At 44.6% G+C, this 57671-nt stretch carries 55 protein-coding genes, 4 pseudogenes and 1 other annotated feature (1 of these 60 running past the window's edge); of the genes and pseudogenes, 38 read left to right on the forward strand and 21 right to left on the reverse strand.

Going from position 1 to position 57671, the window contains the following annotated elements; all coding sequences use genetic code 11:
• Positions 1-161: 161 nt before the first annotated feature.
• Positions 162-1081, forward strand: a pseudogene (locus DU481_RS09135) (IS3 family transposase); the annotation flags it as partial.
• Positions 440-556, forward strand: a sequence feature (AL1L pseudoknot). (Overlaps the previous pseudogene by 117 nt.)
• Before the next feature lie 52 nt (positions 1082-1133).
• Here DU481_RS09135 and DU481_RS09140 read toward each other — a convergent pair.
• From DU481_RS09140 to DU481_RS09155, 4 genes are all read right to left on the reverse strand, one after another.
• Positions 1134-4262 (reverse strand): efflux RND transporter permease subunit, encoded by a 3129-nt coding sequence (locus DU481_RS09140; RefSeq protein WP_107804568.1) that lies wholly within the window; start codon positions 4260-4262, stop codon positions 1134-1136.
• Between the two features lie 24 nt (positions 4263-4286).
• Positions 4287-5456 (reverse strand): efflux RND transporter periplasmic adaptor subunit, encoded by a 1170-nt coding sequence (locus tag DU481_RS09145; protein ID WP_097103896.1) that lies wholly within the window; start codon positions 5454-5456, stop codon positions 4287-4289.
• Between the two features lie 708 nt (positions 5457-6164).
• The gene (locus DU481_RS09150) at positions 6165-7679 is read right to left on the reverse strand and encodes an IS91 family transposase (protein WP_350133954.1); all 1515 of its coding nucleotides are present in this window, start codon (positions 7677-7679) and stop codon (positions 6165-6167) included.
• Between the two features lie 48 nt (positions 7680-7727).
• The gene (locus DU481_RS09155) at positions 7728-7949 is read right to left on the reverse strand and encodes a hypothetical protein (protein ID WP_350133956.1); all 222 of its coding nucleotides are present in this window, start codon (positions 7947-7949) and stop codon (positions 7728-7730) included.
• A gap of 112 nt (positions 7950-8061) precedes the next feature.
• Here DU481_RS09155 and DU481_RS09160 point away from each other — a divergent pair, with 112 nt between their 5' ends.
• The gene (locus tag DU481_RS09160; RefSeq protein ID WP_107803745.1) at positions 8062-8640 is read left to right on the forward strand and encodes a DNA-binding protein; all 579 of its coding nucleotides are present in this window, start codon (positions 8062-8064) and stop codon (positions 8638-8640) included.
• A gap of 35 nt (positions 8641-8675) precedes the next feature.
• A pseudogene (locus tag DU481_RS09165) lies at positions 8676-8855 on the forward strand (transposase); the annotation flags it as partial.
• Positions 8856-9158: 303 nt separating this feature from the next.
• On the opposite strand, the gene darG reads toward DU481_RS09165, so the two are convergent.
• The 6 genes from darG to traJ form a co-directional block, all read right to left on the reverse strand.
• Complete coding sequence (gene darG, locus DU481_RS09170) at positions 9159-10229, reverse strand: type II toxin-antitoxin system antitoxin DNA ADP-ribosyl glycohydrolase DarG (protein ID WP_107803746.1); 1071 nt, start codon at positions 10227-10229, stop codon at positions 9159-9161.
• A complete protein-coding gene (gene darT / locus DU481_RS09175; RefSeq protein WP_350133959.1) occupies positions 10229-10873 on the reverse strand; it encodes a type II toxin-antitoxin system toxin DNA ADP-ribosyl transferase DarT in 645 nt (214 codons plus the stop codon). Before darT ends, darG begins: the two co-directional genes overlap by 1 nt.
• Before the next feature lie 108 nt (positions 10874-10981).
• Complete coding sequence (gene traF / locus DU481_RS09180; protein WP_350133961.1) at positions 10982-11524, reverse strand: conjugative transfer signal peptidase TraF; 543 nt, start codon at positions 11522-11524, stop codon at positions 10982-10984.
• The gene (locus tag DU481_RS09185) at positions 11521-13410 is read right to left on the reverse strand and encodes a type IV secretory system conjugative DNA transfer family protein (RefSeq protein WP_350133963.1); all 1890 of its coding nucleotides are present in this window, start codon (positions 13408-13410) and stop codon (positions 11521-11523) included. Before DU481_RS09185 ends, traF begins: the two co-directional genes overlap by 4 nt.
• Positions 13407-15065 carry a TraI/MobA(P) family conjugative relaxase gene (gene traI / locus DU481_RS09190; protein WP_350133965.1) on the reverse strand — a complete coding sequence of 553 codons (1659 nt, stop codon included), beginning with the start codon at positions 15063-15065 and terminating at the stop codon, positions 13407-13409. Before traI ends, DU481_RS09185 begins: the two co-directional genes overlap by 4 nt.
• A 28-nt stretch (positions 15066-15093) precedes the next feature.
• Positions 15094-15462, reverse strand: a complete 369-nt coding sequence (gene traJ, locus DU481_RS09195) for a conjugal transfer transcriptional regulator TraJ (RefSeq protein ID WP_350133967.1) — start codon at positions 15460-15462, stop codon at positions 15094-15096.
• 451 nt (positions 15463-15913) lie between these two features.
• On the opposite strand from traJ, the gene DU481_RS09200 reads away from it, so the two are divergent.
• From DU481_RS09200 to DU481_RS09235, 8 genes are all read left to right on the forward strand, one after another.
• A complete protein-coding gene (locus tag DU481_RS09200) occupies positions 15914-16300 on the forward strand; it encodes a TraK family protein (RefSeq protein ID WP_110342095.1) in 387 nt (128 codons plus the stop codon).
• 78 nt (positions 16301-16378) lie between these two features.
• Positions 16379-17110 carry a nucleotide-binding protein gene (locus tag DU481_RS09205; protein WP_350133969.1) on the forward strand — a complete coding sequence of 244 codons (732 nt, stop codon included), beginning with the start codon at positions 16379-16381 and terminating at the stop codon, positions 17108-17110.
• Entirely contained in the window at positions 17107-17556 is a 450-nt protein-coding gene (traM, locus tag DU481_RS09210; protein ID WP_350133971.1) for a conjugal transfer transcriptional regulator TraM, read from the forward strand. Before DU481_RS09205 ends, traM begins: the two co-directional genes overlap by 4 nt.
• A 52-nt stretch (positions 17557-17608) precedes the next feature.
• Positions 17609-18088, forward strand: coding sequence for a hypothetical protein (locus tag DU481_RS09215; RefSeq protein WP_110342089.1), 480 nt, complete (start codon positions 17609-17611; stop codon positions 18086-18088).
• A gap of 149 nt (positions 18089-18237) precedes the next feature.
• Positions 18238-18534, forward strand: coding sequence for a type II toxin-antitoxin system Phd/YefM family antitoxin (locus DU481_RS09220; RefSeq protein WP_219999593.1), 297 nt, complete (start codon positions 18238-18240; stop codon positions 18532-18534).
• Positions 18534-18842, forward strand: a complete 309-nt coding sequence (locus tag DU481_RS09225; protein WP_110342085.1) for a type II toxin-antitoxin system RelE/ParE family toxin — start codon at positions 18534-18536, stop codon at positions 18840-18842. The genes DU481_RS09220 and DU481_RS09225 overlap by 1 nt, the downstream gene beginning before the upstream one ends.
• Before the next feature lie 1157 nt (positions 18843-19999).
• Positions 20000-20674, forward strand: a complete 675-nt coding sequence (locus tag DU481_RS09230) for an AAA family ATPase (protein ID WP_110342083.1) — start codon at positions 20000-20002, stop codon at positions 20672-20674.
• Entirely contained in the window at positions 20667-20963 is a 297-nt protein-coding gene (locus tag DU481_RS09235) for a ribbon-helix-helix domain-containing protein (RefSeq protein WP_110342081.1), read from the forward strand. The genes DU481_RS09230 and DU481_RS09235 overlap by 8 nt, the downstream gene beginning before the upstream one ends.
• A gap of 140 nt (positions 20964-21103) precedes the next feature.
• Here the strand turns inward: DU481_RS09235 and DU481_RS09240 are convergent, their stop codons facing one another.
• From DU481_RS09240 to DU481_RS09250, 3 genes are all read right to left on the reverse strand, one after another.
• On the reverse strand, positions 21104-21454 hold the full coding sequence (locus DU481_RS09240) for a KfrB domain-containing protein (RefSeq protein WP_110342079.1): 351 nt from the start codon (positions 21452-21454) through the stop codon (positions 21104-21106).
• Between the two features lie 746 nt (positions 21455-22200).
• Positions 22201-23268 (reverse strand): hypothetical protein, encoded by a 1068-nt coding sequence (locus tag DU481_RS09245; protein WP_110342077.1) that lies wholly within the window; start codon positions 23266-23268, stop codon positions 22201-22203.
• Between the two features lie 145 nt (positions 23269-23413).
• Positions 23414-24322, reverse strand: coding sequence for a ParB/RepB/Spo0J family partition protein (locus DU481_RS09250; RefSeq protein ID WP_350133976.1), 909 nt, complete (start codon positions 24320-24322; stop codon positions 23414-23416).
• A 239-nt stretch (positions 24323-24561) separates the two neighbouring features.
• Here DU481_RS09250 and DU481_RS09255 point away from each other — a divergent pair, with 239 nt between their 5' ends.
• The 18 genes and pseudogenes from DU481_RS09255 to DU481_RS09340 form a co-directional block, all read left to right on the forward strand.
• Positions 24562-24942: a helix-turn-helix domain-containing protein gene (locus DU481_RS09255; RefSeq protein ID WP_110342073.1), complete on the forward strand. Its 381-nt coding sequence runs from the start codon at positions 24562-24564 to the stop codon at positions 24940-24942.
• Positions 24943-25007: 65 nt separating this feature from the next.
• Positions 25008-25970 (forward strand): P-type conjugative transfer ATPase TrbB, encoded by a 963-nt coding sequence (trbB, locus tag DU481_RS09260; protein ID WP_350133978.1) that lies wholly within the window; start codon positions 25008-25010, stop codon positions 25968-25970.
• A 31-nt stretch (positions 25971-26001) separates the two neighbouring features.
• A complete protein-coding gene (locus tag DU481_RS09265) occupies positions 26002-26424 on the forward strand; it encodes a TrbC/VirB2 family protein (RefSeq protein ID WP_350133980.1) in 423 nt (140 codons plus the stop codon).
• Positions 26425-26426: 2 nt separating this feature from the next.
• On the forward strand, positions 26427-26738 hold the full coding sequence (locus DU481_RS09270; protein WP_350133982.1) for a conjugal transfer protein TrbD: 312 nt from the start codon (positions 26427-26429) through the stop codon (positions 26736-26738).
• A 41-nt stretch (positions 26739-26779) separates the two neighbouring features.
• A complete protein-coding gene (locus tag DU481_RS09275) occupies positions 26780-29269 on the forward strand; it encodes a VirB4 family type IV secretion/conjugal transfer ATPase (protein ID WP_350133984.1) in 2490 nt (829 codons plus the stop codon).
• The gene (locus tag DU481_RS09280) at positions 29266-30021 is read left to right on the forward strand and encodes a VirB8/TrbF family protein (RefSeq protein ID WP_350133986.1); all 756 of its coding nucleotides are present in this window, start codon (positions 29266-29268) and stop codon (positions 30019-30021) included. Before DU481_RS09275 ends, DU481_RS09280 begins: the two co-directional genes overlap by 4 nt.
• Positions 30022-30033: 12 nt before the next feature.
• The gene (trbG, locus tag DU481_RS09285; RefSeq protein WP_350133988.1) at positions 30034-30945 is read left to right on the forward strand and encodes a P-type conjugative transfer protein TrbG; all 912 of its coding nucleotides are present in this window, start codon (positions 30034-30036) and stop codon (positions 30943-30945) included.
• Position 30946: 1 nt separating this feature from the next.
• Positions 30947-31384 (forward strand): conjugal transfer lipoprotein TrbH, encoded by a 438-nt coding sequence (locus tag DU481_RS09290; RefSeq protein WP_350133990.1) that lies wholly within the window; start codon positions 30947-30949, stop codon positions 31382-31384.
• Between the two features lie 3 nt (positions 31385-31387).
• Entirely contained in the window at positions 31388-32770 is a 1383-nt protein-coding gene (locus DU481_RS09295) for a TrbI/VirB10 family protein (RefSeq protein WP_350133992.1), read from the forward strand.
• Positions 32771-32839: 69 nt separating this feature from the next.
• Complete coding sequence (gene trbJ, locus DU481_RS09300; protein WP_350134025.1) at positions 32840-33586, forward strand: P-type conjugative transfer protein TrbJ; 747 nt, start codon at positions 32840-32842, stop codon at positions 33584-33586.
• A 21-nt stretch (positions 33587-33607) separates the two neighbouring features.
• On the forward strand, positions 33608-33808 hold the full coding sequence (locus tag DU481_RS09305; RefSeq protein WP_350133994.1) for a hypothetical protein: 201 nt from the start codon (positions 33608-33610) through the stop codon (positions 33806-33808).
• Positions 33809-33843: 35 nt separating this feature from the next.
• The gene (trbL, locus tag DU481_RS09310; protein WP_350133996.1) at positions 33844-34986 is read left to right on the forward strand and encodes a P-type conjugative transfer protein TrbL; all 1143 of its coding nucleotides are present in this window, start codon (positions 33844-33846) and stop codon (positions 34984-34986) included.
• A 26-nt stretch (positions 34987-35012) separates the two neighbouring features.
• Entirely contained in the window at positions 35013-35720 is a 708-nt protein-coding gene (locus DU481_RS09315; protein WP_350133998.1) for a YiaD family glycine zipper/OmpA-like lipoprotein, read from the forward strand.
• Between the two features lie 3 nt (positions 35721-35723).
• Entirely contained in the window at positions 35724-36170 is a 447-nt protein-coding gene (locus DU481_RS09320) for a transglycosylase SLT domain-containing protein (protein WP_350134000.1), read from the forward strand.
• An 85-nt stretch (positions 36171-36255) separates the two neighbouring features.
• The gene (locus DU481_RS09325; protein WP_350134002.1) at positions 36256-36636 is read left to right on the forward strand and encodes a KfrB domain-containing protein; all 381 of its coding nucleotides are present in this window, start codon (positions 36256-36258) and stop codon (positions 36634-36636) included.
• Positions 36637-36658: 22 nt separating this feature from the next.
• The gene (locus DU481_RS15580) at positions 36659-36868 is read left to right on the forward strand and encodes a conjugal transfer protein TraD (protein WP_502889936.1); all 210 of its coding nucleotides are present in this window, start codon (positions 36659-36661) and stop codon (positions 36866-36868) included.
• Between the two features lie 13 nt (positions 36869-36881).
• Positions 36882-39164, forward strand: coding sequence for a zincin-like metallopeptidase domain-containing protein (locus DU481_RS09335; protein WP_350134004.1), 2283 nt, complete (start codon positions 36882-36884; stop codon positions 39162-39164).
• A 9-nt stretch (positions 39165-39173) separates the two neighbouring features.
• Positions 39174-39636: pseudogene (locus DU481_RS09340) on the forward strand (IS30 family transposase); the annotation flags it as partial.
• A gap of 9 nt (positions 39637-39645) precedes the next feature.
• Here the strand turns inward: DU481_RS09340 and DU481_RS09345 are convergent.
• Positions 39646-39909 (reverse strand): annotated as a pseudogene (locus tag DU481_RS09345) (transposase); the annotation flags it as partial.
• 327 nt (positions 39910-40236) lie between these two features.
• On the opposite strand from DU481_RS09345, the gene DU481_RS09350 reads away from it, so the two are divergent.
• Positions 40237-41478 (forward strand): NHL repeat-containing protein, encoded by a 1242-nt coding sequence (locus tag DU481_RS09350; protein WP_110341116.1) that lies wholly within the window; start codon positions 40237-40239, stop codon positions 41476-41478.
• A 578-nt stretch (positions 41479-42056) separates the two neighbouring features.
• On the opposite strand, the gene DU481_RS09355 is transcribed toward DU481_RS09350, so the two are convergent.
• Positions 42057-42662, reverse strand: a complete 606-nt coding sequence (locus DU481_RS09355) for a recombinase family protein (protein ID WP_502889937.1) — start codon at positions 42660-42662, stop codon at positions 42057-42059.
• Positions 42663-42789: 127 nt separating this feature from the next.
• Between DU481_RS09355 and DU481_RS09360 the strand changes: the two genes are divergently transcribed.
• Positions 42790-45852: a Tn3 family transposase gene (locus DU481_RS09360; protein ID WP_110341112.1), complete on the forward strand. Its 3063-nt coding sequence runs from the start codon at positions 42790-42792 to the stop codon at positions 45850-45852.
• A 98-nt stretch (positions 45853-45950) separates the two neighbouring features.
• Entirely contained in the window at positions 45951-46220 is a 270-nt protein-coding gene (locus DU481_RS09365; protein ID WP_110341110.1) for a hypothetical protein, read from the forward strand.
• Between the two features lie 113 nt (positions 46221-46333).
• On the opposite strand, the gene DU481_RS09370 is transcribed toward DU481_RS09365, so the two are convergent.
• The 5 genes from DU481_RS09370 to DU481_RS09390 form a co-directional block, all read right to left on the reverse strand.
• A complete protein-coding gene (locus DU481_RS09370) occupies positions 46334-46966 on the reverse strand; it encodes a hypothetical protein (protein WP_107790322.1) in 633 nt (210 codons plus the stop codon).
• 49 nt (positions 46967-47015) lie between these two features.
• A complete protein-coding gene (yut, locus tag DU481_RS09375; protein WP_107790321.1) occupies positions 47016-47975 on the reverse strand; it encodes an urea transporter in 960 nt (319 codons plus the stop codon).
• Positions 47976-47990: 15 nt separating this feature from the next.
• Positions 47991-48629 (reverse strand): TetR/AcrR family transcriptional regulator, encoded by a 639-nt coding sequence (locus tag DU481_RS09380; RefSeq protein ID WP_110341108.1) that lies wholly within the window; start codon positions 48627-48629, stop codon positions 47991-47993.
• Positions 48630-48691: 62 nt separating this feature from the next.
• The gene (locus DU481_RS09385; protein WP_110341106.1) at positions 48692-49879 is read right to left on the reverse strand and encodes a flavin-containing monooxygenase; all 1188 of its coding nucleotides are present in this window, start codon (positions 49877-49879) and stop codon (positions 48692-48694) included.
• Positions 49880-49964: 85 nt separating this feature from the next.
• On the reverse strand, positions 49965-50528 hold the full coding sequence (locus DU481_RS09390; RefSeq protein ID WP_350134008.1) for an OsmC family protein: 564 nt from the start codon (positions 50526-50528) through the stop codon (positions 49965-49967).
• Positions 50529-51110: 582 nt separating this feature from the next.
• On the opposite strand from DU481_RS09390, the gene DU481_RS09395 reads away from it, so the two are divergent.
• The 3 genes from DU481_RS09395 (at position 51111) to DU481_RS09405 (ending at position 55208) form a co-directional block, all read left to right on the forward strand.
• Positions 51111-51842 (forward strand): IS5 family transposase, encoded by a 732-nt coding sequence (locus DU481_RS09395; protein WP_207896489.1) that lies wholly within the window; start codon positions 51111-51113, stop codon positions 51840-51842.
• Positions 51843-51866: 24 nt separating this feature from the next.
• Positions 51867-53936 (forward strand): SbcC/MukB-like Walker B domain-containing protein, encoded by a 2070-nt coding sequence (locus DU481_RS09400; protein WP_258192047.1) that lies wholly within the window; start codon positions 51867-51869, stop codon positions 53934-53936.
• A gap of 381 nt (positions 53937-54317) precedes the next feature.
• Complete coding sequence (locus DU481_RS09405) at positions 54318-55208, forward strand: IS1595 family transposase (RefSeq protein WP_107790319.1); 891 nt, start codon at positions 54318-54320, stop codon at positions 55206-55208.
• A gap of 264 nt (positions 55209-55472) precedes the next feature.
• On the opposite strand, the gene DU481_RS09410 is transcribed toward DU481_RS09405, so the two are convergent.
• Positions 55473-56438, reverse strand: a complete 966-nt coding sequence (locus DU481_RS09410) for a tyrosine-type recombinase/integrase (RefSeq protein WP_107790318.1) — start codon at positions 56436-56438, stop codon at positions 55473-55475.
• 153 nt (positions 56439-56591) lie between these two features.
• Between DU481_RS09410 and DU481_RS09415 the strand changes: the two genes are divergently transcribed.
• The 3 genes in view from DU481_RS09415 to DU481_RS09425 are tightly spaced (at most 1 nt apart) and all read left to right on the forward strand, a layout consistent with a single transcriptional unit that may run on beyond the window.
• On the forward strand, positions 56592-56888 hold the full coding sequence (locus DU481_RS09415; RefSeq protein ID WP_295624726.1) for a type II toxin-antitoxin system ParD family antitoxin: 297 nt from the start codon (positions 56592-56594) through the stop codon (positions 56886-56888).
• Complete coding sequence (locus DU481_RS09420; RefSeq protein ID WP_350134012.1) at positions 56875-57222, forward strand: type II toxin-antitoxin system RelE/ParE family toxin; 348 nt, start codon at positions 56875-56877, stop codon at positions 57220-57222. The genes DU481_RS09415 and DU481_RS09420 overlap by 14 nt, the downstream gene beginning before the upstream one ends.
• Position 57223: 1 nt before the next feature.
• Positions 57224-57671, forward strand: partial view of a tyrosine-type recombinase/integrase gene (locus DU481_RS09425; RefSeq protein ID WP_295628244.1) — the 5' end (the start) only. It continues 503 nt past the right edge of the window; only the first 448 of its 951 coding nucleotides appear in the window; its start codon is at positions 57224-57226; its stop codon lies off the right edge, out of view.

Below are 57671 nucleotides of genomic sequence, written 5' to 3' on the forward strand. Positions count from 1 at the left end.
AGCGCAGCCAGCCGTTGCATGAATTCCAGTGGCGACATGATGATGTGGGTCGTGCCATCCCGATAAGGTGTCTTCAGCTTTAACACTATTTGCCCATCTTTATTGCGTGTCAGAATCGTCCCGGTATTTCCGGAGATAAAATGGTTTGAGAGGAGGAAGAGATGAAAAACCAAATCAGTTATTCACCGGAAGTACGAGAACGAGCAGTAAGATTGGTATTCGAGCAACAAAAGGAGCATGAATCGCAATGGGCGGCGATCAAGTCGATCGCATCAAAGATTGGCTGTACAGCGGAGACGTTGCGCACCTGGGTAAGACGAACAGAGATTGATCAGGGAATTCGAGGCGGCCTGTCGACTGCGGATCGTGAGCGGCTCAAGGAATTGGAACAGGAGAATCGGGAATTAAAGCGAGCTAACGAGATATTACGTAAGGCATCGGCCTATTTCGCGCAGGCGGAGCTCGACCGCCGACCGAAATGATGGTGACATTTGTCGATAGCAACAAAGCGGAATACGGGGTCGAGCCAATCTGCAATGAAATCTGGATTGCCCCGTCGAGCTACTACGAACACAAAGCGCGCGCGCGAGATCCCGATCGATTGCCTGACCGCATCAAGCGGGATATGAGACTAGAACTTGATATACAGCGGGTATGGAAAGACAATTTCCGAGTTTATGGTGCTCGCAAAGTATGGCGGCAGTTGCTGCGAGAAGGTATTGGTGTTGCTCGTTGTACGGTCGAGCGGTTAATGAAGAAGCTTGGAATACAAGGTGTTCGACGCGGCAAAAAGTGTTGGACAACCATTTCGGACGATTTGCTTGACCGGCCAACGGACAAGGTTAACCGGCAATTTGTAGCTGCCCGGCCCAATCAATTGTGGGTGGCGGATATTACATTTGTAGCGACATGGACAGGATTTGTTTATGTGGCTTTTATCACCGATGTTTTTGCCCGGTATATTGTTGGCTGGCGAGTGAGTCGTTCATTGCGAACGGAACTGATACTGGATGCATTGGAACAGGCGCTATGGGCACGGCGGGGAACCTCAGGATTGATTCATCACAGTGATAGAAAGTCGGTTTCACATGATGTGCGGAAGTTTTGGATATTGATCTGAGGCTAATTCGCCCCTAAGGTTTGAGACGAGCCAGCTTGCGCAAAGCGACATAGAAGACAGGGGTAAGGAACAATCCGAATAGCGTCACGCCGATCATCCCGGAAAAAACGGTTATACCTGTTGCGTAGCGCACCTCACTGCCTGCACCGTAGCTGAGCACTAAGGGAACAGATCCCGCGATGAAAGCGATTGAGGTCATTATGATCGGTCGAAGTCGAAGACGGCAGGCTTCCAGTGCGGCTTCGACAGTACTCTTGCCCTGGATCTCCAACTCCCGTGCGAACTCAACGATCAGGATGGCATTCTTGCATGCCAGGCCCATCAGCACGACCAGTCCCACCTGAACGAATATATTGTTCTCGCCGCCAGTGAGCCAAATACCGAAAAGCGCAGCGCACATACATACCGGCACGATAAGGATGACCGCCAAAGGTAATGTCCAGCTTTCGTAGAGGGCGGCTAGCACCAGAAAGACCAGCATAATCGATAATGGGAATACGATGACCGCCGCGTTGCCCTGCGTTACCTGTTGGTAGCTAAGATCGGTCCACTCCAGCGTAATGCCGCGGGGCAACACCTCTGCGGCAACGCTCGAGAGCTTGGTGATGACCTGCCCCGAGGAAAGTACGCGCGGATCAGCATCGCCGATAAGGTCAGCGGCGGGATAGCCGTTGTAGCGGATGACTGGATCCGGGCCAAATGAAGGTTGAATCGTCACCATCGACCCTAGCGGAACCATTTCCCCTTGAACGTTGCGCGTGTACAGATTGCTGATGTCTTCGGTCTTCTGGCGAAAAACTGAGTCCGCCTGAGCCAACACTCGATAGACCCGACCGAATAAGTTGAAATCGTTAATATAGATAGAACCTAGATAAATCTGCAGGGTATTAAATAGATCTGACAATAATACTCCTTGGGCTAATACTTTAACTCGATCTATATTGACCTCGAGTTGCGGGATATTGGCTTGATATGAGCTGACAGGAAAGGTCATGCCTGGCGTTTGGGCGATTGCGTTTTGGAAAGTCGTTAATGCCTCTTGTAAAGCTCCATATCCCAAGCCGGCGCGATCAACTAAATAAAGAGAATAGCCCGACCCATTACCCAGTCCTTGAATAGGCGGGGGCAGTAATGCATAAGCCTGCCCGTCCTTGACCTCCACAAGCTTGGCATTCAGTTCGGCGGTGATGGATTCCGCAGAACGCTGGCGCTGATCGAAAGGTTTGAGGATGATATAGGAGGTGACCTGATTGGGAGTATTGACGGATTGCAAGGCATTCAAGCCCACATAGCTTTCGGTTATGTCTACGCCTTCGATAGTGCTGGCAATTTTGTTCAGTTGATGTGTGACAGCATTAGTTCGGGCAAGCGAAGCGCCCTCCGGCAATTTGGCTCCCGCGAAAAGGTAGAGTTTATCCTGGTTGGGAATAAAGCCGGTCGGTACGATATGGAACAGTATTGCGGTCGAGAGCAATAGCCCTGCATAGACGGTGAACGCTATGCCACGACGGCCCAGCGTGCGAGCCACGGTATTATGATATTTATGGGAGCTGCGAAGAAATAGCCGGTTGAACGGATGGAACAGCCACCCCAACATACGCTCGAGCAACCGTGTCAGCGCATCCTTCGGAGCATCATGTCTTTTGAGCAGTTTTGCCGCCAGGGCCGGCGACAATGTCAGTGAATTGATTGTGGAAATGATGGTGGATATGGCGATGGTGATAGCAAATTGCTTGTAGAATTCGCCGGTGACACCGCTTAGGAACGCCATGGGCACAAACACGGCGCAAAGCACCAGGGCTATGGCAATAATGGGGCCGGAGACTTCCTTCATGGCCTGGTGGGCTGCTGCAAGAGGATCCAGGCCTTCCTCGATGTAGCGCTCGACGTTCTCGACGACGACGATGGCATCGTCGACGACAATGCCGACTGCCAACACCAGTCCAAACAATGTTAGCGTATTGATGGAATATCCGAGAAGGTACAGCCAAGCGAAGGTACCGACAATCGAGACCGGTACCGCGATCAGAGGAATGATGGATGCACGCCAGGTCTGCAGAAACAGGATGACCACCAGCACGACCAGGAAAACCGCTTCGATCAGGGTTTGACCCACCGCCCGGATGGATTCCCGGACAAATACGGTAGGGTCCCACACTATTCGATACGTCACGCCCGCAGGGAAGTTTGCTGAAAGTTCTTCAAACTTGGCGTAGACCGCTCTGGCTACTGCCAGGGAGTTTGCGTTGGGAGTGAGGAAAATGCCCGCGCTGGCGCCGTTCTTTCCATCAATCATGGCGTGCAGCGTATAATCCCCGGATCCGAGCTCAACGCGTCCCACGTCGGATAAGCGAACCAGTTGGCCATGGTCGCCGCTTTTCAGCACGATATCGCTGAATTCCTGTTCGCTGCGAAGCCGCCCGCGCACATTTATCGGAACGAGGAAATCCGTACTCTTGGGTGACGGTTGCGCGCCCAGCTGACCCGCGGATACCTGGACGTTCTGCTCTCGAACGGCATTGATCACATCACTGGCTGTAAGCCCGCGTGTGGCAAGCTTGCCCGGGTTCAGCCACAAGCGCATTGCATAGTCGCCTTCTCCGTACAATCCGACGTTGCCAACACCCTGCAGGCGCGAGAGCTGATCCTTGATATTCAGGGTCAGGTAGTTGCGTAGATAGACCCCATCGTAGCGATTGTCTGGTGAAGTCAGACTCACAAACATGAGCGGAGTGGGGGATTGCTTCTGCGTGGTTACGCCGTACAGACGCACATCGGGGGGCAGACGCGACAGGGCCTGGGCGACGCGATTCTGTACACGGACAGTTGCGGTATCGGGATCGATGCCAGGGGTGAAGGTGACTGTCACTTGCAGGCTTCCGTCGGAACCCGCAACGGACTTCATGTACATGATGCCTTCGACGGCGTTGATCGCTTCTTCCAACGGAACGGCGATTGAATCCGCCATTTCTTTGGGATTGGCGCCGGGGTATATTGCTCGCACAACGACACTAGGCGGCACCACCTCTGGGTACTCGCCCGCGGGTAGGAGCGGAATGGCGATAAGTCCCCCCGCGAAAATAACGATCGAAAGAACAATTGCAAATATGGGGCGGTCGATGAAGAACTTGGAAAAATCCATGATCGCGCTCTTATTCCGCGGCTCTTATTGAACCGGAAGGGGGGAGATAGCCTCTCGTGCTTCCATAGCGACATACTCAGGCCTTACAATCATTCCTTCACGAATGATCTTCTGTGCGCCGGTGACAATGACCATGTCTGTCTTGTCGAGGCCGGACTGCACGATGTATAGGTCATCGATTTGACGACCCAATGTGATATTTTTGCGTAGTGCCTTGTTTCCTTCTCCTAGCACATAAATATATTTGTGATGCTGGTCGGTCAGAATGGCCTTGGTGTCTATCAAAAGTGCAAGTAACTCATCGCCTTGCAGCTGTACACGGGCGAAAAGCCCCGGTGTCAGGAAACGGTCGGTATTGGAGACGACAGCGCGAGCACGAATTGTGCCCGTTGTGGGATTAACCTGATTGTCGAAGAAATCTACAGTCCCATGGTGCGGGAAGCCTTCCTCATTAGCCAGACGGATGCGGACCAGATATGCATTGTTCCCGCGATCGTTCCTGCGAGCGAATTCCTTGTAGCGCAGGAAGCTATGCTCATCGCAATCGAAGTATACATACATGGGATCCTGCGAGACCAAGGTTGTCAGAATTGATTGGTCAGCCTGGGCAAGATTGCCGACGGTTAGGTATGCTCGCCCCACGCGGCCTGCGATTGGCGCTCGAACCTCGGTGAAATCGAGGTTGAGCTTGGCGGTGGCTACAGCAGCTTCAGCCGCACGAATCTCGGCAGCCGTTTGGTTCAACTCCGTTTGTCTACCGTGGAAATCTTCGCGTGACATGGCCCGTGTTTCGAACAGCGCCTGCGCGTGCTCAGTCTTGATTTGCGCAAGATTCGCGGTCGACCGGGCACGTTCGAGCTGCGCCTGCGCACTATGGAGTGCATTGCGGTACGGCCGAGGATCAATGACGAAGAGAAGGTCGCCAGGTTTGACCTCGCTATCCTCTTTATAGGCAACACGATTGATGTAACCACTCACGCGAGGACGCAATTCTACAGTCGGGATTGCATGGACACGGCCATTAAATTCATCCCAAGTTTGCACTGAACGCACCAGTACGTTCGCAACCGCAACATCGAGCGGTGGTGATTCGACTGGAGTGTTGGATCCGGTATTGCATCCGATGAGGAAGATTGCCGAGAGCGCAATAAGAATTGTAAATGCGCACCGTTGGCGTGGGGTTGAGCTGTACATATGTTAAATCATGAAAAATTTCTGGCGGGGAGGGTCGTAAGACTCAATCATTCTAAATGAAACCTCTGCATACCTATGTCATTAAGGTTTTTTGCTCATGCGGTAATTTTTAAAATCAATCGTTTAAAAATGACAAATTATCCAAAAAACCAGTTAGGCAGAGGTCTCAAATATTCCTAGTAGAGGATTTCCGAGAAAGAATGCATCGGAGAAAGACTAAATTATCCCGACTTGAACTTGATCTAACAGATGGCTTCAAGCCGTAATGGTTGCAGGCAAGAAATCTGGCGCTACCTGATCTAGGGATGGTCTGAAGTAGACACCACCATCTTCTAGCGGCTTTGCCATCTTGTCAATGAAAAAAATTATTTGCTCCAGGTCAACTGTGTAAGTATTGATATCTGAATTCCCTTTAATAAATTACAACGAGATAGAAATTCTATAGCAGAACTATATATAAAGCTAGACGGATTGGGTATAGGAAAAATAAACCACCTTTTCTAAACCACCTTTTCCATAAGTTTTGAATGTACTGAAAGCTGGCTCAATTGTCAAACACGGTGATAATCGATTGAAAAATTACTGTATTCCGGTTCAGTTAGCACAAAAATTCAAAGATTTTGCCGCGTTTTGGCGCTTCAGGCGAAAGACGCCCAGGGGTAAAGGTCAGCCCAGTGATGAAGAGGATTGAAAGGAGCGAGCACGGGATCAGGTTGGCTCGAAAGGATCAAAGATTTGTGCAGGTGCTCTAGGCGGCGCCCGGACAGGCAAACCAAGATGGTCAAGAATTTTAGTGATTGTGGCTTTCTCCAAGAGGGCGGCGATGATTTTCATATTCCCGCCACAATGCGGGCAGCGCTCAATGTCGATCTCAAACACCCGCTTGAGCAAACGTGCCCAACTGATGCGCACGGAAGCCGGGGAAGGCGGCACATCGTCATTCGTATCGGATGCATTACTTTTGTTTTTCTTGCTGCCAGGAATAATCTCAGCGCGCAGTTTGGCGTTCGGCGCAAGCACGCCATGGAAACGAATGAGGTTGAGCCTTGGCCGGGGAACCAGCGCAGCCAGCCGTTGCATGAATTCCAGTGGCGACATGATGATGTGGGTCGTGCCATCCCGATAAGGTGTCTTCAGCTTTAACACTATTTGCCCATCTTTATTGCGTGTCAGTCGTTCATTAGCAATCGCCGGTCGCGTGATGTAACGGCACAGATGTTCCAATTCCTTACGCTGATTCATGGCGCAACGCACCCCGGCATGCAGGCTAAAGCCATGTGCATTGACACAGTATTTTTTGTTTTCCTGTGGTTGCGTATTTTGTGTGGAAATGGTTTTTAACGTCAGCACCTTCTGCCCTGCCCGGCGACCGAGTGCTATCCGGTAGGTGCAGGCCGCCGATTGCAGTGGACTCAGCGCCGCGTCCGTTTCCATTTCAGCTAAGTAGCTCATCCCCTCTTCCTCAATAAGCGCGCCGTTACGGGTCAATGCTTTCATGATGCGCTGGATGATCTGGCTAAGCAGTCTTTGCAACTGCTCAGTCGTCGGTGACCGTGCGCTGTGGAATTCCGCCACACCATTTTGGATGCGGTAAACGCCGTCAAGCACTAGGCAATGCAGATGAATATTGAGATTAGCCGCCGAACCGAAACGTTGAATAAGCGTAATCGCACCGGTCTGTGCTTCGGATCGTTTCAATCCGGCCTGTTTGATCAGAGAAGTAGAGATGGCACGGTGAATCACCTGCAATACCGGTGTGATTAAGCGCGGATGAGCGGCTAACAGGTAGCGTAGCGGGATCGGCAGTGAGAGCACCCATTGGCGCACCGGCACTCGGGGAATGATGTGATCAACCAGGTGAGCAGCCGTCTGCGCCATGCGCCGCCCACCGCACGAGGGACAAAATCCACGCCGCTTGCAGGAAAAGGCTACCAGTTTCTCATGGGCGCAGTTGGCACAACGCAGGCGTAAGAACCCATGGGCCAGAATGCCACATTCAAGAAATGCCTCAAATTCGTCTTTAACAAAGTCAGGTAACCCTGAACCGGTTTCCGTCTCAACCTGTGCAAAGAAAGTTCCGATGTGCTCTTGCACCAACCGATACAGAGTGGTTTCTTCCGGTCGGTGCCGTTCATAGTGGAGCTGATTTTCAACCGCTGCGTGTTGAGCTGGTTGGCGCAGGTTCTTTTGGTGGAATTGGGCGCGGGGTGTGGCCGTCGACATGATCTTTGAGAACGAATGTTTTCGTTCTCAAAGTATCGACTTCTCGGGCTAGGCCTTGAGTGATTTCGCCAGATGTTGGTCGCCTCGATGGAAAAACAGCTGGTTGTTGGTGTCATGGGCGCAGGCCATGCGCTGCATGGTTTTGATGTTACCCATCAGTTGCATGACTTGGGCGTTCAGAATGTTGCCGTTTTTGCCGTGGGACAGCGACAAATCCTGCAAAAATCTCGTGAAAGCTGTGGCGGATGCCGTGTTTGGCGTTCTACCCAATGTTTCCGAATCTTTTCAGCCACAATTCCAGCGGCTGGAGATTCGCTTTGAAATGGGGTGTTAATCAACATCTGCTACTACTATCTACTATTATATTCAATCAGGTGATCCTATGGAACGTAAAGCGAAAGTGACGCAAGATGCTGTAACCGATGCATGTGATGAACTCATGGAATCCGGTAAAAACGTCACTGTAAACGCTATCACTGCGATGACAGGAGGTTCCTTTTCCACCGTAGGCGCAATGGTCAAGAATTGGAAGGCGGAACAAGCCTTAAAAACTGCACCAGCAATTGAGATGCCAGAAACGGTTAAAACCGCCATGCACAAAGCTGTTACTGTTATTTGGGACGCTGCGTCCAGCCTGGCGAGCGATGAAATTGACCGCATCCGGAAGGAAGCAGTGGAAGGTATAGATAAAGCCAAGATTGAGTTATCAGAATATGTGGGAGAAATTACGCGCCTGGAAAAAGAATTAGAACAAAGCCAAAATATCACTGCAGAAACCGGAAAGCGCCTTTCCACCGCTATGACTCAGATTTCAGAACTGGCCACTCAAAAGACTGCTCTCGAAACGCGCCTTTCAGACCGTGATAACGAACTGGATCGCATGCGAGCTGATTATAAGAAACTACAGACCGAGCTTATTACAATAGCCAAAACCAAGGCCAAACAGAACAAGGTGGGATAAGCCCACAGTACCTGCACTTAATGCTCGTTCCTTGCAATTCATTGAAAGGTAATGCAGGCATGGATTGGGGCTTGTATAAATATCGGCATTTGGTAGAAAACGCTTTTGCGCGATTAAAGCAGTATCGCGCAGTGGCAACACGATATGACAAATTGAAAAGAAATTTTAAGAGTATGGTAGTCATGGCTTGTGGATATCTGTGGCTACCTATGTGAAATGTCAACAGACCCTAGGAGTCTGTCGGATAGGCATTGTTTCGATCGCTCGAATGGATAATTACTGGCATATTGAATGATAAATAGTGATTAAAGTGGTTTTTTAATTTCATTAAATGGCATTTTACATGAATCCGGTGGGATTGATATGGTGTCTATTCGCTAAGTCCGACAGACTCCTAGTAGCCAGATTCATGTAATTTTGCACGCAAAGAATTTATTTTCTCCTCACTATTCCCTCAACAATTTAATCAACCCACGTAAAAAACGGTTCAATAACATGTTGAATCTGCAAACCGTAAATCAGTCCAAAATAATATGTGCAGTCAGGCGATCCAACGCAATGCCAATTGCCCTATCATCAAACAAACGAGTCTTACGCTCGGTGGCACCCGCAGGCCATTGCCGTAACCCTTCGCGTACAGCCTGAACCGTAGGTTGTACGCCTTCTTTACTCAGCAACCAATCGACAGTAGCCAGAAGCTCCATGCCGAAAGGAGACTCAAAGCCGTCGATCAAGGCGGCGGTGTATTCCAGCGCTTGCTCATAAGCCTTGGCCTCGGTCTTGATATAAGTTTGCACCAAAGCCTTGTGCTCATCGTCGAACCAAATTATATCCAGCGGCCCAGCGTCACTGATACGCTTATCGCAATGCAGATAACTGCCATCCAGATTGTTGAGAAGATGATCGAGCTTATTGGCATAAGGCCCGTACTTGTGTGCAACAAATTGCAGCTTGAGCGGATTGTCCTCAGGAGAAAACTGCTCAATGGCACGCTCCAGAAACCACGCCAATTTCTGAATCTCCAGCAGACTGCACTCCATGCCAAGTATCCAGTAGCGGCGCACTAGTTCAGCAATCAGCGCGCGAGCCGGTGTTAGCCTCCCCACTCCAGCGCATTTGGCTACGTTCTGATACTGCTGGGTGGGCTCGAACACCACAATCTCGATATTTGGCAAGTCACCCAGAGCGATCTCAATTTGTTCGCGTACCTCAGTCCATTCCAAGCCGCCGTTCCCTGCGCCCAAAGGTGGGATGGCAATAGATTTAACCTGCTTTTCGATAAGAAAACGGCGCAAATCCTGCAAGCCTTCCTCCACCCATGCCATCTGTGAAGGCGCTTTCCAATGCTGCTTGGTGGGGAAATTCACGATCCAGCGCGGACCGTCGAGTTCATGTACCTCGGTGACAAACATCTTGCCGGTCTGCACTTGCTTGGCTTTGCATGCGATAGCATAAAGGCGCATGTTATCGGCAAAGCGCTCCTTGAACATCAACGCGATGCCTTTGCCCATTACCCCAACGGTGTTGACCGTGTTCACCAGCGCCTCGGCACGGGCTTCAAGAAGGTTGCCTTGTGTAAACGTAATCATCAGAAATACCACCCCGGTATGGCTTTAATATCCAGCGTTAAACCTCTGGCCTGCACTTGACTCTCAAGCATTAATTTTACTGCCTCCGTATAACAAACGACACCCAGCAACGCCGCAGTAGGCAGATGCCCATAAACCAGCGCTTCTGCTTGATAACGCTCGATCTGTGCCGGGTCATCCGGGTTTCGCTTAAAATTTCTTGCCTGCAGCAATGTCCAGTCGATCTCGTTCAACAGTGCCGTATCATTAAAATATCTTGCCAAAGCAGAATACGCATGACGATCAGTAAATACAAAACGCAATCCCATGACGTTCACACGCGACAAGCTGGAGACCAATATACAGATTTCTTCATTACTACGCTTAGGCACCTCGCCTCGCCCCGTGTATATGTTGTACATCATAGGCGAAAACGGCGTGAAATAAAATGGTACGTAGTCTGCCAAAGTGCCGCCAGGCTCAATTGGAACTTCTCGGTGTGTACGCCGAGAGATAAGGTCTGTATTCCCAATTGCTACGTAGGCGGATGCCTGCGTTGGCGAGCTCGCACAATGCAGCCCATTATCCAGAATCCAAGGCAGATTGTCGCGATGGACGATGCGCCAGATCAGCGCTTTTTCTGGATTAAGATTCGTGTAAATCATGATAAAAACATTCGCTCGTTTTACCTTAACTTAGGGTACTGTGCATCTTCATCCGTAAATATACGCTAGGACAGTACCCTTTATATGGGTATTGCAGAAGAACCCCACTTAATAACCCCAAGTAAAAAACGGCTCAACAACATGTTGAATCTGCAAACCCGCAATCAGTCCAAAATACCGCGCATCAAAAGAATTCGGATTCACATCAGACATAAGCAGATATTCAGAATCACCCAGCATCTTCTCCCCCAAACGATATTGCGGCAATACAGAACCATCAATATCTGTTTTTAACTGGGCACTGTTAGGCAGTAAGCCAGCATTTACAGTAATGCCTGCCTCATTAATAGAAGCAGTATCCCCTCCCTGAGCAAAAACACGTTTCAGCAACATGCCATAACCGCCCGGACAATTACCCCTACTAATGTAATGTCGTGCCACAGCCATATCAAAAACTTCGCCTTGTGGTGGGCAGAAAGAAACGTATGCGCCCTTCCCTACTGGTTCATCAACAATCTTGTAAAACCCCACCGGAAAACTCGGCGTATTATTGTAATAAATACCCGTGAGTCGAAAAACAATACTCAATAGAAATATACCGGCACTGACAGACAAAACAATGCCTGCCAGAATATTGCGTATTTTTCTCATGATGATTGGATTATTTTGTCGCTGTAAGCCGGTGCAGGAACAGCAGCCCGCGCAGAAAACACAGAATCTTGAAAGTACAAAGGCTGCTTGCCATATATAGCAGGATAACCCGCCACATAAATAATCATGTCACCTGGCTTGGTAATCTTGCCTTCAGCATCTTTTTCTGGTGAAGTCATGCGTAAACACTCGTCAGGTGTTAGTAAAGGACGCTGTGTTTCCTGCATGGTTCGCGTCACGTTGCCGTGCATCACCCCTACCCGCCTACCACTGGTCGTAATCTGCTCCTTGATGACCGTGGTTTGTCCGGTCAGCTTGGATAAATGCTCGGCGGTTTCAATCCGGTTGGGTGGAAAGGCATTTTGAATATGACAATTGGACGTGATCGCCTCATCGTGGCCGTATCCCGTCTCGCGGCTTTTAAGTTGGTTGATATCTTGGCAGATCAAATAGGCTTTAATACCGTAGCCAGCAATAAACGCCAAGGACTCCTGAAAGATTTCCAGTTTACCCAGACTGGGAAATTCATCGAGCATCAACAAAAGCCGGTGCTTATAGTTCGCAACCGGCTGACCATCCTTAAAATCAAGCCTGTCTGCCAGTGTCCGCACAATCATATTCATCATGATGCGCACCAGTGGCCGCAAACGAGTCTTATCGTTAGGCTGTGTCACAATGTATAAACTCACAGGGTTAGCGTTGTGCATCAAATCACGAATTGCAAAATCCGAGCGGCTAATATTCTTTGCAACCAGTGGATCACGGTATAAGGATAGATATGATTTAGCTGTAGATAAAACTGACCCTGCTTCCTCAGAGGGACGATCCAGCATATCTCGTGCGGAGGCGCCTACCACCGGATGGTTTGCTCCATTAACATGCGGATAGGTAGCCATTTCCATCCATAGTTCACCAATATCCCGTTCAGGATCGGATAGCATTGAATCAACAAGCGGCAATGTGGCCTCAGTCCCTTCAGCACCTTCATTTCCTGATTTATATAAAACATGCAAAATCACACCAACAAGAAGCGCCTGACTGGTTTTCTGCCAGTGGTCTCTTAGCCCCTTCCCATCTGGATCAACAATTAAAGTAGCGAGATTTTGCACATCACCGACTTCAAGCCCATCATGCATCCTGATTTCATCCAACGGATTCCAACAAGCACTCCCTTTGGGTGAGGCAGGATCAAAGCGAATGACTTTATTACCGGCATGAACCTTCCGCCAACCGGCTGTTACAGACCATAGTTCGCCTTTCAGATCAGTAATAACCGCACTATGCCCCCATGAAAGCAAGGTTGGAATAACCAAACCAACACCTTTACCCGACCGAGTCGGCGCATAACATAAAACATGTTCGAGGCCGTTATGTTTAAGGTAATGGGTTTTGCCTTTTTTATCCTGCCAGGCACCTACATATACATAATCATTTTGTGGAATCTTTTTCGAGGTTAATCTTTTGAAGAAGGATTGTCTTAAAGGAAGCAGCCTTGCCGCTTGGATGTCTATTTCATCCGCCCAGCGCGCTGACCCATGTAAACTTGAGTTCGGACGCGATGAATTATCCGCAACCATTTTTACAATCAGTGTCAGAATCAGCCCCGCTCCTGCAAATAAAACACCCATACTTCCGGATAGCTCAATAATATCCGGATGCTGGCCATACCATTTATTAGCCCACTCAAAAATCGACCAAGGCGGGTATAACTGGTTAAAGTGAACACCAAGCTGCGGTTGATATTGGAATCTATAGGCAAAATATTGCGTTGCAACCTGAACCCCACCCAACATAAAGAAAATCGCCATAATCTGAGTAAGCCTGGTTTTAACCAATCCTTCGTTCTTTATTATAGGATTTCCCGAATTTTGGTTTGAATGGTTCATTTTGATCGTCCTTTTCGAGGTGATTTGATACTGATTCTGGACACTTTCTGCTGCAATGGATTCTCTTGCTTATCTAAACCATTCGCATCGCGACCCTCTAATCCTTGACCCGTTCTGTTATTGATTAAATCTAATCGGCGTTGTTCTAATGCTTCATCATCAAATGTAACATCAAGATTTGTATCTACAGCGACTTGAACAACTTTTTCACGGAAATCATCCGACCCATTGATAGTCAATTTCTTACCGTACTTAATCTTAGCCTCTTGTAATATTCCTGATATTTTATCTTTGGCCGCACCAGCCATAATGACCAACCGATTGCCGCCATCACGAATGGCGATTGATCCGATATTACAAATAATCGTGCCCGTTCTAGTAATCGTCTCTATAAAATCCTTATTCTTTAGAGAATCGTCATTAGTCTGTGTACCAGAGACATTATTTGTCTGCGCGCTATAATCTTTTCTGGCTCGCAATATGTCCAGTGCTTCCTGATTTCCCTGCCGGGATTCCTTCACCAGCCAACTCAACCAGTCCATTCTTTTATGCCTTGCTTTTGAGGCTTGATATCCTTCCTTAAAATCTTTATTAATCGCGTCGATCCTTGTTTTCAATTCACTATAAACAGACGCAGCCATTATTTTTTTGGACAGCCTACCCGCAGTAACATTTTTGATCAGTAGTCGTTTTAACTTGGCTTTGGTTTTGACTGCTTCTATGGCCTGATTCTTTTTATCACGCAGTTTATTCCATTGGTTTTTTCCCTGTATTGCCGCCTCATTCTGCTCTTTTGTGTATTGCGCATATAGTTTTGATGTATCAATTTTGTTACGAAGTGGCCTGGGTTCATATTGCTTTGAATATTGTTTTTTTGTTGTTGTATCGTCATCAACCCCGACATAATCACCGAGCCTCTTAACCAAATTGGCCTTTGATAAGGCTCTGTCAATAGAACTGGCTTTAACACCAATCCCATTACCGGAAACAAATACAAAACCATTACCGCGCTCACGCAATTCGAGGCCATGATCCTTTAATACTTGGTGTAATTCAGTCCAGCTTGTCGCAGCTTGAATCTGCGCCAGGCATTCTTGCTGCATCCAACCTATAAGACTCTCCGATCCAGCCTTGAACTCAATATTGGACGCCCTACCCTGCGCACCGCGTTTGATTGTTTCGTGATTATCCGGTGTTAATCCGTACTCTTGCTCCAACTTTTCACAGAGCTCACCAATGACTTTATAGTCATAATGGGGGTTATGGATCGTAAGCCTTTCTGGATGAATTTTGTTGATCGCAATATGCATATGCAGATGATCAGTGTCATGATGCACCACACTGAGTCGTTGGTGTTCACCAAAGCCTAGGCCATCACAGAGTTGGTCCTCTATTTGCTGCAAAGTAGCTTCGGATAGTTCATCATCACGAAAACTAACCACCAGGTGATAGGTTTTGTCAGAAGTCGCGCGTTGATTCATCTGCTGCGTATTAAGCACTTCTGCAACCACACAATCCGGACGATCCGAGTAACAATTAACTGCTCGGATTAAGCCGATGCGCTCAGTCTTGTTTTGTGGGTCAACAATATAATTCACCAGTCCGGCAAAGTTGCTTTTCTTAACTGAATTGATTGGGATGTGTTTGGCTATCATGATTATTTAATCGAGTTCTCTTAGGTTTTTATTTTTTTGAATTGATGATTTTCATCATGATGCCCGTCATTTGTGTGCGGGTTTCTTCAATGTCTTTTAACAGACCATTAATTGTTTTCTTGTCAAAATGGGCTGCACGCCGATCATCGCTTAACCATAATTTTAAAAGCCCCCCTAGCCTGCCTAGATCACCGTTTATTTTTGCCAGTTCATTTACTTTTTGGTTATCCATGATGCTGGTTGGCTCATAACCTAAGCCTAGTTTTTTTAAATATTCTGAAATACTCAGGCCGCATTTTTCGGCTTGCTCCCTGATGATTTTTCCTTCTTCCGGTTCAACTGGAACCCTGAGATGGAGTTTGTATTTTCTTTTATTCTTTGGGTTTGTCTCACTCATTGCTTTGGTTGGTTCTTCGTTTTCTCGATTGCTTTTGTGTTTCTTATTTCATTTATTGGGTGTTGCCTCTACTTCGGACTTTGAATTTGCTTTGCGTCTGCTTTTGCTTCTGCTTTTACCCTTGCCTCGCAGAGCAGGATTATCGTTGAGCACACCGTGCGAATAAGAGCTTGTGATGTTGGATGACAAGTTTACTTGTTAGCTAACATCACATATCCTGCCCTATTTTGTAGTAATTGTCCTTGATTGAGTATAACATTATTGTTGTAACTTATTTAAGTGTAGTCTATTTTAACGAATTACGCGTATAGTATGTATGTTAGTAATTACTCTTAATTACTTCAGAGTTACTTCTTAATGCTCTTGATTGAATGGTAATGCTTGTGTGTTCATTCAATACAACTTATAGTCAATAATTATTACTAATACTGTACTGGGCTCTATAAGTGCTATGAAAAAGGATATTTCTGCGCGTCTTGCTGAAAAGTTAGCGCATAGTGATTCTCAACATGCAAAACGAAATCTTGCGATTTTCTTTGTTTTGCGCGATGAAATAAATTCAGCAATCAATACTGGGTGGTCGGTTAAGGATATCTGGCAGTTATTGCATGAAGAAAAAAAGATTTTAATTAGCTATCAAGTGTTCTTGAGGCTGGTTAAAAAACACACCGAATACACGGCTTTTAAAAGAAAAGGAAGTGGTAAAAAAATAAGTAAAGAAAATGAACTAGAACCAAAAACTGAAGCAAAAGAAACACAGAAATTAGCGAAGGATGCAGGTAAAGCGGAAGGTTTTGAATGGAATAATGAATCCAATTTAGATGATCTTGTTGGATGACTATAAAATTGTTTTAGATTCATCCAATGATGTCAGAAGTATTATTTCTCCATAATTTAACTCAAAGGATTATTCATAATGGCTAAAATACATATGGTATTGCAAGGCAAGGGAGGCGTTGGTAAATCTTTCATCGCATCAATCATTGCACAACATTGTTACGCCAAGAAAAAAGATACGCTTTGTATTGATACCGATCCGGTGAATGCCACTTTCCTTGGGTTTAAGAAATTAAATGTTAAAAAACTGGATTTAATGGAAGGTGATGAAATTGATCCTCGTAAATTTGATAATTTGGTTGAATTAATCTCCAAAAGTAAATCAGATGTAGTGATTGATAACGGCGCCAGCACCTTCGTGGCCTTATCCCATTATTTAATTAGTAACCACATACCTGCCCTGCTTAAAGAAATGGGACATGAGTTGATCGTGCATACCGTAATTACTGGCGGTCAGGCACTATCAGATACATTAAATGGGTTTGACTTAATGATTAAACAGTTCTCGAGTGATATTACTTTTGTCGTGTGGATTAACCCTTTCTGGGGAAAGATAGAATCCAATGGAAAGAGTTTCGAATCAATGAAAGTTTACTTGGATAACAAAAGTCGCGTATCAGCTATTATCAAAATACCAGACTATAAGGCTGAAACTTTCGGTCGTGATTTAAGTGAAATGTTACAAGCTAAACTGACTTTTGATGATGCGATAGATAAACCAGAATTAACAATTATGATGCGCCAACGGCTTAAAATAGTTAAAAGCCAACTCTTTGAGCAATTAGAAGGGGCACAAGCCGTATTAGCATGAGTACGATCGATGAAAAGATTGATGAAGCCATTCAGGAGATTGCTTCCGTACATGGCATAGCCGTATCAAAAGATGATCCCATCATGATATTGCATACCATGAATGATCGCCTCATTTCGGATAGCAAGGCTGCACAGCAGGAATTGTTGGATAATTTCCGAAGTGAACTTGAAGTGACTGTTTCTGAATTATCACTTCAAGCTAAAAACCATTCTGACCGAATTCTCAATACAACAATAACGACAAGCAAAAATGAAATTGCGCGAGTGATGGAAGAACAATCCCATATTATTATTGAGCGCTGGAAAGCTGATTTGCAAACTGAATTCAATGAAGCCTGCAAAACAATGACAACTTCAAGACAAACTGCAATATTGAATATTATTGCTTCATTTATTACTTTAATTTCTGCTGGAATTATTTTGACTATTTTTCTAACAAAATAAAAGGTAACACCAGAAGAAGCTACTCTACCCTATCGCAAGCTGAAGAAATATCATGAAGCATCATGACCGCAGCGCCGGTTACCAACTCCTGGAATCAGCCTCGCTGGTCGAATTCAGAATCGGCAAACCACTTATTCAAACCTGTACTGACGGGGAAAATATCTTCCTCCAGATTGATCTGATGTTGGGAGTCGCTGACGAGGAAGAATCCGCCGATATCGCTGAATGGGCGTCTTTTGGACTCATTTTCGCTCTGGCTGTTTTGTCTTTTGCAGATGCTCGACCACGGGGCTTATCAGATCAAGATTTGGTCGATGGCGACGAATTTACAGTAAGCGATTTGTTCGAGTGCCTACGCTTTGTCAGCGGAGAATTACGATTTTCATCCGATTACTTACGCGGACGTTGTATGAAGACAGACATCACCGTAAGAAAGGACGGCATGCTGACCTTGAGCACCAGAAATCGGGGACAAGCTGCATTGTTCTGGCTAGATCGATTACAAGGCAAAAAGAAGCTGGTACTCATATAAAACGATTACTCATCCATGTCGATCACCATGCCTCACATAATGACCAATTTGTTTTGACTATTTTTTCCTTGGAAATGCGCAAACCCCTTCAGACTAATTTCATATTGGAAGAGACTAGATTTTGACCTAATTGGCACGATTCGATTATAATGAACGATTCGAACGATATTAATAAGGTCACAATAATGGATGCACTTTCTGCCAATGAAGCAAAAACTCAATTTGGCGACATGCTGTTAAAAGCGCAGCGTGCCCCAATTCAAATTAACAAAAACGGGAAACCAGTTGCTGTAGTCATCTCGATGGATGAATACGAAAGCATTGAGGCGCTCAAGCTTCGATTTTTGCAATCGAGAGCCGTCCAAGCCCAAATGGATATCAAGGCGGGCAACATCGTTGATGGCGATTCTTTTTTTGGTACATTAGAAACTGATCAGTACGACTAATGCCTGGTTTTCGTTTAACCCCAGATGCTCAGACCGACCTTATTGAAATACGCCGTTTTACGATCAGACAATGGAGCAAAGCGCAGTCGCAAAAATATTTATCAGAACTTCAGCAAACGATTCGATTGCTGGCTGAAACACCTTCTCTCGGTAAATCAAGGCCAGATGTTGGACCGAACGTATTAAGTTTTCCCTGCTCAAGTCATGTCATTTACTACGTTGTGTATGAGCAACAATTGGTTGTATTCGGCGTATTGCACAAACGCATGGTGCCATTTAACCACCTTACTGTGCGAGAGGCGTTTTAATATGTAATAACTACCCCTATATTAATCAACAAATTCCTTTCTGCGACTGCGTTGTGCCGATTTCTCTACGTTTATTTTTCTATAGGGCTTATACAACCCTCCTTACGCTAAAGATAATCGGGACAGTTTATTTGTTATCTACACTACAAAATAAAAATATCGGTCGATTTTTGACGGAATTAGCCAGGATCCTAGCCCTTTCTGTTGTTCGGGAACATGCTTTATTACTCGCTATCCAACGACCGGAATACAATATTTGCGGTCTTCGTCGTTCCGATCTGAAAAATTATCTTCTTTATGTTTCCGTCGGATAGCTCTCTCGATACCTCAAACGTGTCGCTAAAACCTACCGATACTATCTAACGCGTAATGGTCGAGCAGCTGTCGCAACCTGTTAAAAAATAACAGCATTTACCATTTTTTAAATCATTTACTTAATCCCCCAGGATTTTCTGGAGACATATTTTCTTGACATCATTTAACTTGTAAGAGACTAAAACCCTAAATTATATTAATATTTAACGTACTACTATACATACGTACATATATTTTAACGTAAACTATTAGAGAAAAATCCATTGTACGTACAAACGTACGTGATATATTAAAGCAACTATACAAAAGTTTCATCTTGTATGTACGAATGTACGTTATTACGTCCTGACGTTATATTGACCTCATAAAAACATGATTCTTTTGCGTTCTCAATCAGGACATCTTATAAAGATTCTAGTATTAACGTACAACTATACATACGTATATATGTTAATACATCAATACGTATTAACGTTAGACATTACGTGAAAATTCATTTAACGTACAAATGTTATGATATATTAACGTAACTATATAAAGGTATCACCGTATATGTACGATTGTACGATTGTACGATTGTACGTTATTATGTATTGACGTTATCTGGGCCTCATAAAATATGGCTCATTTGCGTACTAGATCAGGATATCTTACAAAGATTCTAGTATGAACGTACAAATATACATGCGTACACATGTTAATACATTAATACGTATTCACGTTAAATATTTTGTGAAAATTCAATTAACGTACATACGTTGTGATATATTAACGTTATAATATAAATGTATTTTAATATTGGTACATTTGTGCGTTAATATACAACAACGTTTAAGGGCTTCATGAAAATCATTACTATAGCCACGCAGAAAGGGGGGGCAGGAAAAACAACTCTTGCTACAAATTTAGCAGTTGCAAGTGCAATGGCTAATAAAATCACATTGTTAATTGATGCGGATGCCGGACAAAAAACAGCCCTTGAATGGTTTCAAAAACGAGAGGATCAGAATAATCCACTTGTTATGGAAGCATCAGATCAAAATATGCTTTTTAAATTACTAGAATTAGCAGAAGAAAAGGGGGTAGATAGAGTTTTTATTGATACTCAAGGCGCTGATACTCCTCTTGTGAATGATGCGATTTCACGTTCTGATTTTTGTCTTATACCTTGTGGTTCTGGTGGTTTTGATGTACCTGCTCAACGTACCACTGCATCTGTAATTAGACGATTAGGGAAAAATGGTGCTTTTATTATCACGAAAGCTCAAGCAAGAGGACAAGAAGCAAAAGAAACTCGAATTATATTATCGGGACTTGGTTTTGGTAGTCCTGAGCAACAAACTACGAATCTAAAGGTGTATAAGGACGCTGCAATATGTAGTCTTTCGGTTCTTGAGTATGATCCTAAAAGTAAGGCTGCAGAAGAAATAAAGGTTTTGTTTAAATGGCTAGAGAAAAAGATTGCTATAAATCCTCTTTTAATAGATTTAGAAAAAGGAGTTTCTGAAAATGGTTAATAAAAAAAGAATAAATGCTCTTGCTTCTCTCGCTGAAGATATGAACGTACAAACACATGTACGTACAAACGAAAAAAAAATAAGTAGCATTCCCAATGAAACAGGACCAAAAGTAAAAACAAAGAGTAGGGTGGTTAGTAATGTTCCTTGGTACCCAAAGAGCGAGATTCTAAAAAAGGAACTGAAATTATTAGCTATCCATGAAAATTCTAGTCTTACTGCATTAATTGACGAAGGTATTAAATTGGTTTTAGAAAAGCGAGGAAAGGATATAAATGATTATCTATAACTTTTAACGTACAAGTATTTGTACGTTAAAACGTAATAATTAATCATTAGAGAAGAGTGCAATAAAATTACTGTCGTAATGGATGATAAAAGGTACTTGTATACTTTTTCTTTGTAACATTTTTATCCTTAAATCATCGGTTATAATTTGATTTTTTGAATAAGTTTATTAGAAACTTCAGTTGTACTTGTTTTGTTGTTTTCGTACTTAATATTCATCATGTGGCCTGTTTCGGGGATTTGGTCGAAACAGCTTAAATCATGCTTAATATATTGAGATCCATTCTTTTGATAAAGCACATTTTCTTTTTTGTCGATATGGATTACTTCTCCAATATTGTCTTTTGATTGGTCTGCATTAACAGCGTTGTATAAGTTATATAGGCCAGGTTTGATGCCCTCAGCTTTGCTTACTTTCTCTGTTTTCCACTCGCCAGTAAAATCGTTTTGAACTAATTTTTGTCCGTTCATTACAAGTAAACGTTTCTTCATAGTTGCTAATATCTTTAATTATCAAACGCGATTAAGTCAATTACTCAAAGTTTTGTTTTCTGTTTTTTTCTTGGAGTTAATTTTTTTAGTTTGTTTTTTACAATAAATAGTATTTAGGTTCAAATGAAATGAAATTGATTTAAGTTTGATTTCAGGTTATTAAAATATAAGTTGATGCAATACCTTATGTATTATTGTTATATCGTCTTAGATGTGCCTTAAAGTAGTTGAATGAAGCTTTTATTTCTTTGATGTACCTTTTATTTTACTATTGTTCTTGATGTGTATAATTTGGAAGTATTTTAAATATAATCTAGGTGGTTATAAAGACATATTACAATAAAGTTCAGAATGTTTTTATATGATTAAAAGAAGAAAAGAATAGAAAGTTATCCACAGGTAGAATAGTATATATTATCAATTACTTGTGTGAAAAAAACTGGTTTAACTGCTGGTCAAACCTATATCCCAGCTTTAAACTGCTGGTTAAACCTATATCTTCTTAGTTTATCTGCTGGTTAAACCTATATCATCTTCCGGTTAAACCTATAACTTCTTAGCTTTTCCGCTGGTTAAACCTATAACTTCTTAGTTTAACTGCTGGTCATACCTATAACATATTTATTATCTGCTGGATAAACCTATAACTATTAGCTGGTCAAACCTATAACATTTGCTGGTTAAACCTATAACTTCTCAGCTTATCTGCTGGTTAAACCTATAACATTTGCTGGTTAAACCTACCACTATGTTTTTTTGATAACTCGTATGCCTGATTTTTGCGCTATTGTTCTTATATCAGTTGTTCGTTTGTTAGAAGCTATTTGTTCTTTAATGAATTGTGGTGTTGCTTTAATTGTATATTTTATATCTGTTATAGCTCGTCCAATTTTACGTTCGTTAATTTTACAGCTAAGAATCACGCCTTTTTCTTTTAATTCATTAAAGGCTGATAGAATTTTGCTTCGATTGTTTCCTTCTTTATTCTGTTGTAATAGTCCACTTGCCTGTTTTATATCTGAATACATACATGAATATTCTGTGATGTGGCTGGCTTGGGTAAAGCGGTTGATTAGTCGTTTGTATAGCCATCGGGTTAGTTGCTCATCACAACTCATCAAGCGATCATAGTTAAATTGTCTATAATCAAGGTTGTTTATACTGTGGCTGATGAAGAGAGGTAATCTTGCGATGTGATGTGTATCGGTAGAAGCGAGGTATTCCTCGCGACCAACGGTTACAAGATCTTGTAGAATGGCGCCGCTCCATATTTCTTTTTTATTCTTATATAGGGCGATATTACATTTGTTCATGACCTCTATAGCTTGCTTGATTTCATCAATGCTTCTTGATCGTCCCTTTGTTTTAAGTGCTTTTTGTATCATTCCTAATGTGAATTTAATCCAACTTTCTGTTTTTTCAGGGTCATGAATAGCATATTGCTGATCACTAAATATCTTTTTTAGCGCCTCTTCTACAAGTTCTTCTGTGACGCCTGGAAAAAAAGCTTTGTATTTTCTATCTTTTTGTTTAATCAATGCCGGTTGAATCGAAACTGTGTATTCGTTTCCATTTTCCGTATAGGCCCATTCGTACGGTTCTGCTAGCCCATCAATAGTACGCAGCTTTTCGACTTGTTTAGCTGTAAAGAAATACTTTGGTATTCGCTCCCAAAGCTCAATCGTGTTAGAAACCTGACTTTGATCATTGGTTACAAATTGAGAAAATAAATCAAGCTGTAAGCTTTTTATAGGATCTTTGGGTGGCTTTTTCATTTGTTTGATTGTGTTTATTAAAACGGGCACATTTTTCATTAAAAGCAAACTCCCTTTATAAACCCTAAAAATGGATTAGAAGGTTTTTTTTCAGTTAAACCCTTCTTTGCCAAATTCCAGTATAAAGAATATTTGCTAAATAATACAACCATTATTCCGTTTATTTTTGTGCCTGTTTCTTAAATTAATCACCTTTAATTGTTTTTCCAAACGTAACGAGCTTGTTGAGTAAATAGGCCAATTGATTTTTTTCTTCTTTACTTAACAGCGTCAGTGTTTTATCCAGAACACTGTTTTTATTATTTATAATTACATAAAACTCATCGATCAATTTTACCATTGTAGCCATTGGAGGAATTGATTTAGTCGCCGGATTAGGATTCATAGTTACAGCAGTTACATCTTCATGAGTAATATCATTTGATTCTTGATAATGAGTGTCTTTATTTTTTATAAATTCACGGAAAAGTCTAATTGAACTGCGAGTTATCTCTTGATCGGGATTATTTAACCATTTAGTTAATCTTGCTTGATCCTGCTTATAAGCTCTTAAGAGATCGTTAATAACGATTACATCACGAATTTCCCCTGAATTGAATAATTTCGCGATTGGGTCAGGTAAATTCAGTAAATTGAGATGTTGTGACACAAACGCTTCCGATTTTCCAATTTCGTTGGCAACTTCCACGCTCTTTAACCCTTTGGATACCTGCCGACCGATAAAATCGGCTATTTCTCTTGGCGTTAAATTGTCTCGTTGCAGGTTCTCAATCAATTGATCTGATTGCGTATAATCTGAATCAATGAATGCAGGGATTGATTCTTTCCCGGCAAGAATAGAGGCACGAAAACGACGTGCCCCATGATTAATGATGAAATACCCATCCTTTTGTAAATTGGGATGCACAGAAATGGGTGTTTTTACTCCACGCAGACGAATAGTATCTGCAAGCTCCTGTAAGGTAACGGGGTCAAATTCATTACGAGGCTGATTAGGGTCTTCTTCAATTAAATCCAAGGCCAGTTCTAGTGAGGCTACTGTGCTGATTTTATCTTTTTGAGTTGTTTTTAATGTTCCAGCTGTTTTCTTCATGACTTTTGTAAGTAATTTATATTACGTAATTTTATTTATACATAACCAGTTCGGTAATTTAACATTCTTTATTATCAGTTTTTTTTGGTATACAGTGGCGGGCTCATGGTGTAAGTTAATGTTTATGTGCGACATATTGTCGCACCTGGTCATATTTTTAAGTTTAAAGTTGTTCTCAAACAATGGGTTGACTTTACCAGATAAAGAAACAGACTACATTTATTAAATGGATCGATAACTTGTACAATAAAATTCTTCTAACAAACATATTACGTCTAATCGAAGAACTGGGCATCAATAAAAAAGAACTGTCTGAAAGATCAGGTGTATCAACATCTTTTATGTCTGATCTTACGCATGATAAAGCCAATCCATCACTTAGAATCATGGAATCCATTGCCGATGCTTTGGAAACACCACTTCCAGCACTTCTGGAGCTGACAAATATTGATAAAGAAGTCGTGGATGAACTCATGAAAGGCAAGCCCCAATCAAGATTGCCAGAAGGGTATGTTCACGTGAGTGCGCTGCTTACTGATTTTCAGGCATATCAGGTATCCCTTTGGAATGAAGAGAATAAGAAACAGGTATTAACCCGTAAAAAAAGAAAAGTAAAATAGTAGTTGCATTAATTAGTATCTCGTTATATTGTTAATTAAGTTTAACAAATAAACGGGATATATCCATGTTGGATTCTGAAGATAGTTGCGCGACGCTGAAAGACAGAGCCAAGCGGAAGCTGGATCGAGACATGGGACCATTACTAATCAATGCGCTGAATGATCCCCAAACGGTCGAATTAATGGTCAACGCCGATGGTCGCGTATGGCTTGAAAAACTGGGTAAGACAATGGCGTGTATCGGTGATCTGCGGCCAGCCCAGGCCGAAGCCATTATCAAAACAGTTGCTGGATACCACAGCAAAGAAGTCACCAAGCTAAAACCCATTATTGAAGGCGAGTTTCCACTCGATGGTTCTCGTTTCGCCGGACAACTTCCCCCCATAGTCTCATCCCCAACATTCGCTATCCGCAAAAAAGCAGTTGCGATATTCACGCTAGAACAATACGTTGAACAAAGAATGATGACGGTTAAGCAATGCCAGAAAATCAAATCTGCCGTTGCAGAACATCGCAACATCCTTGTTGTGGGTGGCACCGGCTCCGGTAAAACCACACTGGTTAATGCAATCATCAATGAAATGGTCAACCATGATCCGACTGAGCGGATTTTCATCATTGAAGATACCGGGGAGATTCAATGTGCTGCAGAGAATTTTGTGCAATACCACACGTCATTAGATGTTTCGATGACCCAACTACTCAAAACAACGCTGCGCATGCGGCCAGATCGAATACTGGTAGGGGAGGTGAGGGGTGAGGAAGCACTGGATTTACTCGATGCCTGGAATACAGGCCATGAAGGTGGTGCGGCCACACTACACGCCAATGATGCACTTTCAGGACTAACAAGATTAAATTCATTAATTACACGTAACAAATCAGCACCGGCGGATATTGATGCACTAATCGGAGAAGTTGTGCATTTGGTCGTGCATATATTGCGCACACCAACGGGACGTCGTATTCAGGAAATCATAGAAGTTGATGGTCACAGGCGGGGTAGTTTCCGCATCAAAAAATTCTAAATCAAAGAAGAGGTATTCAATGAAATATGCAATGGCACTGGAAGACTCGAAAGCTTCTGTTCTCAAAAACTCATTAATCGTATTAATTCCTTTTCTGCTGCTCGTTCCGGAGCTAGCGCTTGCATCAGTGGGTGGCGGCGGTGCATTACCGTATGAAACTTGGCTTGTGAGTTTGAGAAACTCAGTCACCGGCCCCGTTGCTTTTACGCTCTCCATTGTCGGCATTGTTGTTGCCGGTGGTATTTTGATCTTTGGTGGCGAACTAAACGCATTTTTCAGAACATTGATTTTTATTGTCCTGGTCATGGCGCTATTGATCGGCGCGCAAAATATAATGACCAATCTGTTTGGTGGTGCTGTCATTTCATCTGGCGGCGAGGTATTACAACTCACGCCAGAATCGACTGACGAATTGATTACGCCAGAAAGTAACACAAGTGAGGGCAGGGGATAGCTATGTCCTTGCGCTTAACGCAGATCAGGCAATCCGCGAATCGCCCCAATCTTTTTATGGGCGGTGATAGGGAACTTGTCATGTTCTCCGGATTGTTGGCTTTTGCGTTGATATTCAGTGCATTTGAATTCAAGGCATTTGTATTTGGAACCACCTTATGGGTTTTTGCCTTATTTGCATTGCGCCTGATGGCAAAGAATGACCCGCTGTTACGCAAGGTGTATTTGCGGCACCGTAAATACAGAACCTATTATCCGGCACGTAGTACGCCTTTCTACGAAAACACCAATACACAAGGGAAACAATACCGATGATAGAGAGCGTAATTTTCTTTTTCTCCGGCAGCGGGATGGTGATGTTATTCATTTTGTTTATGCGGATTAACGTAGTCGGGAGCAAATCAAAATTAGTTAAGCACCGCTCTAAAGAACCCGGTTTTGTTGACCTGCTTATTTATGCGTCTGTAGTTGATGATGGTGTGATTGTCGGCAAAGATGGGTCGCTCATGGCGGCGTGGGCCTATCAGGGCGTAGACTCGAATAGCAGCACGGAAGCTGAACGCGACCAAGTATCCTTACAAATTAACCATGCTTTATCACGTATGGGTTCCGGTTGGATGATCCATATTGATGCTGTTCGTAAACCCGCCCCCGGTTATTGCGCCAAAGATGATTCGCATTTCCCGGATCCTGTCTCAGCAGCCATTGATGAAGAGCGGCGTGAATTTTTTGAGCGTGTGGGAACGTTATACGAAAGTAATTATGTGATAACAGCCACCTATTTACCGCCGCTACTGGCGCAACAGAAGTTTGTTGAACTGATGTTTGATGATGAGGGTGTGCCGGTTGATTCCAAAACCAGAACAATAGCCTTGCTTAGCCATTTTAAGCGCGAATGCGCGAATATTGAATCACACCTATCCAGTGTTTTCAGAATGAAGCGGTTGAAGGGTAAAACGATAACCAAAGAAGATAATTCGTCTGTTAATTATGATGCTTTTCTACGCTGGATACAATTTTGCATAAGCGGCCTTGATCATCCAGTGATTCTACCCAAAAATCCAATTTATCTGGATGCGCTATTAAGTGGTCAGGAGTTTTGGGGTGGGGTAGTACCTAAAATCGGACAGAATTTCATACAAGTCGTATCCATTGAGGGTTTTCCGCTTGCATCTTCGCCAGGGCTAATTAACTCGCTAGCTGATCTGCCTTGTTTATACCGTTGGTCAACTCGCTTCATTTTCATGGATACACACGAGGCGGTCGGCCACCTGGAGAAGTTCAGTAAAAAATGGAAACAAAAGATTCGCAGTTTCTTTGACCAGGTATTTAATTCGCATAGCAGTCATGTCGATCAAAACGCCATGAATATGGTCAGTGACGCACAAGCGGCCATTGCTGAGACAAATAGCGGCGAAGTGGCACAAGGTTACTATACCAGTGTGGTTGTGTTGATGAGTGAGAGCCGAGGGGATTTAGAGGCGTCCGCACGACAAGTGGCCAAAGCAATTAATCATTTGGGATTTGCCGCTCGAATTGAAACAATCAACACGATAGATGCGTACTTGGGCAGTTTGCCTGGACATGGTGTTGAGAATGTACGCCGCCCGCTTTTAAACACAATGAATCTGGCTGATTTGATGCCGAGCAATACAGTATGGCCGGGAAAGAATGAAGCGCCTTGTCCGATGTATCCGCCCATGGCTCCGCCACTCATGCACTGTACTACCCAAGGGGCTACGCCGTTTCGGTTAAACCTGCATGTGCGAGATTTGGGTCATACCTTCATGTTTGGCCCAACCGGTGCGGGTAAATCAACGCATTTGGCCCTCATAGCTGCGCAACTGCGGCGCTACGAGGGCATGTCCATCTATTGTTTTGATAAGGGCATGTCAATGTATCCGCTGACCAAGGCAGTTGGCGGAAAGCATTTTTCCGTTGCTGCAGATGATGACTCTCTGGCGTTTTGCCCCCTTCAATTTCTGGAAACAAAAGGTGATCGTGCATGGGCGCTGGAATGGATTAGCACCATCATCGAACTGAACAACAGTACGATTACACCAGCGCAACGTAATGAAATCAGTAACGCCATCACCAGCATGCACAGAAGTGGCGCAAAAACATTGTCTGAGTTTGTGGTAACGATTCAGGATGATTCCATCCGTGATGTACTGGCGCAGTACACGATCGATGGCATGATGGGTCATTTGCTGGATGCAGAAAATGACGGTTTGACCCTGTCGTCATTCACAACGTTCGAGATCGAGGAACTAATGAACCTGGGTCAGAAATATGCATTGCCAACCCTTTTGTATCTGTTTAGACGCATTGAACGTGATTTACACGGCCAACCGGCGGCAATCATACTGGATGAAGCTTGGCTTATGTTGGGTCATGCCGCGTTTCGTGAAAAAATCCGTGAATGGCTAAAAGTCATGCGCAAAGCAAATTGTTTCGTGCTGATGGCAACGCAAAGCTTATCCGATGCAGCCAACAGCGGCATTCTAGATGTGATTGTCGAATCCACCGCAACGAAGATATTCCTACCGAACGTACACGCACGTGATCAGGATACTGCGGCGTTATATCGACGCATGGGACTGAATACCCGCCAGATTGGAATCATCGCATCGGCGGTTGCTAAGCGCCAATATTATTATGTATCAGAAGATGGCAGAAGGCTCTACGACTTGGCATTAGGCAAACTAGCTCTAGCATTTGTCGGCTCATCAGATAAAGAATCAATTGCCACAATCAAGCAGTTGGTCGCAAAACATGGCGACAAATGGGTCAAGGAATGGCTGGATATTAAAGGACTTAAATTAAATAATGAGGCCATGTCATGAAGTCAATACAAGCATTACTCAATCTTAATCCCAAAAATGCACGATTAACTGATGAATTCATAGAAGGTGGCCGCCGCGAAGGGGAAAATGAGAATCCTTATTTATCCGGGCGGCGCTCGTGGAATGATCACATGGAATCTGTGGCTGCATCGCGCAATATGTGGCAGATACTGGCAATACTTTCACTGATGATCACACTAGCAGCCGTTGGGGGGATTATCCATATCGGCAGCCAGTCGAAGTTTATTCCCTACGTGGTACAAATTGATAACCTGGGGGAGGCGATAGCCGTGTCACGGGCAGACATGGCGGCACCGGCTGATCCTCGGGTTATTCACGCATCGGTCGCCGCATTTATTAATGATTTGCGGATGGTAACGCCTGATATTGCCCTACAGCGCCGCGCAATTTTTCGGGCATACGCCATGCTCTCATCGGATGATCCGGCAACCGCCAAAACCAACGTTTGGCTAAACGGTACGGATACGAGCAGCCCATTCAAACGCGCCGCGAATGAGACAGTGAATATTGAGATTGTCTCGGTTATTCCGCAAAGCCCTGAAACCTGGCAGGTGATCTGGAGAGAATCGGTTTATGACCGTCAAGGACATCCCAAAGAACCCCCCTTCATAATGCGCGCGCTTTTGACTATCTATAGCATTGATTCAACTGCAAATACAACTGAGGAACAAATTCGCAATAACCCGCTCGGCATTTATGTACGGGATTATTCTTGGGCAAAGCAAATATAAAAAGGAATGATAATGAAATACGCTCGATATGCACTTATTACTCTCTCTATTAGTTTGCTTCCTTCTGTTGTTTTAGGGGTAGGCAGTAATTTTCCTGATTCTTATTTTGCAAAAGACAATCCAACACTCACGCCACAGGAAAGGGCTTCAATTGAAATAGCCAAGAAATGGCAACAATCCAGCGCCACGGGAATCAAGCCGGTCGCTGGACCCGATGGCACTATCCGGTTTTTGTTTGGTGCGCAACAACCCAGCATTGTCTGCGCGGTATTGCAGGTTTGCGATATTCAATTACAACCCGGCGAACAAGTGAATTCTATTCACTTGGGTGATCAAGTGCGTTGGCAAGTCGAACCGGCAATAACAGGCCGTGCCGCGCTCGAGGTACAACATTTGATTGTGAAACCCCTCGATGTCGGGCTGGAAACCTCACTGGTTGTGACTACCGACCGGCGTACTTATCATATGCGGCTCAGATCCCACCGGCAGGAATTTATGCCGCGCGTTGCCTTTATTTATCCCGAAGATGCGCAGGCAAAATGGGATGCCGTCAAAATGAGAGAGAACCACGCAATGGAGATTAAATCATCTCGAACAATACCCTCGACGGGAGAGTATTTAGGCGATCTGGATTTTTTGTATAGCGTGTCTGGATCCGCAGCCTGGAAGCCACTGCGCGTCTATAACGATGGCAAGAAAACAATTATTCAGATGCCGACAACTTTTTCGCAACAGGAAGCGCCGGTTTTGATGGTGGTGCGTAAAGAAGGCGGCTTGTTCTCACAAGACACAGAGGTAATGGTTAATTACCGCTTGCAGCATGACCGGTACATCGTTGATGCGGTTTTTGATAAAGCGTATCTGATTGCGGGTGTAGGCAGCGATCAAAGCCGCGTGACGATCACCAAAACACAAGGAAATTAATATGTTCCGGTTATCAATTCTTGTTTTGATATTCATTCTGACTGGTTGTGCAACAACACAATTTGGCAATTTTGTGGCGCATAACGATGAGGCTCACAACAAAAGGATAGCCAGTGATGTGACAGGGCAACTAATACAGCTTTATCCACCGGCCAGCACTCAATTTAATATGCAACATCCAACGGTAGATTCATTTGGTGATGCTTTAGTAGATAATTTGCGAGCTGGTGGCTATGCCATCCATGAACATAAAAAATCAAACCTTAGCAAGTCAACGGATACACCTACATCGGATGGTATGACGCTTGGATATGTTTTTGACCAAATGGATGGCTTATACCGTCTCACAGTCTTTGTTGATCAGCATGTTCTAACTCGCGCGTATATTTTCAATGAGAGCACAATAAACCCGGCAGGTTACTGGGTTCGTAAGGAGTAAGTTATGAGTATGTCTGCTGACGCATCTCCTGAAACCATATCGTCATCTGGCGTGCGCCGGGTCAACAACCTTCCGATTTATATTGTTGTCGGTATCATGCTGGCTTTTTTATTAATCATGATGGTTGTGGCAATAAATCGCTCAGAACCACAAGACTCAAACAATGCCGAAGAAAGCAAAAAAGCTGGATCAAGCAATATGCTGGCCGCGTTTATTACGGGCGAATACAAGAAAGGCTTTATTGAAGCTGAAAGACCGGCAGCCATGGAATCTACACTGGAATTGCCGCCCCAAATCATTATTGCACGCCCTGGGAATCCTGATACTTTGGATTTACCGCCCTTGCCACCGGTTAGCATGCACGAAGTTAACCCGGATTTAGAGCATATACGCATGATGAAAATGCAATTATTCGAGCAAGCGGTCAAAGCAAAAACCAATGTGGCTATGGAAGCACCAAGAAGTGCTGGTGTTGGTTCATCTTCACCACCATCCGCCAGCTATGCTCCTTCTGGCGTAACACCCAGCAGGAAAGAAGCATTGGCACGAATAGCAGCAGTCAGGCAACAAGTCGATGCACAAGTCAACGATGATCCTGCTGCTACCTATCTTGCGCGATTACAACAAATCCAGGACAGTAGGCTTATCGGGGGCCGTGATGGTTTGGATGATTCAGCGGCAGAATTAATTGATGTGGATTCAAAAAGACCTAGTAACAATTATGCAAACTTTGATGCAACAGGGCAGGGGAGTCGTTGGAAACTGGACAGCAAGCCAGCAGCACCCGAAACACCGTATAGCCTACTGAGCGGATTTGTAATTCCGGCAGTGCTTATCTCCGGTATTAATTCAGAACTGCCCGGCCAAATCATGGCGCAAGTCAGTCAGGACATTTATGACACACCTGTTGGCAAATGGCGCTTGATACCTCAAGGCGCTCGTCTGGTCGGGAGTTATTCCAGCGAAGTTGCCTATGGTCAATCGCGTGTGCTGGTTGCATGGCAAAGAATTATTTTTCCCGATGGTAAAACAATGGATATTGGTGCGATGCCGGGAGCGGATGGTATCGGTCAAGCAGGATTCAAGGATCAAGTGAATAATCATTATTTACGCATATTCGGATCGGCATTATTGATGTCAGCTGTGATAGCAGGCGCCACCTACAGCCAGCGCGATGCCGGGGGAGGGGGCGTATTCGGGCGGCAAAATGCCGGTAGCATATTGAGTCAGTCGCTAGGCCAGCAACTTGGGCAAGCGACCACGCGGCTAATGATGAAAAATCTGAATATTGCGCCAACACTAGAGATACGCCCAGGTTTTAGATTCAATGTCATTGTTACCAAAGACATGGTCTTTTCTAAACCGTATCAATCATTTGATTATTAACGAAAGGAGTGATCTAACATGATAAACAGAAGAAATCTAACCGCCCTGTGGATAGCAATCCTGTTCGTAATGGGGAGTGCCGGTCATTCATCAAACATTAGAGCAGGGGGTATGGCTGTTATTGATATGGCGAATATTAAACAGACTTCGATTACCGCTTATGAAAATGTAGAGATGCGCCTCAAACAGATTGATCAGTATCGGACGCAATTGCAGCAATATGAAAACATGCTCCGCAACACGGTAGCGCCAGCAGCTTATGTCTGGGCAAAAGCGGAATATACGATGAATCGATTAGTTCAAGCATCCAATACACTTAAATATTATCAAGACCAGGGCGGCGTAGAGAACTATTTAAACAGGTACAGGAACGCCAGTTATTACAGTGGTTCTCCTTGTTTTAATTTGGGCGGTAACTGCACAGATACAGCCTGGGATTTGATAAAACAAGGGCAGAACACCAGCACAAACGCGCAAAAAAGCGCCAATGATGCGTCATTACGGGGCTTGGAAATACATCAAGATGGGGCGCCCCTCGATGCCGCGCATTTGCAATTGCTGCAATCACGGGCAGAAACAGCAGGAGGGCAGCTGGAGGCGATTCAGTACGCCAATCAACTGGCTGCTTACCAATCAAACCAACTTTTACAATTGCGAACCATGATGATTGCACAATTTAACGCAGAGAATGCCAAAAATCAGGCGCTTGTAGACAAAGAAGCGATAAATCAAGCTGCACATCAGGCCGCAACCAAACGGCTTAGCCCGGTTAACTTTCCCGCAGCAAAAATCTGGAATGTCAGAGACGCATTTTAACTTAAACCAAAGGACACAATTATGAAAACCAATCAAACAATCATTATTGCGATGACTGCGGTATTACTTTTAACTTTGGCTGGATGTCAGGAACCCAAGGGATATTTGGAGCTTAAAGAGCCAATGAAGCCCGTGAGTGAAATGACTCCTGCTATGAATTGGACTGTGAATGGCCCAGTTGATGCATCAGGTAATCCTATCGTACTTGAAAGAGTAGAGTAGCAATTCAAAATCGAATTGATTAGAGGATCAAGCCTGTGAATAAATCAAATCTATGTCTTTTGTTTAGTGCCTTGGGTCTGATGCTGCTCTCAACTGCTGCATTTGCTGAGTTGGCTTATATTGATCCAGTAACCAATCAAAGTATATTTGATCAGGTTGCGCAAAAGTTTTTAATTAAAGCCAAAGGCTGGCACGCCATTTTAGAGGGCGCAGCTATACGTTTGTTTTGGACGCTGGTGTTAATTTCCATGGTGTGGACGTTTGGCATGATGGTATTACGCAAAGCGGACATTGGTGATTTTTTTGCTGAATTCACCCGTTTCATCATATTCACAGGTTTTTTCTTCTGGTTATTAACCAACGCTGTTTCAGGACAAAACATTGCCGGATCAATTATCGAATCCATGCAGATGTTGGGCAATAAGGCTTCGGGAGGGACTGGTACGGGTCACGGTAATATTATGAACATAGCCTTCCAGATATGGGAAAAATTCCTCCAGAATGCATCTGTCTGGAACCCCATTGACAGCCTTATTGCCTTCGTCCTTTCACTCATTATTGTAATCATTCTGACGGTCGTCGCAGTCAACATGTTATTGCTGCTGATTTCGTCATGGGTGCTTCTGTATGCGGGCATTTTCTTTTTGGGTTTCGGCGGGGCGCGTTGGACAACTGATTTCGCGATCAACTATTACAAGACAGTATTAGGCATTGGTATTCAGCTGTTGGCCATGACGTTGATTGTTGGGATTGGTGGCGATTTTCTGACCAATTATTATGGAAAAATGAGTAAAACCATCATGAACTTTGAAGAATTGGGCGTGATGTTAATTTTTGCTGTTGCTTTTTATTTCCTGGTATCAAAACTACCGCCAATGATAGCCGGAATTATTACGGGTAGCAGTATTAATGCAGGAGGGGTTGGAAATTACAGTGGGGGACAAGTAGTAGGTGCAGCCGCCGCTACCATGGCTGTTGCCAGTATGGGCGCTACTTATTTAGCGGAAGGCGCGCGTCAAATGGCTGCTGCTTCATCAACTGCTGCCGATGCGGCAAAGTCTATCAATACATCCGGCGGAACACCCTTTGCTACACCGAATTCCGATGGTAGCGCACAAACGGTATCTCATGATCCATGGGAAGTACCTGATGATCATCTTACAAGAAAACCCAAGTAATGAATAAACTTAATAAGGAGGCTGTTATGGATAACAAATCAATTCTTTCTGTCATCATGCTTGTATTTATACTTGCTGGCTGTGCCAGTATGAGCGAATCACAGCAAGGCACAGCCAAAGGTACTGCAATGGGTACCGGCGCGGGTGCTGCGGTGGGTGCCATTATCGGCGCCATAGCAGGAGATCCGGCTCTTGGTGCAGGAATTGGTGCGGGTGTCGGGGCAGTGGGTGGATATATCTGGTCTAACCGGATGGAAGAACAAAAAAAGAAAATGGAAGTGGCTACCGAAGGCACAAAAGTATCAGTTACTCAAACCGCCGACAATCAATTAAAACTCAATGTTCCCAGCGACATTTCATTCGATACGGGACAATCCACCATAAAACCTGAAATGCATCCAGTACTCAATAGCCTGGCCAAAGGAATAATAAGTAATCCAAATTCCCAGGTAACCATTATTGGTTATACCGATGACACCGGCAATGATTCCATTAATAACCCTTTATCGGTGAACCGTGCTGCCAGTACACGTGCGTATCTAGCAAGCCAAGGTATTGCAATCAATCGTATCAGTATTGATGGTCGAGGTGCTTCAGAACCGGTGGTGGCCAATACCTCACCTGAAAATAGAGCAAAAAATCGTCGGGTAGAAATTTTTGTAAAAGAGCCGCAATCACAACAACAGACCCAGCCCCAAGAACAGCAACCTTATATTCAAAAACCGGCATATTAAACCATGATGGATTTGCCACCCGATCAGCAAGAAAGAATCGTGTGCTCAATCACAGCGGCCATAAAGTATGAAATACCGGCCAATATACTTTTGGCCGTTGCGGAAAAAGAAGGGGGCAAACCGGGGCAATGGGTGAGTAACCGCAATGGAACGCATGATGTGGGTTCAATGCAATTCAATACGGCCTACCTGGGCGATTTAGCCCGATACGGGATCACATCCAATGATGTCGCACAACCCGGTTGCTATCCCTATGATCTGGCAGCTTGGAGAATACGTTTGCATATCAAGCAGGATAAAGGCGATTTGTGGACAAAAGCGGCCAATTATCATTCGCGTACTCCAAAAGTTAATACAAAGTATCAGGCGGACTTGATGGCTAAAGCCGCTAAATGGGCGGATTGGCTAGAAAATCGTTTCATGACAGCGGACACAAACCAGAAAAAATAAGTTACTAACAAATTCCGTGGATAGAACTGTGAATAACCGATCTATGTCACGCAACGGTAATGTTATTTAGCCCTGCATAAATGACATGCAAAATCCTATGATCCTTTGTGGGAATAGACAAGGAATGAAACAAAGAATGATCGTAATGAATGGGTTTCGAATTTTGCAAAGCCACAATGGCCAGGGATGGGAAACTGTGGGCACAATAAAGAAGGTTGAGAAGGGTATTGTGGCAGGTGTTTATAACCTGTTTTTGTCAAAAGAAGCTGAAGCAAACAGTACCGTTTATGAAGGAATCATTCTTTATATAGACAAAGAAAAAGAAATTGTTTATCAAAAAGTAGATAAAGAATTTATCACACACAAACTGAAACCATTTAAAACCAAACCAACCATTGGCAAGAATGTTTCTATTCGGTACGACAATACCCAATTAAAGCTAACCTTAGAAAATCATTGCCTATAGATTTCTTACAGGAGTAAGTGAAATGAATAAGACAAAAAATGGGATAAATGGGATGTCGGTGGAAGACCTGAAGATCATGGACGAGATCATAGATGCGAAGCTTCAGGACGCTGAAATACCAGGCTTTCAAGCTGAATTTGATCCGATGGAAGCTGAAAGGATTGGGGCCTTTGAGGAAGATGCTCTGAGCGAACAAGATGCACTGGATAGCGTGATAGATCAACAAGCATAGGGGTTAATGCGTGATGGAAAAAATCAAAAAGACTTTTCATGAGCAAATAGCCGAAAATTTGATTGAGCAACTAAAGAAGGGCACTGCACCTTGGCAAAAGCCGTGGCAGCCAGGAGATCCACTTCTAACATTACCGAATAACCCAACAACGGGTAAAAACTACAAGGGCATTAATGTGTTGCAATTGATGTGTCAGGGGCGCACTGATCCGCGCTGGCTGACGTACAAACAGGCAGTAAACTTTGGCGCACAGGTTCGTAAAGGTGAAAAAAGCACACTGGTGCAGCATTGGAAATTTGCGGATGAGCGCATCAAAAAAGATGACAACGGCAATCCTGTTCTGGATAGCGAGGGTAGGCAAATTAAAGAACAGGTAAAACTTGAGCGTCCGAGAGTGTTTTATGCATCCGTATTCAATGCTGAACAGATTGATAACTTGCCCAAGCTTGATATTAAAGCCCCCGATTGGGAGCCGCTGGATCGTGCCGAACAAATATTGCAACAATCCAATGCCGTCATCCATCATGGTGAAAATGACCGCGCATTTTACCGGCCATCAACGGACAGCATTCATTTGCCGCACAAGCACCAGTTTTCAGCACCGGAACACTATTACGCAACGGCACTACATGAACTGGGACATTGGAGTGGATCGGAGGCACGTTTGAATCGTGATCTCTCACATCCATTCGGTAGCGAAGGTTACGCAAAAGAAGAATTACGTGCTGAGATTGCCAGTATGTTGCTAGGGGGAGAATTGGGCATTGGTCATGATCCAGAACAACATGCTGCTTATGTGGGTTCATGGATCAAGGTATTGGAAGAAGACCCGAAAGAGATTTTTAGAGCGGCGGCTGATGCTGAAAAAATCAAGGATTACGTACTATCATTCTCAAAGCAACAGGAAATTGTTGATCAGGAGGAAATCACGATGGATCAGACCAGCCAGCAGAATAATGATGCAGACTCACGTAAATACCTATTTGTTCCTTATGCAGAAAAAGATCTGGCGAAAGCCGCCGGTGCTTGCTGGGATAACACGGCCAAAGCCTGGTATGTAGGGCCAGAAGCGGATATTCGCACCTTGCAGCGTTGGCTGCCTGAGAATGTTTCCGGACAGCAGGATCCCGCTATGTCGCCTGAAGCTGAATTTGCCGACTTACTGCGCTCTCACGGTTGCGTTGTTGACGACAATCATCCGCTAATGGATGGCAGCAAACACAGAGTCAAGGTTATCGGTGACAAGCCCGGTGAAAAATCCGGGTTTTATGTGGCACATCTGGATGGGCATCCTGCCGGATATTTCAAGAATAATCGGTCAGGGCTTGAGACACGCTGGAAGGCCAAAGGATATTCCTTAACTGACGAGCAAAAAACGGCGCTTGTGACAAAGGCCGCCATCAAGCAGCAAAGTAGAAAAGCCGAGCAACACCAGCAGCAATTGAAAGTTGCGGAAGCTATCAAGGAATTACTGGCAATCGCACCACTTGCAGATTCTGAACATCCTTACCTGTTGGATAAGAATGCACGGCCAGGTGATTTGAGAGTCGTACCTGAGAATGCAGATGCTTTGCCCGCTGATTCTATGATTAAAATTGGTAAAGACTGGAAGGAAGCCAAGGCATTACGTGAAGAAAGCCCAGGCAGCATCGTTTTAACAGCCGGTGATTTGTTGCTACCGGCAGAAGACATCAATGGGCAAACCTGGACAGTGCAAACGATACAACCGGGTGGTGCCAAGTTTTTTGTAACAGGTAGCAAAAAAGAAAGCAATTTTCATGTGGTTGATAGTGAATATCGGGGATTGGCTGCACTCGACAATGTTAAGGCGATTGTGATCGCAGAAGGCTATGCAACTGCAGATACCTTATCGCAAGCCTTAAATTGTCCGGTTGTGGCTGCATTTGATTCTGGCAATTTGTCCAAAGTTGCTCAAGTTTTGCATGAAAAATACCCTCAGAAACCCATTGTAATCGCAGGTGATGATGATTTCATACAAGAATCAGTTAATGGCATCAATCCAGGCCGGGAAAAAGCTATCGAAGCCGCAAAGCTGGTGAATGGTGGGTTAGTTTTTCCGACATTTGCACCCGATGAGCAAGTGTCACTGAAACTTAGTGATTTTAATGATCTGGCGAATAAGAGCACTCTGGGTATTGAAGCAGTCAAACGTCAGGTTGGAACGGTTGTTGAAAAAATATCTCAGCAGGTTAAACAGGACAGCTTATTGAAGTTACAAGTCCCTATTGAACCTAAGCAGCAGGAAATCAAGCAAAAACGGGCATTGATCAGGTAATCCTATAACGATCGAATCATCCCGGGACACTGGGAAGGCGATTTAATCTGCGGCACCCAAAAGTCGTATATCGCAACCTTAGTCGAACGAAGCTCCCGCTGGTTAAATTAACTGGAAACGATACTCATACTGTGGTTAGCGCTATCACCCAGAAAGTCTTTGAGCTGCCCCAGCAACTAAAAAAATCATTGACCTGGGATCGAGGGATGGAATTGGCGCAGCACAAACTGTTCACTATTGATACCGATATCAAAGTCTATTTCTGTGATCCTAAGTCACCTTGGCAAAAAGGAACCAATGAGAATACTAATAAACTACTCCGTCAATATATGCCTAAAAAGATCGATCTATCCGTTTATTCACAGGAGCAACTCGACATGATGGCAGAAGAGTTAAATGATCGGCCAAGAAAAACGTTGAATTTTTTATCGCCATCACAGAAAATTTCAGTAGTGTTGCAATGACCGGTTGAATCTCCAGTTGCTTTTTTTAGGATCTCACACTCCCGTTTCAGCCTTACGTTCTCAGCACGTAACCGGGATAGATCCATTTGTTCCGGTGTGACAGCCTTGGTACCTTTACCGTTAAGTTTGCCTGCCTCTGCCAACTTTACCCAGTTGCGCAGTGTTTGTTCTACCAATCCCAGTTCCTTCGCTACCAGAACAATCGACTTTCCCATCCTCACTTGCTTGACCGCTTGCTCCTTGAACTCGGTCGTGTATTCCTGCTTCGGTATCTTCTTCATCGTCTTCCTCTCAGTAGTAACGTTAATTGTACGTCACCCTTGGAAGACTATTTTTCGGGGGAAGCTCATTTTTGCTTATTATTTCAAAGTGGAAACATATACAGTAAACAGCTCTGTAATAACTACAGGCTCTTGTGCGAAATTTATATGATCACTATCAACTATTGGTTTTATATGCTTAAATCATCCTTGCAATAATAATTGAGATTATTAGTTTTATTGTAAATTTTTATTATTCTATTCTTAGAGGACTTGGGAAAGTTTAAATACTCTTATTTTTTATTGAAATTGCTATTAAATATTTCATCAATAATGAAGGAAAATGTTATGAAAAAATATTTTTGTACTTTTAATCGTGTAACGCCTCTCAATCACTCCTGTTTTATTTTCAATAGATCAATATCAGCTTTTAATTTTTTTAATTTCCTTTATTTTTACTGCTGCATTTTATTAATAACTGGGTTGTTGCTTACTGCACATTCTGTCCAAGCTGAAGTTAATTCAGGTGATATTTTAGTCCTGGATATAGCGGGCGGGTCAGATGGGCGCGGTGCATTATATGTAGTAAATCCAAAATCTGGTCAGCGTACTATACTCAGTGACTTTGGTAATACTGCACAAGGTGAGCTTGGATTAATTGCTTCAAGCGTAGTGGTATTTAAATGTAATTCTGATAAGCATAATAATTTTAATTCTCAAAACAAACCACATTCTGAATGCGCAAAGGATGAGTTATTGCAGATTTTTGTATCGGATATTTTTGCAGGAGGGGAAGGTGGTGCTATATTTAAAATCGATTCTAGCACTGGCGATCGCACTTTAGTCAGCAACTTCGGTCAGGGCAATATTCGAGGGCCTTTATATCCTGGCCTAGCAGTGAATGAAAAAGGACAGATACTAACTAATATATTTAGATTAATTCCAGATAATGATAATCTTAACCCTGCAATAGTTCGTATAAATCCTGAATCCGACATGCGAATTATACTTAGTGATTTCACTAACCTTGACCAGGGAACAGTTGTTCAAGATTGGCTTATTTCCGATTTAATTATAGAGCCATCTGGAGAAATCTTGACCGGTACATCCAATGTGAATGGTCTCGGTGCAGCGATTTATAGAGTTAATCCAAAAACTGGCAAACGCACGATTTTGAGTGATTTTACTAATGGCGCACAAGGACCTTCTTCCGATTTGTTATATAACCCCGGCGGCTTAGCGATTGAGAAATCAAGAAAAATTTTAGCTTTATCAAGTCCAGGACCAAATGGTGGTACAGGAAATTTTCTTTTACGAATAAATCCAAAAACAGGTCAGCGCGTTATTTTGAGTAATTTCGATGATCCTAAACAAGGCCCTTTAGCGCAAAATATCGTGGGGGTAGCGATAGAGAAATCTGGCAAAATAATCGCTTCTGGTCAGTTATCAGAAGATAATCATGTCCTTTTCCGAATAAATCCAAAGACAGGGGAGCGTGTTGTATTAAGTGATGATTTAAATTCAGATCAAGGTCCTAAATTTAATCTAATTCAAGACACAGCAATTGTTCCGTCAGTCGAAAGGCCATAATGCTCTAGACTAGCAGAGATTAATAATATCTGATGAGCTGCCATAGTTCCTTGGCAAGTTCATCAGGTTAATTTTTACAGGGCCATTCAGATTCTTAAAATGCAGTTCAAAATTAATCTTTACGTCTGTGAACGAGCGAGGGTTTTGTTTGTTCCTTACCTATATACTTTTTTGACCGGGGTATCGTAAGGATTCCTGCGTGAATGAGTAACATCCATGATTTCGTTACATCAGGAATAGGTTATTTATTTATAAATATTATTAATCAACAGGTTGAAATAAATTTATCTATTGCCGATAATTCACATTATGTAAAATAGGATATATTCTCAATCATCAAAGGAAAAAATTTCATAAGATTATATCCAGTAGAACTTCCCTCAACATTCCTTCCTATTTATTCACATTTCGCTGAATATCCTTATATCCGTTAAGTGATATAAACCTTTTAAATCAATATGGAACACTATGCTGTTCAACTGATTTAGTTTCCAAAAGTTTGTAATGATGTTGCCTTTAGGCAGAAAAAATGGAAGATGGGTAAATTCCAACAAAGGTACGTAATGCGTCATTCGTTCTTAAGATTGCTTATTTTTCTCGTTAGAATCCTTCACATACGCATAAAGTGTTGGTTTCGAGATATTCATCATTTCGCAGATTGTTTTGATCGGTAGCTTCTTTTCTTGATACAGTTCAACCGTCAACTGGCGTTTAGTGGTATCTAGCGATTTAGGTCGACCGCCTTTGCGGCCCCTAGCACGAGCTGCTGCAAGCCCTGCACGCGTACGATCTTCGATCAGATTACGCTCAAACTCTGCTAAAGCACCAAAGATGTGAAAGATTAACTTTCCGCTACTTGATCGAGTATCGATTGATTCTTCAAGGCTCCGAAAGCTTACACCCCATTGCTCCAGACGATTAACCCATTCAATTAAATCTTTCAGAGAACGACCCAAACGATCTAATCGCCAAACTACCAATGTATCACCTTTACGTAGTAATTCACTGAGCTGTGTCAGACCAGAGCGTTCAGTTTTAACTCCACTAACCTTATCTACAATTATTTTCTCACACCCTGCCGCTTTGAGGGCATCTTCCTGTAAATCAGACTTTTGATCATCCGTCGATACTCGTGCATAACCGATCAGCATGGCAAATAAGTAAAGAAACTCATTATATAGCACATTATTGTTTACCTTGATTTCTTTACCGGGTATATTACCTAAAATCCCGCTATTTAGGAAACAAATAATGATTTTTTGAGCAAGTAAAACAAACCACCGTTTTCTTTACCTCAGCAAGGAGGTCATCATGCCGCGAATGCGTATTCTCAATACTGTTGAACGGTACGATTTTGATTTTCCACCGACATTTAACTCCCTTCAACGTAAAAAGTACTTTTATTTCTCTGACACTCTTTATCACATGGTATCAGGCTTGCGATCGCCGGCACATCAGGTCGGATTTCTGATTAGCTGCGGTTATTTTCTAGCGACTAAAAAATTTTTTGCAGCTAACGAGTTTAGAGCGGTTGATGTTGAATATGTTACCCAAAAACTGGGATTGCCAGATGTATTGGTTAATTTGCATGAATACAATGATCGTACTCGTCAGAAACATCAACAGACCATACTCAAGTATTACGGTTATCAAGCTTTTAGCAGCCAAGCCAAAGCATTTTTAAACGAAGAAATTAATATTATGGTACGTTCTCAGTTAAAGCCTCGTTTGATCTTCTGGCGCTGCATTGATTTGCTGATACGGGAAAAGGTGCAGTTGCCGGGTTGTTTCACTTTGACTGATTTAATTACAGCAGTGATCAATCGACGTAAAGATCAATTAGTAAACATCATTCAACAACAACTATCCTCAGAAGCTAAACAAGCATTGGAAGCCCTGTTTGAGCAAACCCCTGTATTCGGTGAACAACACCCAGGAGCAACTTCGGCTTATCGACTGACTCTGCTAAAAAAATTGTCGCAATCAGCACGTCCAGCAAAAATCAAAGAACGCGTTGTTGACTTGGTGTTGATTGGAGAATTGTATGGCCAGTTCCAATCGACCCTGCGAGCACTGGACTTAAACCGTGATGGAATCCGTTATTACGCCAATAGTGTGTTGAAATCAGAAATCTTTCAGATCACCCGACGGCGTGATGAAGACCGTTATTTGCATTTGTTGGCGTTTATTGCTCACCAGTATTATCGTCTGCAAGATAATCTAGTTGATGTGTTACTAAACAGCATTAAGAGCTATCAAAACGGCGCTCAGCGTGAGCATAAAGAACAGCGTTATGCACAACGGGTAGAGCGCAATCAGGTGGTAAATAAATTGCTGCGCTACATCAATAGCAATTGGCTGAGCTTAGTATCAGAGATTCAGACCGTCATACAGGATGAAGCGCTGACCGATGCGGAAAAAGTGAATCGGATCGAAGCATTATTACCCAAAGATCAACAAGACTTGATAAATCTACGGGATAAGTTGGTAACACAGTTAAATGAGGATGACTATTACCAAATTCTTGAAGCGCGTTCTCTGCGTTTGCAAAACCGTGTCAGTCCGATTCTCAAAGTGCTCACATTTCAGTGCGAACCGGCAGCGCAAGGATTGCTGGCAGCCTTGAATCACTTTAGAAACAATGACGGCCGCATTGATAAAACTGCACCGGTTTCATTTCTGACTGAGGAGGAATATACAGCAGTCACAACTGGTGAGCGCTTTCGCGTGTCGTTATACAAAGCATTTTTGTTTCTACATGTGCAAAATGGCATAAAATCCGGCACTGTAAATTTACATCATTCTTATAAATATCGTCCACTGGACGATTATTTGATCAGCAAGGGTCGCTGGCAACAAGAGAAATACATTCTGCTGGAACGAGCGGGACTACTAGATTTTGTTGATTCTGAGCAAGTACTGAAGCAATTAGATGAAGCGCTATTGCAGCAATACCAAGTGACTAATCAGCATATCGCAACCGGTGACAATACTTTGGTCAGTTTCGATGCTAAGGGACGTTTTCAGTTAAAAACGCCACAAAAAGAATCACATGGTGCAGATGCAGAGCCGCTACGCAATTTTTTTCCTGAACGACAATATGTGTCATTACTGGAAGTAATGGCTACTGTCGATCGTTATAGTGGTTTTTTGAACGAATTCCAACATTGGCAACAGCGCTATCACCATCAGCGTCCAAAAAAGCAGACTTTTTTTGCCGGTATCATCGGTCTGGGTTGCGAGATTGGCACACCGAAAATGGCCCGCATCTCACAGGCGATCAATGAATCGGAGCTGGAGCGCACAGTTAATTGGTTTTTCTCACTTGAGGGTACTCGTGCTGCCAATGATCGTGTTGTGGCATTGATTGATCAGATGGGATTACCCAATTGTTATCGACGTACTCCCGATCAGCTGCATACGTCCAGTGATGGCCAGAAATTTGAGGTTTTAAATGATTCTTTGAATGCCAGCTATTCATTCAAGTATGCCGGAAAAGATCTAGCCAGCAGTGTCTATAGCTTTATTGATGAGCGTAATATCTTATGGTATTCCACCGTATTCAGTGCCGCTGAGCGGGAAAGTGCTTTTGTTATCGACGGTTTGATGCACAATGATGTCATTAAAAGTGATATTCATTCTACTGATACTCATGGTTACAGCGAGGTTATTTTTGGCGCAACACATTTGCTGGAATTTTCTTATGCTCCGAGAATCAAGAACCTGAAGAAACAGCAGCTGTATCTGTTTAAAAATCATCGGCACATTGATCGTTCAAACTGGAAGATTCAACCATCAGGCTATATTGATACTGATCTGATTATCCGCCATTGGGATGATATTTTACGAATGATTACAACAATTAAACTCAAAGAAACTACTGCATCAGACATATTCAGACGACTAAATTCCTATTCCAAGCAACACACCTTGTACAAAGCACTCAAAGCATTTGGTCAGATCATTAAATCGCTGTTCATCTTGCGATACATTGATGATGTAGCTCTACGCCAAGCCATTGAGAAACAGCTGAACAAGATCGAGCATTCTCACAAATTCACCCGTGCAGTATCGGTAGGCAATCCTCGAGAGCTGATTGAGACTGAGAAGCAAGAGCAAGAAGTCGCAGAAAGTTGCAAGCGGTTGATTAAAAACTGCATCATTTGCTGGAATTATCTGTACTTAATTCAGAAACTATCTGACACGAATGATCCTGCGTATAAAACCGCGCTGCAAGAGGCACTGGCAAACGGTTCTATTATTACTTGGTTACATATTAATTTGCTGGGAGTATACGATTTCTCAGAGGAAAAACTGCAAGATACGGTAGGTATTCAAATGCCAAAACTAGCACTTGAAGCAGAGGTAAAGTAAAAAAGGAGGCAAACAGTGAATGACGCATTACGTACCTTTGTTGGAATTTACCCATTGATGAGAATCTGGTACAGGCAGTCTGGGAAAAAGGACGAGGGATGCTGGAGCAAGATACATCCGAGTGGCGCAAGGACCAATGTGGCGCGTGGATAAACCGGCAACAATATAATAATGTGAAGTCAGAATATGGTTGGAAGATCGTAAATGTTAAGCCAGGCAGTCCAGATTCCCTGGAAAACCTGCAGCCATTTCACTGGAATAATGATTTCGATATTGCAAACGATAAGCCACACTGCAGGGTCACGGCGGACCGAACTGGATTGTTGCCCACTCAAGACATCGATATGCCGCACAATACCAGCGCTTGATCTACCAGTATATGGCTGGTTTTATTGATACGGAAGCTTGCAGGGTGCTAAATCGAAAAAAGAAATAATTTCTTCTACACACCCTGCTAACATAAGTTGGCAGCAAAAGGAGATTAATCAATTATTCGTCTAAAATTATAAAAAGAGACAGCTGCTGCGCAAAGCAGAAGTAAAGGCCAGAACTGAACGATGCCTTCGTACCATCGCGAACCTACGGTGATCGGAATTACTAATCTAAAATCCAGCTGATTCTCATCTACGCCAGAAAGATGAAGCACGTATTCTCCCGGTTCATCAACGTGAATCTCAAGAGAAATACTGCCTGAATGATAATTTTTTGCGGGAATTGAAAAAAGCGCTTTCCCCAATTTGCCATCAGCCTCCCTGAACAGGCTGAGTGCCACCGATCGCTCACGTACGGAAACAGGATACAGTAAGTCAATGGTGATACTGAGTATGCCTGGGCTGGGTACTTTTCCACATAAAATGGGAACAGACATTGCACTTAAGGCATCCTGCGGTATTTCATAGTCTTTAGGAATAAAATAGGCAGAATAACCAATTAACAATGTATCAGACTCAATTGTGCAAGTACCACCACGAAACCCTTTTGGGTATGTTTCCGACATGTCGCCTTGAGAACTTACGTGGAACTGCATTCCAATCAGAATAATGACCATTAGCGTACTGATAGCAATCATAAGACGCCGGGTATGTATCGATAAATTTTGCCAGATTGCAGTCATAAACTCCTCCTTGGAAATGTTTGCTGGGATCGAAAAGGGGATAATTTGCTTAACTCATTGCTGCCGAAAACCAGTATCTGGATTTACTCGCAATAAACAGGACTACCCATAAGGTAAGAATAAAGGGAGATGCCAGAACAGGCAGGCCCATGGGTGTCAGTAGACTAGATAATACTGCCTGGCACAGCACGGCCAGAATACCGGCCAGGATCGCCAGCAAGGCGCTTTTGGCACTGGGCTCGAGAAAAACCCAGCCGATTGCAATCATGACCAGGGCCGGATTGAATCCATAGAGTCCCGCCTCGATAGCACTTGCATGGACGCCGAGTATTGCGGGTACGACAACCCCGATGAAAGCGCCGCCAATCACCATCAGCGCGCCGCGCAGGGAGGCGATGGCAATTCCGGTAAGAAGCATGCCGCCGGCAAGCGTATTGTCGGTAAAGATAACCTGGCCTATGCCTCTTGCCAGTGCAGTGAACCATGTTTCCAGAGGGAGGGTACCTATATCCATGACGGCTAACTGCATGCTTGCTGCGGGTAACGCTGGGCCAAGTGCGTAGCTGTCGAAGGCGTAGATCGTTACCAGAAATACCCAGCTGACCAGGACAAATGGTGAAGTTGCGGCTGGCATGTTAAAGAGCTGGAGCATTCTGGTCAGAACTGCCCACATGAGGCTCGACAGCATGGATGCCAATACAATATAGAGCCAGAGCTGGGGCGTATGTTCAAGAAATATTGAGAGGCAGGCGCCTGACAGCACACCGTTGAAGCCATATAATCCTGCTTCGATATCGGCTTTGCAGAATCTGCAGGCATGAGCAGTCACAGTGCTGCTGATCAAGCCAACGGTTGCAGCCAGCCCTGTGATCGTTCCGCCTGCGTAGAATGCCGCCAGTACGATCAATCCTGTGACGGCGTTGTTACAGAAAACGACCTGTCCGGCACCCCTCAGCAAAATGCGTAGAGGTGTGGGTATCCTCTTGTCCAAATTTAATGACCAGTTCAAGGTGGTGTTCCTCTTTTAAATTGAGTGCATCTTTGTTGCCTGATTGTTGGTGCAAGGGGCGCTGCGCAGGATGTCCTCTGCAGTCAGTCGTCCGATATGGGCGACTTCGCCATTGCCGGTCACCATCGCGGTTACGATGGTGCCATCGATCAGGAGGCTCAATTTCTTCGTGACCAATTCGGGATCCTGTATACCACTTTGCGCAACCATTGCTTGCAGCCTGGCATTGATTTTTTCGCCGTGCCGGTTGGCAATTTCCTGTATCCAACTGTTACCCTTATCGTGCTCGGCGACCGCATTGATGAACACGCAGCCGTAAAAATCCTCGCTTTTGAACCAGTTCTGCATCAGATCAAACAAGGCCAGGATACGCTCAACGGGAGAGCAATGCATTTGCGGCAAATCCCGATCGAACCAGCGAAACCAGATACTTGCTTCAGCCTCGAATACTGCCTTGAGCAAGTTTTCTTTCGAGCCGAAATGCAGATACAGCGTGCGGCGGGATACGCCTGATTCTTCGATAATTCTGGCGATGCCCGTGGCATGTATGCCTTCCTTGCAAAACAGGCGGCAGGCCGTCTGCAGCAATTTTCTTTTATTGGTTTCTTTCCGTGAATGATGTCTGGGTCGTGCCTGCGTTCCGGTGTCTAACATAGCAATGATCGATTGGGTACTTCGCCTTCAGAGCGGCAGCGAAGCTTGATTGAAAATTTCCATTATCGTCCCGCCGCCAATTGTTGTTTGATTTTTTTTGCGATTCTGCCAGCCTCGAGACGGATTTCCCGTAGCAGACCACTTAATGGGTTTACTTGCCCGATGAAGTAGAGGCGGGGGGCGTCCTTGAACTCCTGGTCGCCCGAAATAACCGATCTGTCATTCTCGTCGGTGATGCCTGGCACTTGAACCAGTTTGGAAATTCCGGTGCGAAAACCTGTGCCCGCGATGATGACATCGGGCTCCAGCGTCGTGAGTGAATGGGTGCTGCCGGGATCGGTTGTCAGCGTGCGCAGGACATGTACGGTTCGCCCGGTGATTTTCTGGATCGGACCAACGATTCTGATCCGGCCGGCCCGGACATCGTCCACGAAAGGACGATAGAGAATGGGTACGACATTGTTGATGGCGTATTGTTTGGAGAGTGGCAGGGTCGGATAGGGAAGACCATGCGCGCTCAGGTTGCCGATCATGCTGCGCTGCAGGAAGCTCAATATGCGATCCACGATAGTACCGGGCCAGTAGCGGGTCCATACGCCAATACCGATCAGTGGAATGCCATAAACGCTTTTAGGCAGGATATGCGGGGGCGTTCTGCCCGATACGGTGACATGACTGGCGTGTTCGGTCAGCCTGCTGGCAATTTCGGCGGCAGAATTGCCGGTGCCGATGACCAGCACATGCTTGCCGGAAAAATCTTGAGCGTTCTTGAATTTCGAGGAGTGAATGATCTCGCCGGGGAAAGTTTCCATGCCTTCCCATTTGGGTATGACTGGAATGCGGCACCCGCCAATGGCCATGACCACAGCGCGTGATTCAAAACGTTTGCCATCAATGCTGGTGATGATCCACAGGTCGCGGTCGGGATCGTAATTGACCTGTTTGATATCGATGTTTGTTTGTACTGTAAATCCTCCCCGCTCAGGGAAGGTCTCCAGCAGGCGCACCACTTCCTCGCGCGAAGGCCAGGAGCCGGCGGAGAGGGGAAATTTGCTGCCTGACAAGGCCGAGAAATAGCGGCCGGAATTCAGGCGTACGCCATCATAGTGATTGCGCCAGACATCCCCCACCGCAGCGGTGCGTTCCAGTACCAGCGGTTCCAGGCCCGCTCTGGCCAGCTCATAGGCGGCTGACAATCCTGCCGGGCCTGCGCCGACCACGGCTACATCGTGAATATCATTATTTTTCATAGTTCACCTTGTTTGGTATGCAGTTATTCATGCTCAAAAATGCACGCGACTGGCTGCCATAAATCCCGATGCGCGGATGAAGTACTCAGGAAGCATGCGTTGCGGTTGCTTCAGCGTGGTGAACAATCTCGACATCGATCGGCACCGGTCGCATGATCGTGTCCGGGATGGGCGCGGTTGGAAATACTTTTTCCATTAGCGCGATGACCTTTTCTTCCGGGGCATCGGTCTGGATATCGACAACGATTTTGATATTTTCGTAACCAGGCGTGCCTGCCTCCAGACCAAAGGCTGTCCGGAAATTGACTCGGCCCGAAACGTTCATGCGCAGGGATTCCACATGGATGCGGGCGGCTGATAAAGCGGCGATATAAGTATTGACCAGGCAAGCACCCACAGCTGCCAGCAGTAAATCTTCCGGTGTGGCGCCCATTTCTTCCCCGCCATAGCGTTTGGGTTCATCGGAAAGCACCACTTGGCCATCGGTGGTGTGCGTGGTGCTATGAAAGCCGCTGTCCCACTCAACTGTCGCCCGGTAGCCAGGGTTAGCGATATCGCCTTTGTCATTTGCTTTGATCGAATCGAGCGCTGCCCGTATCCGTTTCAGGTCGAGTCCATTCACGATAATGTCGGTGGTTGAATTAATCATAGCTAAGTCTCCATGATGAGCGCAGGTGGTGGAAATGAATTCCCCTTATCTGCCTGATAAAAATATTTTACTGATTGTCATTCTAGCACACTTATCGCAAAAAGTATACCGATCGTTCTCTTTTTAAATCCTCTTCTAAAACAGATGGATAGCCTAGAAAATTAGAAACCTGAGGCGCGCGAGGTGTGTTGATGAGCTATGAAGAAAGGCAGCATGGTCGGTTGAGTTTTTCGGTGGTGTGATGATCAAAGAAGGCGCCAGTGCGAGACTGAACGAAACATCAGGTCGAGAATAAAGAAAAATAAAAGCGGTGATTGGGATTCTTGCAAACAATAACCTCAATCGTTACTCTTATTTTTCTTGATTCGCGACCTGACCCCGATATTGCGATACAAAAGCTCAAATCAATATGAAGCAGAGGCAGTAAAATGAGAAAAATTGCTTAATTGGTGTTCCTGGAATTTGTTGACTACGTCACCCACTACTCTTTAGAAGCTGTCTGGCAAAACGATTTCCATTAGAATCAAGGATTTTGATAACAAGCTAAGAGATGTCATACAAAACGGATATAAATAATGAGGAATGGAACTTGATAAAAAAGAGTTTGATCCTGTCAGCAAACGTGGCAATAGTCACAAACATAGCAAAAGAACCATTGTGAATGCCATTCTGTATGTTGTCAAAGGCGGTATCCAGTGGCGGCTGATGCCGAACGATTTTCCTCCCTGGCAGACTGTTTACGATCATTTTAGCCGGTGGAACAAGCGTGGTGTCTGGGAGGAATGCCTGGATAAGTTGACGCTCTTTTCTCGTCAAAAAGCTGGACGCTGTGCCGTACCCAGTTATGGCATCATTGATGCACAAAGCGTGAAAACTCAGTACGCCAGCGAAGAACGAGGAATTGATGGTGGCAAAAAAGTTAAAGGTCACAAGCGGCATATCGTGGTAGACATTCTCGGTAATTTACTCCACGTCAAAGTTCATGCTGCCAATGTGAGCGATACCAAAAGCGCTTGTACAGTGCTGGAAGGTGTCATCGATAAATACCCTTCACTCAAAGCATTCTCAGGGGATGCCGGTTATCGAGGTACAGCAGTTGATTTCGTAGTTAATGGGCTAGGCCTGGCTTTGCACATTTCAGAGAAAATCGAAGGTAAATGGGCTGTTTTACCGAAGCGGTGGGTGGTCGAGCGCACGTTTTCCTGGCTTGGTAACTTTCGCCGTTTATCCAAGGATTTCGAAATCTTGCCGGCTACTGCCGAAAACATGATTCGAATCGCCATGATGAAAATAACACTTGCAAAATGCGTCTAATATTTTACCAGACAGCTTCTTAAAGTGCAAGAAAAACGTTCCGAGGCCCAAAAAACTCTGGAACTTGTTGACAGTTATCTCAAGGAGCATGCACAGGATGAATGGCTGATCAGCGGTCTGGCCGGTGTTGAAGAACAATTGGATGGCCTGCTTTCCAAGCAAAAAGAAATCGTTCAAGAAGAGGCCAATCAAGAAAAAGCCGTGACGACTCTGGAACGGGTGACAAAATCACTTGATGACTGCCAGAAGCAATGCCGCACTCGGAAGCAGGAGCTGGACGACGCATCAATAAGGCTTCAGCAAGGTAAAGATGCATTAAGCCAGTTGCTGGGGGATCGGCTGTTGCGTGAATACCGCACCGAGAAAGAAACTCTGCTTCGTGAAATGGCCTTCCTGACGAAAATAGCGGAGCTTGAAGACCACCGGGCCAAATTGGAAGATGGCAAACCCTGTCCACTCTGTGGTGCGACAGAGCACCCATTCGCGGAAGGCAATGTTCCCGTTCCCGATGAAACCGAACAGAAGATTAAAGCACTCACCAAACTGATCAGCAAGGCTGAGGATCAGGAAGCCGCTATCAAGAAACTTGAAGAAGCTGAGGTCACGGCCCGTAAGAATCTGACGGAGGGTGAAAAGCAGGAGACAGCAGCGGCTAATGACAAGAAGGCTGCCGAGAAATCCTTTGCCGAGGTGAAGGAAGGTCTGGAAAAACTCCGTGCTGATTTTACCGCACGCAGGCAGGCCGTCTCTGCCAAACTCCTGCTGCTTGGCATCACGGAAATCCCCGAGATGCAAGTTTCATCACTGCTTGAGTCACTCAGAGCACGGCTGAATGCATGGCAGGCCCAGGTTAAGAAAAAAGCTGAAATCGAGAAACAGATTGCAGATCTCGACAGTGAGATGAAGCGTCTAGATGCGGTCATTGAAACCCAAAGTACCACCCTGGCCGAAAAGCGGGAACGCCTAGAGACCTTGAAAAAGGATCACACCATCGGGAGTGACGAGCGGAAAGCATTGTACGGTGATAAAAATCCCGACAATGAGGAGCTCCGCTTGAACAAGACCGTTTCTGATGCCGAAGATGCCGAAAAGAAAGCCAGAGATCGGCACAATGAACTGCACCAAAGATGGAACACCGCAAAGACCCATATTGAATCTTTGAAAAAGCGCATCGACCAGAGAGAACCAGAACTGAGAAAGTTGGAAATTGAATTTTCCACAGCGCTTGCGCCTGCGGGCTTTTCAGATGAGGTACAGTTTTTGGAGGCCAGACTGACCGCTGAGCAGAGGGATGAGCTGTCTACGAAAGCAAAGAAACTGGACGACAACCAAACAGATCTCAAGGCCAGACAAAAAGATAGAGAAACACGTTTGGCCACAGAAATTGCCAAAATGGTTACCAACAAATCTCTTGAGGAGATGGAACCGCAATTCAAAAAGTACGAAGATTCTCTGAAAGATCTGCGGAATATCATTGCCGGTCTCAAGCACAAGCTGAGTGAAAATACAGCAGCCAAAGAGCGGATAAAAGCAAAGCAAACGGCTATTGAGGCCCAGAAAAAAGAGTGCCATCGATGGGAAAATCTGCACGAATTGATCGGCTCCGCAGACGGAAAGAAATACCGCAATTTTGCCCAAGGGCTGACTTTCGAAATGATGATTGGCCATGCCAACCGGCAACTGCAGAAAATGACCGACCGCTACTTGCTGGTCCGTGATGATGCACAGCCGCTGGAACTCAACGTGGTTGACAATTACCAAGCGGGTGAGATTCGGTCCACGAAGAACCTTTCCGGTGGTGAGAGCTTTATCGTCAGCCTATCGCTGGCACTGGGGTTGTCCCACATGGCCAGCAAGAATGTCCGTGTGGATTCACTATTTCTGGATGAAGGCTTCGGCACGCTGGACGAGGAAGCCCTCGACACCGCTCTGGAAACCCTTGCGGGTCTGCAGCAGGACGGTAAGCTAATCGGTGTTATTTCGCACGTACCAGCCCTAAAGGAGCGGATTAGCACCCAGATCCAGGTAACGCCTCAAACTGGAGGCAGGAGCCAGATATCCGGTCCTGGATGTTGTCGTAACGGATCTGTCTAGCGGAGCTGAAATTTCAAGAAGATGATTAAGAATAAGGAGACATGAATGAACAAAAAAATCAGCGGCGCAGAGTATCCTCTTTCGAAAATATTCAGCTCCGACTTTGACAACACGTATCACATCTGAAACTAATTGATTTTATGGTGCTGTTGAGAGGAGTCGAACCTCTGACCTACTGATTACGAATCAGCGCATTACATTACTGTAGTACCCGATTACCAGGACATGTGAATCATTTCTGAAAAAAGATAAGCAATTCTAGCCTATATCTTTTTATCGCGTGGCACTGGTGTAGCACCATGCTTTATTTTATATGCCTCTGAACTGTTTTCAGTAATTTCTGCCAAATGCTTTTAGATCAACGATATAGGGAGTTGAATCATGAGAGAACTGGAAACTAATTTGCTGGATTGGCAGAAACGGTATGGAACGGAAGAAGCTTGTGCGCAGGCGCTGACGCAGCAACGCTGGCCGGAAGGGTTCCGTTGCCCGCGCTGCGGGCATGATCATGGTTATGTCATCAGCACACGCCACTCCTACGAGTGCTCCAAGTGTCATTACCAAACCTCGCTTACGGCGGGAACACTGTTTCACTCCACCAATCTGTCGCTGACTAAATGGTTCTGGGCGATTTACCTGTCTGCCTCGGACAAGGGTGGCATTTCTGCCGTACGTCTTTCTAAACAAATCCAGGTTTCCTGGGTTACGGCTTGCCGGATATTGCGCAAGATTCGCATTGCTATGGGACACAGGGATAGCATCTATCGGCTGCACGATCTGATTGAGATTGACGATGCCTTGGTGGGTGGTCGCCGCAGTGGAAAGCGAGGTCGTGGTGCCGAAGGTAAAACCCCAATACTGGTGGCAATTGAGAACCGAAGCAAGTGTGCCGGATTTATCGCCATGCAACAGGTCTCTGCTGTTACTCATGAAACAGTAGCAAAGTTTGTTCAATGTCATCTCCCGCCCAGTCAGTTGGTGCGTAGCGATGCGCTGGCTTCCCTGGCGGAAATTGGCAAAACCCAGCATCATGCCGCACGGGTGTCGCCGCCTGATATGGCGGGCGAATGGCTGCCCTGGGTGCATATTGCCATCGGCAACCTCAAGGCATTTCTGTTGGGCACTTATCACGGTGTATCGTCCAAATATCTGCAAGAGTATCTCAATGAGTTCTGCTACCGTTTCAACCGGCGTATGTGGGAGGCCGAGTTACCGCTACGCCTTCTCAATGCTTGCCTGACGCACACTCAGATCAAACTGAAAATAGTATAGAGGCATATTATTTTATTGGTGAGTATGGTAGGGCTTGAACCTACGACCAAGGAATTATGAGTTCTGCTTATTCGTATTTGACTTTATAAAAGATATTTTTCCACGGTTCTTTCATTTAGCAATTCGTAGAAGGCTATATGTTTCGTATTTTGGAAGTGCATCTGATGGTAAGGATTGGTCAATGGGATTTATCGAAACCCAGAATGAAAGAAATTCCTTTTTTATTATCGCCGCGTAGCCAGCAATAAGTTCCGAATCCGCCATTCAATAATTCACCTTGAACGTCGGGCTATCCTCTGGCCTAGTTTTGCGGTGATCGTAAATACGAGTAGTAGCAATATTGGCGTGTCCTAACCACTCCTGCACCTTGGCAATATCTGCCTGATGATCGAGCGCATTGGTCGCAGCCGTGGCACGGAGCGAATGTGCCCCGATCCTGAATCCCAGTCTTTCCGAGTAGGCCTGCACGATCTTATAGACGGCATCTGGGGTAATGGCTTTCTGTGCACCCTTATGTCGGTTATTGCTCAGCGATCGAAATAAAGGGCCATTATCATCTTCTCTATGGCCTGCCGCCTCTAGATAATCATGCAACCATCCGCCTACCTGAGGATGGATTGGTAAGTAGCGGGTCTTGCCACCCTTGCCGGATACTTTCATGTGCAGTACCCCACGTCGTTCCTGTTTGACGTCCTTCACCTTTAATTTGCACAGTTCATCGCGGCGCAGCGCATGGTAAAGCAATATGGCGAAGATGGCGCGATCCCGTTTTCCTTTAAGCGAGACACTATCAGGCGCATCGAGTAGCGCGCGCGCCTGATGATCGCCCAGTGCCGGAGATTTGCCCTCATAGCTTTCCACGCTAGGGCGCTTCACCCCCTTGACCGGATTGTGTGTGACCGCATTCTGTTCGCACAAGTTTTCAAACAATGAGGAAAGGGCTGCCAGGCTATGACGGATGGTGGCACCCGACAAATCACGATTTCTGAGCTCATCCCGGAACGCAATGATATGTGCGCGAGTAATTTGCCGAAATTCTTCTGGGTGAGAGATACCGGTAAATTGCATAAAATCCTGCAGCGCATTTTTATAAGCGCGCCGCGTGCAAAAATTTTCTAGATTGGCAAACCACTCGATCTCGGGGGGAACTTCTGCTAGCCGATAAAAATCGGCCACGTCTAAGAGTCGATGTGAGGAGTGCTCGATGGCAGGTAAATTATCTGGGTTCATGGAAAGTATCTTACTATTGATAAAATATGTTATCAATAGTAAAGTAGATATGACATCAAGGAAGGTTGAAATAATTTTGCTTTATTAAATTTCATTGAGTAGGATATTATCCTACCATTGAAAGGTGTTAGAAACATACATAGGAAACAAAAAATGAAACGCACCGATAAAGCAGAAAAAATCAGCATTACACTTCCACCGGATATGCTGAATATTATTAGAGAAAAAGTGAAGGATGGCGCTTACGCTTCCACAAGTGAGGTTATTCGTGAAGCGATGCGTTTATGGCAAAGGCAGGAAGAAGAACATCATGCGAGAATTGCTTCCATTCGAGCGCGTCTGGAACAATCCGCACACAGTGGTGAACCTGTTTTGCTGGATGCTGCGTTTGAAAAGCTAGAGCAATTTCATCAACAACGGATAAACGCACCAGGCCATGAAAAGCTATGAAGTGTACTTGACACCCGATGCGATACAAGACCTGACTAATATTTATGAATATATAGCTGCAAAGAGCGGACTTCCTGAAGTCGCGTGGGCATATATAGAGAAATTACGCCAAAAGTGTCATGACCTTAAAACAACACCTTTGATTGGACAACAGCGCGATGATTTGCGCAAGAATCTCAGAATCGTTGCCATTGATAAAAACGCGATTGCAGCTTTTGAGGTTAATGAGAATAAACAAAGCGTCACCATTCTTAATATCTTTTATGGTGGTAGAGATTATGAAGCAATTATGGGTAGTGAAACGCCGTATAAAAATGCTGAGCTAGACAAATAACATGACAGATCTTATTACTACAGTCAATCGCGCACTTACTGCAAAAGAATTTCAGGGCCTTGCAGATGTTCCACCTGAAGTTGAATGGTTTGCCAACTTAGGTAACGTCGAGACTCGGCGTGCCTATGAAAATGCCTTAAAGGATTTTATGAATTTCACGGGCATTCAGAATCCGGAAGAATTCAGAATTGTAACTCGTGCTCATATTATTGCCTGGCGCGATGATTTGTTGAGTCGAACATTAAGTAGCATGAGCATTCGGCACCGTTTGGCGGCAATATCTTCTTTATTTGAGTACCTGTGTGAGAAAAATACAGTTACGCATAATCCAGTCAAGGGTGTAAAGCGACCAGCGGTAGAAAGTTATGAAGGAAAAACTCCGGCAATCGGCGATCATCAGGCACGTGAATTGCTCGATGCGCCGGATGGTAGCTCACTTAAGGGCAAGC

Source organism: Nitrosomonas sp. (assembly GCF_040240425.1).
Taxonomy (GTDB): Bacteria; Pseudomonadota; Gammaproteobacteria; order Burkholderiales; family Nitrosomonadaceae; genus Nitrosomonas.

Coding starts and splice junctions, on each gene's coding strand:
- DU481_RS09140 (WP_107804568.1), bottom strand. CDS start 4,262: ATGGATTTTTCCAAGTTCTTCATCGACCGCCCCATATTTGCAATTGTT.
- DU481_RS09145 (WP_097103896.1), bottom strand. CDS start 5,456: ATGTACAGCTCAACCCCACGCCAACGGTGCGCATTTACAATTCTTATT.
- DU481_RS09150 (WP_350133954.1), bottom strand. CDS start 7,679: ATGTCGACGGCCACACCCCGCGCCCAATTCCACCAAAAGAACCTGCGC.
- DU481_RS09160 (WP_107803745.1), top strand. CDS start 8,062: ATGGAACGTAAAGCGAAAGTGACGCAAGATGCTGTAACCGATGCATGT.
- darG (WP_107803746.1), bottom strand. CDS start 10,229: ATGATTACGTTTACACAAGGCAACCTTCTTGAAGCCCGTGCCGAGGCG.
- darT (WP_350133959.1), bottom strand. CDS start 10,873: ATGATTTACACGAATCTTAATCCAGAAAAAGCGCTGATCTGGCGCATC.
- traF (WP_350133961.1), bottom strand. CDS start 11,524: ATGAGAAAAATACGCAATATTCTGGCAGGCATTGTTTTGTCTGTCAGT.
- DU481_RS09185 (WP_350133963.1), bottom strand. CDS start 13,410: ATGAACCATTCAAACCAAAATTCGGGAAATCCTATAATAAAGAACGAA.
- traI (WP_350133965.1), bottom strand. CDS start 15,065: ATGATAGCCAAACACATCCCAATCAATTCAGTTAAGAAAAGCAACTTT.
- traJ (WP_350133967.1), bottom strand. CDS start 15,462: ATGAGTGAGACAAACCCAAAGAATAAAAGAAAATACAAACTCCATCTC.
- DU481_RS09200 (WP_110342095.1), top strand. CDS start 15,914: ATGAAAAAGGATATTTCTGCGCGTCTTGCTGAAAAGTTAGCGCATAGT.
- DU481_RS09205 (WP_350133969.1), top strand. CDS start 16,379: ATGGCTAAAATACATATGGTATTGCAAGGCAAGGGAGGCGTTGGTAAA.
- traM (WP_350133971.1), top strand. CDS start 17,107: ATGAGTACGATCGATGAAAAGATTGATGAAGCCATTCAGGAGATTGCT.
- DU481_RS09215 (WP_110342089.1), top strand. CDS start 17,609: ATGAAGCATCATGACCGCAGCGCCGGTTACCAACTCCTGGAATCAGCC.
- DU481_RS09220 (WP_219999593.1), top strand. CDS start 18,238: ATGAACGATTCGAACGATATTAATAAGGTCACAATAATGGATGCACTT.
- DU481_RS09225 (WP_110342085.1), top strand. CDS start 18,534: ATGCCTGGTTTTCGTTTAACCCCAGATGCTCAGACCGACCTTATTGAA.
- DU481_RS09230 (WP_110342083.1), top strand. CDS start 20,000: ATGAAAATCATTACTATAGCCACGCAGAAAGGGGGGGCAGGAAAAACA.
- DU481_RS09235 (WP_110342081.1), top strand. CDS start 20,667: ATGGTTAATAAAAAAAGAATAAATGCTCTTGCTTCTCTCGCTGAAGAT.
- DU481_RS09240 (WP_110342079.1), bottom strand. CDS start 21,454: ATGAAGAAACGTTTACTTGTAATGAACGGACAAAAATTAGTTCAAAAC.
- DU481_RS09245 (WP_110342077.1), bottom strand. CDS start 23,268: ATGAAAAATGTGCCCGTTTTAATAAACACAATCAAACAAATGAAAAAG.
- DU481_RS09250 (WP_350133976.1), bottom strand. CDS start 24,322: ATGAAGAAAACAGCTGGAACATTAAAAACAACTCAAAAAGATAAAATC.
- trbB (WP_350133978.1), top strand. CDS start 25,008: ATGTTGGATTCTGAAGATAGTTGCGCGACGCTGAAAGACAGAGCCAAG.
- DU481_RS09265 (WP_350133980.1), top strand. CDS start 26,002: ATGGCACTGGAAGACTCGAAAGCTTCTGTTCTCAAAAACTCATTAATC.
- DU481_RS09270 (WP_350133982.1), top strand. CDS start 26,427: ATGTCCTTGCGCTTAACGCAGATCAGGCAATCCGCGAATCGCCCCAAT.
- DU481_RS09275 (WP_350133984.1), top strand. CDS start 26,780: ATGTTATTCATTTTGTTTATGCGGATTAACGTAGTCGGGAGCAAATCA.
- DU481_RS09280 (WP_350133986.1), top strand. CDS start 29,266: ATGAAGTCAATACAAGCATTACTCAATCTTAATCCCAAAAATGCACGA.
- trbG (WP_350133988.1), top strand. CDS start 30,034: ATGAAATACGCTCGATATGCACTTATTACTCTCTCTATTAGTTTGCTT.
- DU481_RS09290 (WP_350133990.1), top strand. CDS start 30,947: ATGTTCCGGTTATCAATTCTTGTTTTGATATTCATTCTGACTGGTTGT.
- DU481_RS09295 (WP_350133992.1), top strand. CDS start 31,388: ATGAGTATGTCTGCTGACGCATCTCCTGAAACCATATCGTCATCTGGC.
- trbJ (WP_350134025.1), top strand. CDS start 32,840: ATGGGGAGTGCCGGTCATTCATCAAACATTAGAGCAGGGGGTATGGCT.
- DU481_RS09305 (WP_350133994.1), top strand. CDS start 33,608: ATGAAAACCAATCAAACAATCATTATTGCGATGACTGCGGTATTACTT.
- DU481_RS09315 (WP_350133998.1), top strand. CDS start 35,013: ATGGATAACAAATCAATTCTTTCTGTCATCATGCTTGTATTTATACTT.
- DU481_RS09320 (WP_350134000.1), top strand. CDS start 35,724: ATGATGGATTTGCCACCCGATCAGCAAGAAAGAATCGTGTGCTCAATC.
- DU481_RS09325 (WP_350134002.1), top strand. CDS start 36,256: ATGCAAAATCCTATGATCCTTTGTGGGAATAGACAAGGAATGAAACAA.
- DU481_RS15580 (WP_502889936.1), top strand. CDS start 36,659: ATGAATAAGACAAAAAATGGGATAAATGGGATGTCGGTGGAAGACCTG.
- DU481_RS09335 (WP_350134004.1), top strand. CDS start 36,882: ATGGAAAAAATCAAAAAGACTTTTCATGAGCAAATAGCCGAAAATTTG.
- DU481_RS09350 (WP_110341116.1), top strand. CDS start 40,237: ATGAAAAAATATTTTTGTACTTTTAATCGTGTAACGCCTCTCAATCAC.
- DU481_RS09360 (WP_110341112.1), top strand. CDS start 42,790: ATGCCGCGAATGCGTATTCTCAATACTGTTGAACGGTACGATTTTGAT.
- DU481_RS09365 (WP_110341110.1), top strand. CDS start 45,951: ATGCTGGAGCAAGATACATCCGAGTGGCGCAAGGACCAATGTGGCGCG.
- DU481_RS09370 (WP_107790322.1), bottom strand. CDS start 46,966: ATGACTGCAATCTGGCAAAATTTATCGATACATACCCGGCGTCTTATG.
- DU481_RS09380 (WP_110341108.1), bottom strand. CDS start 48,629: ATGTTAGACACCGGAACGCAGGCACGACCCAGACATCATTCACGGAAA.
- DU481_RS09385 (WP_110341106.1), bottom strand. CDS start 49,879: ATGAAAAATAATGATATTCACGATGTAGCCGTGGTCGGCGCAGGCCCG.
- DU481_RS09390 (WP_350134008.1), bottom strand. CDS start 50,528: ATGATTAATTCAACCACCGACATTATCGTGAATGGACTCGACCTGAAA.
- DU481_RS09395 (WP_207896489.1), top strand. CDS start 51,111: ATGGAACTTGATAAAAAAGAGTTTGATCCTGTCAGCAAACGTGGCAAT.
- DU481_RS09405 (WP_107790319.1), top strand. CDS start 54,318: ATGAGAGAACTGGAAACTAATTTGCTGGATTGGCAGAAACGGTATGGA.
- DU481_RS09410 (WP_107790318.1), bottom strand. CDS start 56,438: ATGAACCCAGATAATTTACCTGCCATCGAGCACTCCTCACATCGACTC.
- DU481_RS09415 (WP_295624726.1), top strand. CDS start 56,592: ATGAAACGCACCGATAAAGCAGAAAAAATCAGCATTACACTTCCACCG.
- DU481_RS09420 (WP_350134012.1), top strand. CDS start 56,875: ATGAAAAGCTATGAAGTGTACTTGACACCCGATGCGATACAAGACCTG.